The organism is Providencia sp. (assembly GCF_052096715.1).
Lineage (GTDB): Bacteria > Pseudomonadota > Gammaproteobacteria > Enterobacterales > Enterobacteriaceae > Providencia.
The window spans coordinates 1-57671 of the sequence record NZ_JBQDNB010000020.1; the positions used below are offsets into that span (position 1 = coordinate 1).

General features: G+C 39.3%; 55 protein-coding genes and 1 tRNA gene. 24 read left to right on the forward strand and 32 right to left on the reverse strand.

The genetic code is table 11. From position 1 onward, the window contains the following. The 6 genes from ACTH6U_RS14680 to znuA form a co-directional block, all read right to left on the reverse strand. Nucleotides 1–735 (reverse strand): FimD/PapC N-terminal domain-containing protein (locus ACTH6U_RS14680; protein WP_441832506.1); only part of this gene is annotated, 735 nt, incomplete at its 3' end. 11 nt (nucleotides 736–746) lie between these two features. Beyond that, a complete protein-coding gene (locus ACTH6U_RS14685; protein WP_441829106.1) occupies nucleotides 747–1403 on the reverse strand; it encodes a fimbrial biogenesis chaperone in 657 nt (218 codons plus the stop codon). Nucleotides 1404–1457: 54 nt separating this feature from the next. Further along, nucleotides 1458–1979 carry a fimbrial protein gene (locus ACTH6U_RS14690; protein ID WP_294103443.1) on the reverse strand — a complete coding sequence of 174 codons (522 nt, stop codon included), beginning with the start codon at nucleotides 1977–1979 and terminating at the stop codon, nucleotides 1458–1460. A 373-nt stretch (nucleotides 1980–2352) separates the two neighbouring features. Then, a complete protein-coding gene (gene lpxM / locus ACTH6U_RS14695; RefSeq protein ID WP_441832507.1) occupies nucleotides 2353–3324 on the reverse strand; it encodes a lauroyl-Kdo(2)-lipid IV(A) myristoyltransferase in 972 nt (323 codons plus the stop codon). 123 nt (nucleotides 3325–3447) lie between these two features. Further along, nucleotides 3448–4779: a murein DD-endopeptidase MepM gene (gene mepM, locus ACTH6U_RS14700; protein ID WP_441832508.1), complete on the reverse strand. Its 1332-nt coding sequence runs from the start codon at nucleotides 4777–4779 to the stop codon at nucleotides 3448–3450. Nucleotides 4780–4798: 19 nt separating this feature from the next. Further along, entirely contained in the window at nucleotides 4799–5758 is a 960-nt protein-coding gene (gene znuA / locus ACTH6U_RS14705) for a zinc ABC transporter substrate-binding protein ZnuA (RefSeq protein WP_294103437.1), read from the reverse strand. A gap of 76 nt (nucleotides 5759–5834) precedes the next feature. On the opposite strand from znuA, the gene znuC reads away from it, so the two are divergent. Together znuC and znuB are read left to right on the forward strand one after the other, a co-directional pair. After that, a complete protein-coding gene (gene znuC, locus ACTH6U_RS14710) occupies nucleotides 5835–6602 on the forward strand; it encodes a zinc ABC transporter ATP-binding protein ZnuC (protein ID WP_336428989.1) in 768 nt (255 codons plus the stop codon). Next, nucleotides 6595–7380: a zinc ABC transporter permease subunit ZnuB gene (gene znuB / locus ACTH6U_RS14715; RefSeq protein WP_294103435.1), complete on the forward strand. Its 786-nt coding sequence runs from the start codon at nucleotides 6595–6597 to the stop codon at nucleotides 7378–7380. Before znuC ends, znuB begins: the two co-directional genes overlap by 8 nt. 78 nt (nucleotides 7381–7458) lie before the next feature. Here znuB and ruvB read toward each other — a convergent pair whose 3' ends face one another. The 6 genes from ruvB to aspS form a co-directional block, all read right to left on the reverse strand. Beyond that, a complete protein-coding gene (ruvB, locus tag ACTH6U_RS14720) occupies nucleotides 7459–8469 on the reverse strand; it encodes a Holliday junction branch migration DNA helicase RuvB (RefSeq protein WP_294103433.1) in 1011 nt (336 codons plus the stop codon). Between the two features lie 16 nt (nucleotides 8470–8485). After that, complete coding sequence (ruvA, locus tag ACTH6U_RS14725; RefSeq protein ID WP_336428986.1) at nucleotides 8486–9103, reverse strand: Holliday junction branch migration protein RuvA; 618 nt, start codon at nucleotides 9101–9103, stop codon at nucleotides 8486–8488. A 175-nt stretch (nucleotides 9104–9278) separates the two neighbouring features. Beyond that, complete coding sequence (gene ruvC, locus ACTH6U_RS14730) at nucleotides 9279–9800, reverse strand: crossover junction endodeoxyribonuclease RuvC (RefSeq protein WP_294103429.1); 522 nt, start codon at nucleotides 9798–9800, stop codon at nucleotides 9279–9281. A 242-nt stretch (nucleotides 9801–10042) separates the two neighbouring features. Beyond that, nucleotides 10043–10786 (reverse strand): YebC/PmpR family DNA-binding transcriptional regulator, encoded by a 744-nt coding sequence (locus ACTH6U_RS14735; RefSeq protein ID WP_294103427.1) that lies wholly within the window; start codon nucleotides 10784–10786, stop codon nucleotides 10043–10045. Between the two features lie 30 nt (nucleotides 10787–10816). Beyond that, a complete protein-coding gene (gene nudB, locus ACTH6U_RS14740) occupies nucleotides 10817–11248 on the reverse strand; it encodes a dihydroneopterin triphosphate diphosphatase (protein ID WP_434718877.1) in 432 nt (143 codons plus the stop codon). Nucleotides 11249–11260: 12 nt separating this feature from the next. Then, a complete protein-coding gene (aspS, locus tag ACTH6U_RS14745) occupies nucleotides 11261–13042 on the reverse strand; it encodes an aspartate--tRNA ligase (protein WP_294103422.1) in 1782 nt (593 codons plus the stop codon). 580 nt (nucleotides 13043–13622) lie between these two features. On the opposite strand from aspS, the gene ACTH6U_RS14750 reads away from it, so the two are divergent. The 5 genes from ACTH6U_RS14750 to cmoB all read left to right on the forward strand — a co-directional run bounded on the left by ACTH6U_RS14750 (nucleotide 13623) and on the right by cmoB (nucleotide 16897). After that, entirely contained in the window at nucleotides 13623–13943 is a 321-nt protein-coding gene (locus ACTH6U_RS14750) for a DUF4377 domain-containing protein (protein WP_441832509.1), read from the forward strand. Nucleotides 13944–14077: 134 nt separating this feature from the next. Next, nucleotides 14078–14482, forward strand: a complete 405-nt coding sequence (locus ACTH6U_RS14755; protein ID WP_294103418.1) for an NUDIX hydrolase — start codon at nucleotides 14078–14080, stop codon at nucleotides 14480–14482. 150 nt (nucleotides 14483–14632) lie between these two features. Continuing rightward, complete coding sequence (locus ACTH6U_RS14760) at nucleotides 14633–15031, forward strand: MAPEG family protein (protein WP_294103416.1); 399 nt, start codon at nucleotides 14633–14635, stop codon at nucleotides 15029–15031. 142 nt (nucleotides 15032–15173) lie between these two features. Further along, complete coding sequence (cmoA, locus tag ACTH6U_RS14765; protein WP_336428979.1) at nucleotides 15174–15929, forward strand: carboxy-S-adenosyl-L-methionine synthase CmoA; 756 nt, start codon at nucleotides 15174–15176, stop codon at nucleotides 15927–15929. Beyond that, the gene (cmoB, locus tag ACTH6U_RS14770; protein ID WP_441832510.1) at nucleotides 15926–16897 is read left to right on the forward strand and encodes a tRNA 5-methoxyuridine(34)/uridine 5-oxyacetic acid(34) synthase CmoB; all 972 of its coding nucleotides are present in this window, start codon (nucleotides 15926–15928) and stop codon (nucleotides 16895–16897) included. The genes cmoA and cmoB overlap by 4 nt, the downstream gene beginning before the upstream one ends. Nucleotides 16898–16939: 42 nt before the next feature. Here the strand turns inward: cmoB and cutC are convergent, their stop codons facing one another. Together cutC and ACTH6U_RS14780 are read right to left on the reverse strand one after the other, a co-directional pair. Next, a complete protein-coding gene (gene cutC, locus ACTH6U_RS14775) occupies nucleotides 16940–17701 on the reverse strand; it encodes a copper homeostasis protein CutC (protein ID WP_294103409.1) in 762 nt (253 codons plus the stop codon). A 182-nt stretch (nucleotides 17702–17883) separates the two neighbouring features. Next, on the reverse strand, nucleotides 17884–18438 hold the full coding sequence (locus ACTH6U_RS14780) for a VOC family protein (RefSeq protein WP_441832511.1): 555 nt from the start codon (nucleotides 18436–18438) through the stop codon (nucleotides 17884–17886). A 200-nt stretch (nucleotides 18439–18638) separates the two neighbouring features. On the opposite strand from ACTH6U_RS14780, the gene argS reads away from it, so the two are divergent. Further along, nucleotides 18639–20369 carry an arginine--tRNA ligase gene (argS, locus tag ACTH6U_RS14785; RefSeq protein ID WP_441832512.1) on the forward strand — a complete coding sequence of 577 codons (1731 nt, stop codon included), beginning with the start codon at nucleotides 18639–18641 and terminating at the stop codon, nucleotides 20367–20369. Between the two features lie 182 nt (nucleotides 20370–20551). Here the strand turns inward: argS and murJ are convergent, their stop codons facing one another. Together murJ and rimJ are read right to left on the reverse strand one after the other, a co-directional pair. Beyond that, complete coding sequence (gene murJ / locus ACTH6U_RS14790) at nucleotides 20552–22090, reverse strand: murein biosynthesis integral membrane protein MurJ (protein WP_294103405.1); 1539 nt, start codon at nucleotides 22088–22090, stop codon at nucleotides 20552–20554. Nucleotides 22091–22181: 91 nt separating this feature from the next. After that, complete coding sequence (rimJ, locus tag ACTH6U_RS14795; protein ID WP_294103403.1) at nucleotides 22182–22769, reverse strand: ribosomal protein S5-alanine N-acetyltransferase; 588 nt, start codon at nucleotides 22767–22769, stop codon at nucleotides 22182–22184. 185 nt (nucleotides 22770–22954) lie between these two features. On the opposite strand from rimJ, the gene mdtH reads away from it, so the two are divergent. Both mdtH and ACTH6U_RS14805 read left to right on the forward strand, forming a co-directional pair. After that, entirely contained in the window at nucleotides 22955–24160 is a 1206-nt protein-coding gene (gene mdtH / locus ACTH6U_RS14800) for a multidrug efflux MFS transporter MdtH (RefSeq protein ID WP_294103402.1), read from the forward strand. Nucleotides 24161–24198: 38 nt separating this feature from the next. Continuing rightward, nucleotides 24199–24759, forward strand: a complete 561-nt coding sequence (locus tag ACTH6U_RS14805) for a lipoprotein (protein ID WP_434718870.1) — start codon at nucleotides 24199–24201, stop codon at nucleotides 24757–24759. 172 nt (nucleotides 24760–24931) lie between these two features. Here the strand turns inward: ACTH6U_RS14805 and ACTH6U_RS14810 are convergent, their stop codons facing one another. The 3 genes from ACTH6U_RS14810 to ghrA all read right to left on the reverse strand — a co-directional run bounded on the left by ACTH6U_RS14810 (nucleotide 24932) and on the right by ghrA (nucleotide 27212). After that, entirely contained in the window at nucleotides 24932–25264 is a 333-nt protein-coding gene (locus ACTH6U_RS14810) for a hypothetical protein (protein ID WP_294351265.1), read from the reverse strand. A 252-nt stretch (nucleotides 25265–25516) separates the two neighbouring features. After that, complete coding sequence (locus ACTH6U_RS14815; RefSeq protein WP_294103395.1) at nucleotides 25517–26062, reverse strand: TorD/DmsD family molecular chaperone; 546 nt, start codon at nucleotides 26060–26062, stop codon at nucleotides 25517–25519. Nucleotides 26063–26270: 208 nt separating this feature from the next. Then, nucleotides 26271–27212 (reverse strand): glyoxylate/hydroxypyruvate reductase GhrA, encoded by a 942-nt coding sequence (gene ghrA / locus ACTH6U_RS14820; protein WP_294103391.1) that lies wholly within the window; start codon nucleotides 27210–27212, stop codon nucleotides 26271–26273. Between the two features lie 353 nt (nucleotides 27213–27565). Between ghrA and ACTH6U_RS14825 the strand changes: the two genes are divergently transcribed. Beyond that, nucleotides 27566–27655 (forward strand) — tRNA-Ser (locus ACTH6U_RS14825). Nucleotides 27656–27677: 22 nt separating this feature from the next. On the opposite strand, the gene ACTH6U_RS14830 is transcribed toward ACTH6U_RS14825, so the two are convergent. The 5 genes from ACTH6U_RS14830 to ACTH6U_RS14850 form a co-directional block, all read right to left on the reverse strand. Further along, entirely contained in the window at nucleotides 27678–29198 is a 1521-nt protein-coding gene (locus ACTH6U_RS14830; RefSeq protein ID WP_294103389.1) for an alanine/glycine:cation symporter family protein, read from the reverse strand. 88 nt (nucleotides 29199–29286) lie between these two features. Then, complete coding sequence (locus ACTH6U_RS14835) at nucleotides 29287–30771, reverse strand: aldehyde dehydrogenase (protein WP_294103388.1); 1485 nt, start codon at nucleotides 30769–30771, stop codon at nucleotides 29287–29289. A 2-nt stretch (nucleotides 30772–30773) separates the two neighbouring features. Further along, nucleotides 30774–31649: a 4-hydroxy-tetrahydrodipicolinate synthase gene (dapA, locus tag ACTH6U_RS14840; protein ID WP_441832513.1), complete on the reverse strand. Its 876-nt coding sequence runs from the start codon at nucleotides 31647–31649 to the stop codon at nucleotides 30774–30776. Nucleotides 31650–31666: 17 nt separating this feature from the next. Continuing rightward, nucleotides 31667–32914 carry an NAD(P)/FAD-dependent oxidoreductase gene (locus ACTH6U_RS14845; RefSeq protein ID WP_441832514.1) on the reverse strand — a complete coding sequence of 416 codons (1248 nt, stop codon included), beginning with the start codon at nucleotides 32912–32914 and terminating at the stop codon, nucleotides 31667–31669. Between the two features lie 9 nt (nucleotides 32915–32923). Next, complete coding sequence (locus ACTH6U_RS14850) at nucleotides 32924–33874, reverse strand: proline racemase family protein (RefSeq protein WP_441832515.1); 951 nt, start codon at nucleotides 33872–33874, stop codon at nucleotides 32924–32926. 153 nt (nucleotides 33875–34027) lie between these two features. Here ACTH6U_RS14850 and ACTH6U_RS14855 point away from each other — a divergent pair, with 153 nt between their 5' ends. The 8 genes from ACTH6U_RS14855 (at nucleotide 34028) to dauA (ending at nucleotide 44045) form a co-directional block, all read left to right on the forward strand. Continuing rightward, complete coding sequence (locus tag ACTH6U_RS14855; RefSeq protein WP_441832516.1) at nucleotides 34028–34852, forward strand: helix-turn-helix domain-containing protein; 825 nt, start codon at nucleotides 34028–34030, stop codon at nucleotides 34850–34852. 99 nt (nucleotides 34853–34951) lie between these two features. Continuing rightward, the gene (locus ACTH6U_RS14860; protein WP_441832517.1) at nucleotides 34952–36352 is read left to right on the forward strand and encodes an MFS transporter; all 1401 of its coding nucleotides are present in this window, start codon (nucleotides 34952–34954) and stop codon (nucleotides 36350–36352) included. A 47-nt stretch (nucleotides 36353–36399) separates the two neighbouring features. Then, complete coding sequence (locus tag ACTH6U_RS14865; RefSeq protein WP_441832518.1) at nucleotides 36400–37329, forward strand: LysR family transcriptional regulator; 930 nt, start codon at nucleotides 36400–36402, stop codon at nucleotides 37327–37329. Nucleotides 37330–37561: 232 nt separating this feature from the next. After that, nucleotides 37562–38185: a CDP-alcohol phosphatidyltransferase family protein gene (locus ACTH6U_RS14870; RefSeq protein ID WP_294103378.1), complete on the forward strand. Its 624-nt coding sequence runs from the start codon at nucleotides 37562–37564 to the stop codon at nucleotides 38183–38185. 9 nt (nucleotides 38186–38194) lie between these two features. After that, nucleotides 38195–39982, forward strand: coding sequence for a bifunctional alpha/beta hydrolase/class I SAM-dependent methyltransferase (locus ACTH6U_RS14875; protein WP_441832519.1), 1788 nt, complete (start codon nucleotides 38195–38197; stop codon nucleotides 39980–39982). Nucleotides 39983–40258: 276 nt separating this feature from the next. Next, nucleotides 40259–41599, forward strand: coding sequence for a phosphatase PAP2/dual specificity phosphatase family protein (locus ACTH6U_RS14880; protein WP_441832520.1), 1341 nt, complete (start codon nucleotides 40259–40261; stop codon nucleotides 41597–41599). After that, a complete protein-coding gene (locus ACTH6U_RS14885; protein ID WP_441832521.1) occupies nucleotides 41596–42003 on the forward strand; it encodes a hypothetical protein in 408 nt (135 codons plus the stop codon). Before ACTH6U_RS14880 ends, ACTH6U_RS14885 begins: the two co-directional genes overlap by 4 nt. A 302-nt stretch (nucleotides 42004–42305) precedes the next feature. Further along, nucleotides 42306–44045, forward strand: a complete 1740-nt coding sequence (dauA, locus tag ACTH6U_RS14890) for a C4-dicarboxylic acid transporter DauA (RefSeq protein WP_294103371.1) — start codon at nucleotides 42306–42308, stop codon at nucleotides 44043–44045. Between the two features lie 253 nt (nucleotides 44046–44298). Here the strand turns inward: dauA and ACTH6U_RS14895 are convergent, their stop codons facing one another. The 6 genes from ACTH6U_RS14895 to hemA are packed head-to-tail and all read right to left on the reverse strand — an operon-like array spanning nucleotide 44299 to nucleotide 50159. Beyond that, nucleotides 44299–45204, reverse strand: a complete 906-nt coding sequence (locus ACTH6U_RS14895) for a TIGR01212 family radical SAM protein (RefSeq protein WP_441832522.1) — start codon at nucleotides 45202–45204, stop codon at nucleotides 44299–44301. Nucleotides 45205–45216: 12 nt separating this feature from the next. Next, nucleotides 45217–46071 (reverse strand): 3-deoxy-8-phosphooctulonate synthase, encoded by an 855-nt coding sequence (kdsA, locus tag ACTH6U_RS14900; RefSeq protein ID WP_441832523.1) that lies wholly within the window; start codon nucleotides 46069–46071, stop codon nucleotides 45217–45219. 45 nt (nucleotides 46072–46116) lie between these two features. Further along, nucleotides 46117–46926: an invasion regulator SirB1 gene (sirB1, locus tag ACTH6U_RS14905; RefSeq protein WP_294103365.1), complete on the reverse strand. Its 810-nt coding sequence runs from the start codon at nucleotides 46924–46926 to the stop codon at nucleotides 46117–46119. A gap of 23 nt (nucleotides 46927–46949) precedes the next feature. Then, complete coding sequence (prmC, locus tag ACTH6U_RS14910; RefSeq protein ID WP_434718856.1) at nucleotides 46950–47783, reverse strand: peptide chain release factor N(5)-glutamine methyltransferase; 834 nt, start codon at nucleotides 47781–47783, stop codon at nucleotides 46950–46952. Beyond that, nucleotides 47783–48865: a peptide chain release factor 1 gene (gene prfA / locus ACTH6U_RS14915; RefSeq protein ID WP_294103361.1), complete on the reverse strand. Its 1083-nt coding sequence runs from the start codon at nucleotides 48863–48865 to the stop codon at nucleotides 47783–47785. Before prfA ends, prmC begins: the two co-directional genes overlap by 1 nt. A gap of 31 nt (nucleotides 48866–48896) precedes the next feature. After that, nucleotides 48897–50159 carry a glutamyl-tRNA reductase gene (gene hemA / locus ACTH6U_RS14920; protein ID WP_434718855.1) on the reverse strand — a complete coding sequence of 421 codons (1263 nt, stop codon included), beginning with the start codon at nucleotides 50157–50159 and terminating at the stop codon, nucleotides 48897–48899. Between the two features lie 680 nt (nucleotides 50160–50839). Between hemA and lolB the strand changes: the two genes are divergently transcribed. The 3 genes from lolB (at nucleotide 50840) to prs (ending at nucleotide 53385) form a co-directional block, all read left to right on the forward strand. After that, entirely contained in the window at nucleotides 50840–51496 is a 657-nt protein-coding gene (gene lolB, locus ACTH6U_RS14925) for a lipoprotein insertase outer membrane protein LolB (RefSeq protein ID WP_336429183.1), read from the forward strand. Beyond that, the gene (gene ispE, locus ACTH6U_RS14930; protein ID WP_441832524.1) at nucleotides 51493–52368 is read left to right on the forward strand and encodes a 4-(cytidine 5'-diphospho)-2-C-methyl-D-erythritol kinase; all 876 of its coding nucleotides are present in this window, start codon (nucleotides 51493–51495) and stop codon (nucleotides 52366–52368) included. Before lolB ends, ispE begins: the two co-directional genes overlap by 4 nt. A gap of 69 nt (nucleotides 52369–52437) precedes the next feature. Then, nucleotides 52438–53385 carry a ribose-phosphate diphosphokinase gene (prs, locus tag ACTH6U_RS14935; protein WP_294103355.1) on the forward strand — a complete coding sequence of 316 codons (948 nt, stop codon included), beginning with the start codon at nucleotides 52438–52440 and terminating at the stop codon, nucleotides 53383–53385. A 498-nt stretch (nucleotides 53386–53883) separates the two neighbouring features. On the opposite strand, the gene ychH is transcribed toward prs, so the two are convergent. After that, nucleotides 53884–54150, reverse strand: coding sequence for a stress-induced protein YchH (ychH, locus tag ACTH6U_RS14940; protein WP_294103353.1), 267 nt, complete (start codon nucleotides 54148–54150; stop codon nucleotides 53884–53886). Nucleotides 54151–54447: 297 nt separating this feature from the next. Between ychH and pth the strand changes: the two genes are divergently transcribed. Next, complete coding sequence (gene pth / locus ACTH6U_RS14945) at nucleotides 54448–55038, forward strand: aminoacyl-tRNA hydrolase (RefSeq protein ID WP_294103351.1); 591 nt, start codon at nucleotides 54448–54450, stop codon at nucleotides 55036–55038. A 185-nt stretch (nucleotides 55039–55223) separates the two neighbouring features. Next, nucleotides 55224–56315, forward strand: coding sequence for a redox-regulated ATPase YchF (gene ychF, locus ACTH6U_RS14950; protein ID WP_441832525.1), 1092 nt, complete (start codon nucleotides 55224–55226; stop codon nucleotides 56313–56315). A 287-nt stretch (nucleotides 56316–56602) separates the two neighbouring features. Here the strand turns inward: ychF and ACTH6U_RS14955 are convergent, their stop codons facing one another. Beyond that, a complete protein-coding gene (locus tag ACTH6U_RS14955) occupies nucleotides 56603–57631 on the reverse strand; it encodes an MDR family NADP-dependent oxidoreductase (protein ID WP_441832526.1) in 1029 nt (342 codons plus the stop codon). Between the last annotated feature and the right edge of the window lie 40 nt (nucleotides 57632–57671).

The following is a 57671-nucleotide window of genomic DNA, read 5'->3' on the forward strand; positions in this document are numbered from 1 at the left end:
TAATCGAATATCGCGCTCCAAATAGGTTTGCAAATTATGCCAATAGTTTCCATTCATACCATGGCTATAGGTACTATGATTCCGTAATCTCCACTGTTCATAATTTAATCCACTTCTTAAACCAATAAAAGTATAAGTGCTATTTTGTATAGCGTGATTAAATCTAACTTTACTCCATTTTTTGTCATATCTAATTAAATAGTTAGAAAATAAAGCATTAATTCCATCATTCCATTCTTTATCATCAATATGTCCACGACTCACACTTTTCAATCCTATTTGTGGAATACTAATATCTAATCGATTAAGTAAAAAATCATAATGATAGTTAGATCCTAACATTATAGAATCAAAATTATCTATATTTTCATTCATATCCTTTTTACTAAACTCTATACTAGCGAAGTTTTTCACCCCCCAATTAATTAGCATGCTTTTAGTAACTTCAGGTCTAAGTTTTTTATTAATATAGTCAGCTTTAAAAATAATCTTTTTATTATCCACTTTCTTTTTGTTTAAAAAAACATCAACGTAATATGCTCCAGGAAGCTGTCCTCCTACATATGAAAGATACTCTAAGTTATTAATATCAGCCACTCGGCTATCAGTACCTATATTAATAGAATTAATGTCAAATATGTCCTCAGCATTGGTATTATTAATATATGAGAAAATACCTATAACAATTATGACTATATAATATATAGTGATGAAATTAAATTTAGATGCCAACATTTTATATACTCTTATTTTTTAACCACAATAGCACCATAATCATTAATAAACTTAACCTCAATTAAATTTTTATCGGTGGTTTTTATTTTAAGGATATAGTCATTCTTAAAGGGATAAACGATCCCAATACCTTTAGCTTTCTTTCCATCAATTAATATTTTTTTAATCGATAAATGGTACGGTGTCTGATTATTTATCATTATACCATCCGATTTTTTAACTATTTTAACCTGTTCAAAATCAATCGGAACCATATCTTGTGATCTTAAAAATAACTTGAATTGTGAATTAATAATTATCTGTAACTCATTTTCAGCATTGCCCTCTTTAGGTGGTATCGCTTTTACATTAAGTAAATAAAGTTTCTCCTGATTAGCCCCTAATGGCTCACCAATATATGAAATGCGTGCTGAACCATGACTATTTGGTTCAATCCTAAATAAAGGTGGCATAGCAATAAAAGGAGACTTTATATTATTATCAAATGAAGATACCCAACTTTGAATTAAATAGGGTTTTTCTTTATCTCCATTAAAAATAGGAATATTAATTTCACGTTTATTGATTTCATAAATAAAACGAGTTCCCCCTATACTTACTCCTGAAGCCTGAGCGAAAGGTATAATTAACATTAAAATAAAATAGAAAAATATTGATATTATTTTCATAAAATAGTCTTCATAAAATATAACTGTAGGGTAACCTAGGTTACCCTAAAATAATTATTGATACTGAACACTATAAACAGCACTGCTATTTGCAGAACCAGCTGTTACAACACCCGTTGCTTTATATCGTGCGGTATAATCTAAATCAATATTTGCACTCGTGAAGATGATTTCTTTTGAATCATCATAAAGCTTTATTTGTGAAACCGCATCCTTTTCAAATATAGCAATACCCACGTTCTTAGCAGCACCTTCGACAGAGTTTATCGCTAAAAGGTCTTGGTCATTAGGATCACGATTCCCGCCAAATCTGACTGTCACCGCTGAATTCTCAGGGCAATCAGTTAACTTTATTGTAAAATCTTTCAGACCCGCTAATTCCCCCTGTACACTTAAATTCTTAGATGAAATTTTACCAAGGTCGACATGAAGGTCTTTGGAACTACTATCAACTGTACAAGCTTGTTCTGTTATTTCACCGGTAAAATGAATAGTACCGAAAGCAAAAACTGTTGATCCGTTTATTACCGCTAATGCCATCCCTATTCCGATCAGCATTTTTTTTAAAATACTCATAACAATTCCTATAAATGAATTTTTAACTGTTAATAATTATTGTGCTATTAATTACTACGTTATGAATGAATCACACCACTATAAATTCTTAACATTAGCACTCACCTAAAATATAACACTCTGCTTTAATCATGCTAATAAATTGACGTGTTAATTTTTATTAATTACCATCTTAAAAATTTACATCTTGAAAATGTTAACTCTTAATAACTAGTGTAATAATAAATATAATTTCATTTTGAATAATTGTGATTTCGAATAAATTAAAATATTAATTTCTATTTTGTTATTTATTATTTTCCGCATAAAAAAAACCACGACAATTAAATTTAACTATCGTGGTTTAAGGTATTTTAATTATAATTTGAAGCTATCAATATAAATCTTTGCGCTGATAAGGCTCTAATTCTCCCTCTTTACGCGTTTTTAATAGCTTTAATATCCATGTATATTGTTCTGGATTTGGCGAAACGAGATATTCAAGCTCTTCATTCATTCTGCGTGCAATATATTCGTCATCTTTACCATCAATATCATCCATAGGTTCACGTATATAGATATGTAACTGATGTGTTTTGTGATCATAAACAGGAAATAAAGGAACAATTTTAGCTTTGCAAACTTTCATCAAACGGCCAACTGCCGGTAAAGTCGCCTTATAGGTAGCAAAAAAATCCACAAATTCACTATGCTCTTCACCGTGATCTTGATCTGGGAGATAAAATCCCCAATACCCTTGCCTTACAGACGCAATAAAAGGTTTGATTCCTGCTTCTCTTGAATGCAAACGCCCACCAAAGTGATAACGCGCTTTATTCCATAAATAGTCAGCAACTGGGTTTTTTTGGTGATGAAACATCGCTGCCATATTTTGGCCACTAGCAGCAAGTAACATTGCAGGTGCATCCACAGCCCAACCGTGCGGTACCATAAAAATTACATTACTTTGCTGTTGCTGTAACTGTTCAATGATTTCTTTATTATGCCACTGTGTTCTCGCTAATGTCCTATCAGCACCACGAACACACAGCTCAGCGAGCATAACAAAAGATTGAGGCGCAGTTTCAAACATCCTATCAACAAGCTGTTCTCTCTGCTCTTCTGACTGCTGAGGGAAGCAATAAAGTAAATTAATTTTAGCGCGACGTCGTGCACTTTTTGCCAATTTACCTACCCATTTACCAATTTTAGCCAGCATTGGGTCTCTAACCTTGACAGGTATATAGGCGAGCCCGACAAAAATAGCAGCTCCTGCCCATACGCCCCAATATTTAGGTAGAAAATATGAGGAGTGAAATGTTGGCACATAGCCTTTTTTACTGTCAGTGTCTTTATCTTTATTCATGCTGTATCCAAGTGAATAATCGCTATCTTCTTATAGTGTATCGTAATAATTTGCGAAAGCATTACAAAGAAAATTGGCAGATACAAGTACCTGCCAATTATGTTGTGATTAAGAGTTAAACTATTATAGTTTGAGTTGTGGTTTGTTTTCTTTCACTAATGCTAAATACTCTTTACGTTCTTTCCCCGTTAAACCACCAGAGTTCGGCAGTTTCGCTGTAAGAGGATTAACCGCTTGTTGGTTGACCCACATTTCAAAATGCAGATGAGGCCCCGTAGAGCGTCCTGTATTGCCTGAAAGTGCAATACGATCACCACGTTTTACTTTTTGGCCGGGTTTAACCAATAATTGACGTAAGTGCATATAACGAGTTGTATATTGTCGGCCATGGCGGATCGCTATAAAATTACCCGCAGCGCCACTGTATTTAGAAACAATCACCTCACCATCACCAACAGCAAGTACTGGCGTACCAACTGGCATGGCAAAATCAACACCTTTATGCGGAGCAACTCTTCCCGTAACAGGATTGACTCGGCGTGGATTAAACTGTGAAGATACTCTAAATTGTTTAGCCGTAGGTGAACGTAAGAAACCACGCTCTAAGCCATTACCTTCACTATCATAGTATCGACCATCTTCAGCACGAAATGCATAATAACTTTTGCCATTAGTTTGAAGACGAACACCCACCAATTGGCTTTGTTCACTACGACCATTGAGTATTTCACGGCTCATCAATACACTGAATTTGTCGCCTTTTTTCAATTTGCGAAAATCAACCTGCCATTGAAGGGCTTTAATCACTTCACGGCCTTCATTGCGGGTTAAGCCTGCTTTATTCGTACTTTGAGCAAAAGAACCATCTACCGAGCCATTTAGAACACTATTAGTCCATTCGCCGGTACGGATTTCTTTTACTTCTTCAAACTTATTCGTTGCGCCAATTCGGTTAAACACGCGAACTTCACGACGAGAAACTTCCCAAGTTAATGACTGTAACTCACCTTGTTCGGTCAATGCCCAATTAAGCGTTTGACCAATCTTCATGTTACGCAATGATTTGTGTTGATTAGAAAGCATAGCAACGTCGCCAGCTTCAATACCAAATTGAGTCAATATACTGGTTAAGTTATCACCACTGGCGACAACATATTCATGAGGAATAGGCGCACCATCACCATCGGCTGCATCAGTATCTGAATCTGCAACGCCCTCATCAGGTAATTGATCACTACTATCTTGAATAATATCATCAGTAGCATCATTAGCGGGTAATAATGCAAGAGGAATGACGGTGTCAGGGGTACCGTCATTTTCAGTCGTTGTTGGAATATGAACTGGCCGCCATATTGCGACGGCCATTGTCGCTACAGTGAGCGCACTTAGTACAATTTTGTGAGTTCTAGATAGGCTTCCATACACCTGGGCTAGACTTTTAGCCATTTGCTGCACTTAAAAAATTCCTTCTATTCTAATTCAGGCAGCTCGCGTACTGTTCTGACAGTTGTGTCAGAAACTGCATATAGCTATCTGGTCCTATTACCAGCCCACTACCAAGTGGGTCGAGAGTACCCATTTTGACTCCCGTATTTCGAGCTACGCTTTCAATGACTGCGGGCCTGAATTGTGGCTCAGCAAAAACACATTTGGCTTTATGCTCAACCAGTTGAGTTCGTATTTGATGTAATTTCTGCGCACCAGGCTGAATTTCTGGGTTTATCGTAAAATGCCCCAAAGGAGCCAATTGATAGTGTTTTTCAAAGTAGCCATAAGCATCGTGAAAAACGAAATAACCCTTGTTTTTAGCTGGCTCTAAAATATTAACAATTTTCTCATCGTTTTGCGTCATATTTTCTTTGAATTTACGAAGGTTTACGTCCAGCTTCTCTTTTTGATCAGGATAAAGCACTAGTAATCGTTCATAAATGTCTTGCGCGGCAAAATTTGCAATTTCCGGTGATAACCAGATGTGCATATTATACTCACCATGGTGATGATGTTCGTGATCGCTGTCATGATTGGCTTCATCCGTATGAGAATGACTGTGTTCATCCTCTTGATTTTCAGCCATTAACAAGGCTTTGATATTTGGCTGCTCAGCAAGTGCCAACCGTTTATTCTGCGCTAACGTATTGATTGGTTTCTGTAAAAACATCTCCATTTCTGGTCCGACCCAAACAAAAAGATCTGCTTGTTTAATTTTTTTCAAATCAGAAGGTTTGAGTGCATAATCATGCGGAGAAGCACCGTCTGGCAGTAATACTTGAGTTTCAGTGACACCATCAGCAATACCAGCTGCGATAAAGGCTAAAGGACGAAGAGAAGCGACCACATCCGCGCTTGCCGTTGAAACCATCGTTGCACTTAATACTGAGCTCGCAATAGCGCCTAATACCAATTTACGTGCGTTATTTTTTGAAATATGTGTCATTGTGGTCTTTTTCCGTGATTTTAATTTTGAAATGTTATAATATAACACAACATGATTTCTGCAAGATGTTTTTCATATGCAACCATTACTTAATTTAAATAAAATATCTGTTTCATTTGGTGAAAAAGAAGTTCTCAACAATGTCACTTTTGAACTCAATAAAGGTGAAATTGTGACCTTACTTGGACCCAATGGCGCAGGGAAATCAACGATTGTTCGCGTTGTGCTGGGCTTATTAGCGCCCACGTCAGGCACAATTGAAAGAGCCTCATCGCTCTCAATTGGCTATGTACCACAGAAACTACATTTAGATACCACACTCCCTCTAACCGTAAAACGATTTATGATGCTAAAGCTTGGTGTACGTTCAGAACATCTATTACCTGCACTTGAACGCATGAAAGCCACCCATTTAATCAATCAACCAATGCAAAAATTATCCGGTGGAGAAACCCAACGCGTTTTACTTGCCCGCGCGCTTCTCAATAAACCTGATTTATTGGTTCTTGATGAACCTGCACAAGGTGTCGATATAACAGGCCAAGTCGCACTCTATGACTTAATAAATCAACTCAGAACAGAGCTTGGTTGTGCCGTACTTATGGTTTCCCATGATTTACATTTAGTGATGGCAAAAACAGATAAAGTCCTGTGTATTAACGGCCACATTTGTTGCTCTGGTGCCCCTGATGTAGTGTCAAATCACCCTGAATTTGTCGCAATGTTTGGCTATCGAGGCGCCCAGCAACTGGGAGTTTATCGTCATCAACATAACCATCAACATGATTTAGAAGGTAATGTTATCGCACCACATCAACACAGCAAGGACTGCAAACATGATTGAGTTACTTTTACCGGGTTGGATAGCCGGTATGTTACTGGCAATTGCTGCAGGTCCTTTAGGTTCATTTGTCGTTTGGCGTCGCATGTCTTATTTTGGTGATACCCTCGCCCACGCATCTTTATTAGGCGTTGCATTTGGGCTACTACTCAATATAAACCCATTTTACGCCGTTATTGTTGTTACCTTATTATTAGCAGTTATCTTAGTTTGGTTAGAAAAACGCCCTCAACTTGCTGTTGATACCTTACTTGGTATCATGGCTCACAGTTCCTTATCATTAGGCCTAGTGGTTGTTAGTCTAATGGCTAATGTCCGTGTTGATTTAATGGCTTATTTGTTCGGTGACCTACTCTCAGTAACTTATGAAGATATTATCACTATATTGATAGGGGTTGTTGTCGTTTGCGGGTTGCTTTTTTGGCGTTGGCGGGCGCTTTTGTCCATTACGGTGAGTTCTGAATTAGCGTTTGTCGATGGCATCAATGTCCAAAGGTTACGTTTGTTACTCATGTTAGTGACGGCATTAACTATTGGTATTGCAATGAAATTTGTCGGGGCACTGATCATTACATCGTTATTAATCATCCCAGCAGCAACCGCGCGCCGATTTGCCAGAACACCGGAACAAATGGCCTCGATTGCGGTATTGATCGGGATGCTCTCAGTGACCGGGGGATTAACTTTTTCAGCTTTCTACGACACACCTGCGGGGCCTTCCGTCGTATTAACCTCCGCAGTACTATTTGTATTTAGTTTATTTGTTAAAGCTAAAAATTAATAAATATAATTAATAGTTAGATCTTACAATGACCTTACGCCCTATTTCAATCATGAATTAGGGCGTTTTAATTTATACTTAAATTACTTTTGGCGTTAAACCAAAATGCAAATAAGCATGGGCTGTCGCAATTCGTCCCCGAGGGGTACGCTGTATAAAACCTTGTTGTATTAAATAAGGTTCTAACACATCTTCAATGGTTTCACGCTCTTCACCAATCGCAGCAGCAAGATTATCAACCCCCACAGGTCCACCCATGAATTTATCGATAATCGCGACCAATAATTTACGATCTAAATAATCAAAACCAGCCGCATCAACATTTAGCATATCCAGGGCTTGGTTAGCGATAGCGTTATCAATAGTGCCATCACCTTTAACTTGAGCGAAATCACGCACTCGCCGTAACAGGCGATTTGTGATCCTTGGGGTTCCTCGAGAACGCTTTGCTACTTGCAAAGCACCCTCTTCGCTAATATCAAGTCCCATATATTGGGCACTACGTTTCACGATATGTTGCAAGTCATCCACTTGGTAAAACTCTAAACGCTGTACAATACCAAATCTGTCTCTAAGCGGTGATGTTAATGAACCTGCACGGGTTGTTGCGCCAATTAATGTAAAAGGAGGCAAGTCTATTTTTATTGAGCGCGCAGCGGGACCTTCACCAATCATAATATCCAGTTGATAATCTTCCATCGCCGGATACAGTATTTCTTCAACAACAGGTGATAACCGATGAATTTCATCAATAAATAAAACATCATGCGGCTCTAAGTTAGTCAACATTGCTGCAAGATCGCCTGCTTTTTCGAGGACAGGGCCTGAAGTTGTTCTAAAGTTAACACCAAGCTCATTTGCTACAATCCCAGCCAAAGTAGTTTTACCTAACCCTGGAGGGCCAAAAATTAATAGATGATCAAGGGCATCCCCGCGCATTTTAGTTGCTTGGATGAATATTTCCATTTGCTCTTTAACCTGCGGCTGCCCAATATACTCGCCGAGCAGTTTAGGTCTAATCGCACGGTCAATCGCTTCTTCTTCACTGTGCAAGACTTCTGCTGTAATCAGGCGATCTGCTTCAATCATCGTTTTATTCTCTTAATCAAAGTGCGGCACGTAAAGCATCACGGATCAATGTTTCAGAATCACTACCCGGCTTCGCTATTTTACTCACCATACGGCTGGCTTCTTGCGGTTTATAACCCAATGCAATCAATGCTGCCGCAGCTTCAGCCTCAATATCCGCAGTACTTGGTACTCGACTGTTTACATTAGGTAAAGTGATATCACTCGTTTGGTTGAATAAGTCGCCATTCAAGCCTTTGAAGCGATCTTTCATTTCGACCACTAAGCGTTCTGCTGTTTTTTTACCAATGCCTGGTAATTTAACCAAAGAAGAAATTGCTTCGTGTTCGATAGCAGACACAAATTGTTGTGCCGACATACCGGATAAAATGGCGAGAGCTAATTTTGGACCTACCCCATTCACTTTAATTAATTCTTTAAACAAAGCACGTTCTTGTTTATCGTTAAAGCCATACAGTAACTGGGCATCTTCACGTACCACAAAATGGGTAAAAACGATGGCTTCTTGGCCAATGTCAGGAAGTTCATAGAAACAGGTCATTGGCATATGAACTTCATAGCCAACACCTTGTAGCTCTAATAAAACTAATGGTGGTTGCTTCTCTAAAATGATGCCTCGTAAACGACCAATCACGCTGATACCCTCAGTTTAATACTATAACCATGATAAAGCATGCCAAGTAACGCCAGCTAAAGTATAACAAAATAAGACTAAAGCAATGCCCTGGCAGTTTATGTATGTTGTTATCAATATATTGTTATTAATATGCTGTTTATACCACAAATAATACTGGATGCATATCCAGACATTATCTTAATCGTCCGCGGGTTAATACCAGTCGGGGATCGCCAACTCTTAATAAATTTTGATTAAAGTGGCAATACGTAATGGCAATCGCTAGTGCATCCGCGGCATCTGACTGTGGGCTAGCCGATAATTTTAATATCGATTTAACCATATGTTGTACTTGGCTTTTTTCTGCTGAACCCGTACCAACAACGGTTTGTTTAACTTGGCGTGCAGCATATTCAAATACAGGAATATTTTGGTTCGCGGCGGCAACAATAGCCACACCTCTAGCCTGTCCTAATTTAAGCGCTGAATCGGCATTTTTTGCCATAAAAACTTGTTCTATTGACAAAACATCCGGCTGATACTGAGTGATTATTTCCGAGACTCCCGCATAAATACGTTGCAGGCGGCTTGGTAAATCATCAACCTGAGTACGAATACATCCGCTACCCATATATAGCAATTGCCTACCCTGTTGACGAATAACACCATATCCCGTCACACGAGAACCTGGGTCAATACCTAAAATAATCGCCATGTTAAACCTATTGATGTTGCTTATTGTTTATCTAATCATCTTATCTACATCTAATCATCATCACAACAAACACTGTAATTGTTTAGATAAGCACTGTTTTTATAAGATATTTGGGTATGGATGATAAATAAAAAGAGAATGGAAATTATGGCAGCGTTAGAGAAAACAGGCTGATACCAGCCCGCTTTCTCTACGCGAGTGCTTCTTAATGACAATGGCTAAACCATACGAATTCATCCGTATTAAAGCAGCTCAGCGACCTCATCAGAAATATCACCGTTATGGTAAACTTCCTGTACATCATCAGAATCTTCGAGCATATCGATCAGACGCAGTAGTTTTGGAGCCGTTTCAGCATCAAGTTCAGCTTTCGTTGATGGTATCAAAGATACCTCGGCAGCTTCACTCGTGAAACCAGCTGCATCAAGCGCATCTTTAACTTCACCAAATGTTTCTGGTGTTGTGTAAACATCAATTGCACCATCATCATAAGTTTCAACATCATCAGCACCCGCTTCAAGAGCTGCATCCATCAATGCATCTTCATCAACACCCGGCGCATACGTTATCACGCCACGCTTAGTGAAGAGATAAGAAACAGAACCATCAGTACCGAGGTTACCACCAGTTTTAGTAAACGCATGACGCACTTCAGACACAGTACGATTGCGGTTATCACTTAAACATTCAACCATGACCGCAGTACCACCAGGACCATAGCCTTCATAGATGATGGTTTCCATATTATCGTTATCGTCACTACCTACACCACGCGCAATTGCACGGTTTAACGTGTCACGAGTCATGTTATTTGATAATGCTTTATCGATTGCAGCACGCAGGCGTGGATTTGTTGCCGCGTCACCGCCGCCTAAACGTGCAGCCGTAACAAGCTCACGAATAATTTTAGTGAAAATTTTACCGCGCTTAGCATCTTGTGCCGCTTTACGGTGTTTGGTATTGGCCCATTTACTATGACCTGCCATGAAATATCTCCAAAAACGTCAATAAAATAATTAAACAGCAAATTCTAAAATAGCCTGACTGTTACTCCATGATTTGGTTAAATTAGCAGCTTCTTGCGGCTTCAACCAGCGAAAATCAGTATGTTCAGTCAGTGATGGCACTTGTTCTTCATTAAGCTCCATTTTAAACCAATGTTCTTTGCAATGCGTAACATCGGGTGCATAACGATGCCTAAAATGGGGGAAGATTTCAAAGATAATACTACGAGACAAATCATGTAACTGGCTTTGTTCTGGGTCAAAGCCTGTCTCTTCTTTTATTTCACGAAGTGCGGTTTGATAAGTATTTTCATTTAATTCCAGACTACCGGTAACTGATTGCCAGAAATCTGGATCATCTTTTCGCCGCATCATAAGCACCCTACCGCTATTTTTAGCCGTAATAATGACTAATACCGATTCAGGGCGCTTATAATTTTTCATTATTTGAACTCGTTACTCTGCATCTTTCGCTGCTTCTTTCGAAACAACAGAAATAGAAAGCTCAGCAAGTGAATCTGCATTTGCATAACTTGGTGCATTTGTCATCAAACATGCCGCTGCCGTTGTCTTAGGGAAGGCGATAACATCACGAATATTATCGGTTCCAGTAAGTAACATTACTAGACGGTCAAGGCCAAAGGCTAAGCCTGCGTGTGGCGGAGTTCCATATTTTAACGCATCAAGTAAGAAACCGAATTTTTCACGTTGCTCTTTTTCGTTAATGCCGAGAATATTAAAGACAGTTTGTTGCATTTCACCACGGTGAATACGCACAGAACCACCACCGACCTCATAACCATTAATAACCATATCGTAGGCGTTTGCTACAGCATCTTCTGGTTTTTGCACTAAATCTTCAGGTGAAAAATCTTTTGGTGATGTAAATGGATGATGCATAGCAGTTAAGCCGCCTTCACCATTATCTTCGAACATAGGGAAATCAATAACCCATAGCGGCTGCCAGCTATTCAAATTGGTCAGTTCGAAATCACGACCCACTTTTAAACGCAGTGCCCCCATAGAATCGGTGACGACATTTTTTGCGCCTGCACCAAATAGAATGATATCGCCATCAGTTGCACCTGTGCGGCTCAACAGTTGCTCAATAATTTCTTCATTGAGGAATTTTGCAACTGGGCTTTGAACACCTTCAAGGCCTTTTGCGCGCTCATTGACTTTCATCCACGCTAAACCTTTCGCGCCATAGATGCCCACAAACTGACCATATTCATCAATTTGTTTACGCGTCATTACTGCGCCGCCTGGCACTTTCAATGCAGCAACGCGACCTTTAGGATCATTTGCAGGCCCTGCAAATACAGCAAACTCAACATCTTTAACAATGTCAGCGACATCGACTAATTCCATTGGGTTACGTAAGTCAGGTTTATCTGAACCGTAACGACGCATGGCTTCAGCAAAAGTCATGATTGGGAAGTCACCTAAATCAACCGCTTTTATATCAATCCAAAGCTTGCGGATCATACGTTCCATCACTTCACGCACTTGTTCTGCGGTCATGAACGAGGTTTCAACATCAATTTGCGTAAATTCTGGTTGACGATCAGCACGTAAATCTTCATCTCGGAAGCATTTTACTATTTGATAATAACGGTCAAACCCAGACATCATCAGAAGTTGTTTAAACAGCTGAGGTGATTGTGGTAACGCGTAAAACTTACCTTTATGGACACGACTTGGTACTAAATAATCACGCGCACCTTCTGGTGTTGCTTTCGTTAGCATCGGGGTTTCAACATCTAAAAACCCTTCTTTATCCATAAAGTTACGTACAAAGCTCGTAATTTTCGCACGAGTACGTAAGCGTTCTGACATTTCAGGACGACGTAAATCCAAGTAACGATACTTTAAACGGCTTTCTTCTGTGTTTGTTTGGTTACTATCGAGCGGTAATGGCTCTGATTTATTAAATATATCGAATTCTTCAGCGAAAACTTCAATTTCCCCAGTCGCCATATCTTTATTTTTCTGGTTATCTGGGCGAGCGCGTACTGTTCCTGTGATTTGGATACAGAACTCATTACGCAGTTCTGACGCTTTTTCAAATATGTCTTTACGCTCTGGATCAAAGAAAACCTGAACGATACCTTCACGGTCACGCATATCGATAAAAATTAAACCACCTAAATCACGACGGCGGTTTACCCATCCACAAAGAGTGACCTTTTGGCCTTCATGAGCGATGTTTAACTGCCCACAATAATTAGTACGCATACTATATCCTTTTACTCAGCTTGTTGTGCATTTGCTTGCTGCGAAAATTTGGCATCTTGCTGAACATTTAGCTGAAAATTCAGAATGTCAAAAAGGCAGACATTATACAGGAAATTCTGTTAGACAAACAGTTACCTATTTGGCATAAAGCCTAAATCATTTTGTTTTTTAATCATATTTTCACTGACTTTAGCTAACTAAATACAATAATAATATTGACTTTTATCAACAGAAAATTTCTTCCTCTAAATAACTCAAATTTTAAGAGTACTAATATGTGACTAACACCCTTGAAACTTGAACTATGACAAAGATGATTTTAAGGGACTCAGCCCATGATGTACATATTCAAACAAAGGTTATTTAGCCTATTCATATTCTTTTATGCAAAATTCGCATGATCTCCACATGAAAACCATTCATTTACACCAGTCCAGATGACTCAAATTCAAATCGCACTGGAATTCAACTAAAAAATTATTTTTTCTTTAATTATTTTCGCTTTCAGAATTGTTACCGTTTTCAGTTTGCTATAATGACAGCGAAATGATGAAAATAGAAAGCAACCTAAGGATTATCAATGAAAAAATACTTACTCGCGACATCAATGCTACTTCTACTTGCAGGATGTCAAACGATGAAACCGTCTGATAATAGTAAGACTTTTTATGTCGATTCCTCTCTTGCTGACTGTGTTGGTGTTGCACCAATGAAATGTATGAAAATAAAAGAAAATCCGGCTGATGAGTGGCAATTCTTTTATGGTTCGATTCAAGGTTTTGATTATGAAACAGGTTACAATTACATATTACAAGTGAAACAATTTGATGTACCAAATCCACCGGCTGATGCACCAAACATCCGTTATGAGCTAATAAAAATAGTCGAAAAGAAAAAATAATCACGACAATTTAATCGGTAATCAGCAGGTGTTTTACACTTGCTGACCTTTTTAATAATATTGAATATATTCGTCAATATAATGGCCAATAACTAAATTAGGCCAACAGCAAATATGACAAAAGAGATTAAATTATGAGCGCTAAAATTATCGACAAACTTGGGTTAATTACATTATCTCACCAGAAAATTGCAATGGTGCGTTCTCATAATAAACACTTATTTTATATTCCTGGTGGTAAGCGTGAAGAAGGTGAAACGGATGAACAAGCATTATGTCGAGAAATAGAAGAAGAACTTACATTACAGTTAGATATTAATTCAATATGTTTTTATGGTGAGTTCATTGGCCTTGCCGATGGTAAACAAGACGGAACACAAGTTCGTATTCGTTGTTATTTTGCAGATTATCAAGGCTTGCCAAAGCCTGCCGCAGAAATTGCTGAATTAGCTTGGTTTGATACCCGTGATCTATCTCATTGCTCTACTACTGCGATAACTATTTTATCTAAGTTAAAACAAGACGGAAAAATTGAATAATTCGCTAATGAATTCCCACAAAAAGCGTAATTTGATTTGTAGAACCACTTTTTAACCCTTACAATTCATAAATTAGCCTCAATATGCATTAGTATAATTTATAACTTTATTTATTTTAATAATATGTTTGGTCTGATGGTGGAGTAAAAAATGGTCAGCTCTTTATATGCTGTACTAGGTGCCTTACTGCTGCTTAGGTTATCTTTAAATGTCGTGAAATTACGAGGCCAGTACCGCGTTGCTTATGGGGATGGCGGGTTTTATGAATTGCAGACGGCTATTCGTGTTCATGGTAATGCAATTGAGTATATCCCTATCTCATTAATTTTATTATTATTAATGGAGATGAATGGTGCGCAAGTATGGATGATCCATCTTTGTGGCATTATTCTAGTCGCAGGCCGGTTATTGCATTCCTATGGACTAAAAAATCACGATTACGCCTACCGTCGATCAGGTATGGCCGCAACCTATATTGCAATGACACTCATGGTTATCGCCAATACCTACTATTTACCTTGGATTCAAATATTCACATTTGAACTTTAGATTTTCTCATTCCATACGATATTTTTGAAAAATTTTATCGTATTTTCATTTTTGCGGTGTACTGATAGATTTTCAGGTTTTGCAGCTTTCTGCTACAATCCGTAACTACCTTCGTTTTATTTATTAATTTAATACAGATCTTATGTCAAGTCAGGATTCGAAACACCAAGATAGCCTCTTTTCTGCACCAATTGCTAACTTAGGCGATTGGCAATTTGATGAAAAAGTTGCCGAAGTTTTCCCCGATATGATCCAGCGCTCAGTGCCGGGTTATTCTAATATTATTACTATGATAGGCATGTTAGCAGAACGTTTTGTTACACCAAATAGCCAAGTTTATGACTTGGGTTGCTCATTAGGGGCGGCAACACTGTCTATTCGTCGTAATTTAACTGCCGATAATTGTAAAATTATTGCGGTTGATAACTCACCAGCTATGGTAGAGCGCTGTCGACGTCATATTGATGCATATAAAGCAGATACACCAGTTGATATCATTGAAGGCGACATTCGCCATGTTCAAATAGAAAATGCATCAATGGTTGTACTTAATTTTACATTACAATTTCTGAATCCAGAAGATCGTCAATTATTACTTAATAAAATCTACCAAGGGTTAAAGCCAGGTGGAATTTTAGTTCTTTCTGAGAAATTTAATTTTGAAGATAGCGAAATCGGTGAATTGCTGTTCAACATGCACCACGATTTTAAACGTGCCAATGGCTACAGCGAATTAGAAATCAGTCAAAAACGCAGCATGTTAGAAAACGTGATGCTAACAGATACAGTAGCTACACATAAGTCTCGCTTAAATAAAGCAGGATTTACCCATTGTGAAGTCTGGTTTCAATGCTTTAATTTCGGTTCTTTATTAGCGTTAAAAGAGGCTAACTCATGATAGATTTCGGTCGTTTCTATCAGCAAATCGCAGTAGGCCCTTTAAGCCACTGGCTTGATACACTACCTGCTCAATTAACTGAGTGGAAGAAAAAAGGTTTACATGGCGGCTTTTCATCATGGGAAAAAATGCTTGATAACCTGCCATTGATGATACCTACAGATTTAGATTTAAAACAAAGCGTCACTGCAACCCGTGATCCTGAGCTTTCATCAGGGGAAACTCGTCGCCTTAATAATATACTCGAACAACTCAAACCTTGGCGTAAAGGACCTTTTTCACTATACGGTGTTGATATCGATACTGAATGGCGTTCAGATTGGAAATGGGATCGCGTACTACCGCATATATCCCCACTCAAAGACCGCTATGTGTTAGATGTAGGTTGTGGAAGTGGTTATCACATGTGGCGCATGTTAGGGGAAGACGCTAAGTTTGTCGTCGGCATCGATCCTACCCAGCTTTTTTTATGCCAATTCGAAGCGGTGAGAAAATTATTAGGTGATAACCAACGCGCACATTTATTACCATTAGGTATCGAGCAACTTCCTGCGTTAAATGCTTTTGATACTGTTTTTTCAATGGGCGTACTTTACCACCGCCGCTCACCTCTTGACCATTTATGGCAACTGAAAGATCAGTTAGTCAGCGAAGGTGAATTAGTATTAGAAAGCTTAGTCATTGAAGGGGATGAGTTCCAATGCCTACTACCGGGAGAACGTTATGCACAAATGCGTAATGTTTACTTTATCCCGTCAGCAAAAATGCTCAAGATTTGGTTAGAAAAATGTGGATTTGTTGATGTTCGTATTGTTGATCAAGCGGTTACTTCTGTTGATGAACAACGTCGTACCCCATGGATGAAAACGGAGTCATTGGCTGAGTTTTTAGACCCAAATGATATGACCAAAACAATTGAAGGTTATCCTGCACCACTTCGTGCCATTTTAGTCGCACGTAAACCTTAAAAATAAGGGAGGTATCTGCCTCCCTCATTTTCATTAAAAACGTTATGCCGAAACTTTTTCAGTAATTGAAATAAAATCTTTCATCGCTTCAACCGTTGGACCATCAACACAATAATGCGTAAATTCATCACTTTCACTATTCGATGCCATGGTCACCCCCACTTTACGATAACTCATGCTCGAAGGAACGGTTTTACCTGCTGAACTATGAACTTCGGCAAGGCCAATTTCCATAAACTTACTTAAATTTGCCAAACGCACTCCGGCGCCCGCCATAATCTGAGGTCCATTAATTTCAAGACTTTTTTCGTGTAGCTCTTTAAGTAAAGGAAGGCCCAGCTCTGCACTTTGCTGCTGACCTGAAGTTAAAATACGCGCCACCCCGAGCGTTTTTAACTGTTCCAAAGCAAGTAATGGATTGATACACATATCAAAAGCACGATGGAACGTAATATTCATTCCTTGTGCTATTTCCATTAATACATGCATACGGTCTAGATTAATACGCCCTTCTCTATCCAAGATACCGACTACCGCACCCGGGAATCCCATTTCTTTGACCATAATTAAATCTTCACGAATGACATCAAACTCACTCATGTCATAACAAAAATCCCCACCACGAGGACGAATAATTGGATGAACTGGAATATGAATTTTTTCTCTTGCCAGCTTTAGATATCCATAGCTTGGCGTTAACCCGCCATCAGCTGCACCCGAGCATAGTTCAATGCGATCAGCACCATATTCTTGAGCCACTTGAGCACATTCGATTCCGAAACAGCAAATTTCCAGTTTTGCCATGGTCACCTCCAAAAATGGTAATAAAGCGATTGCTTTAAATGCCCTAATTAATAACTTAGGGTAAGTATGTTATTCGTTAACACAACGATTAATAATGCCACTTATTGATAACAGTTACCGGATAGATATCACACCATGAGGAGTTCTATGGGAGCAATTATCAATAACGTTAATTACATCACTTATTTTTCACTTTCAATTATCTTTTTTAGCGAAAAAGGATGATATTTAACGGTAATAATTCCATTTGTCACTGCTAATGTGGGATTAGGTAGTCTTTCACTCTGCCCTTTAGGCTGACTCTCTTTCATACTAAAACCTTCGGGTAGCGGATTAGGTAACAAATTTGTGGCAACACTAATCAATAAATCAGGTTCGACATCAACGACCATTTCAATATGTTCCCAACTTTCTTGCGGATAAATTTTATCTTTAGGGAAAGGCAATTCAATAATAAAGACATTTTGTCCGGCGACGACAATTGGCTGAATGAGCTCATACAAACGGATAGATCGACCATTAATTTGGTTATCTGATAATAAGTTTGCACATTTTATTAACCCATCATGCCAACGATTAGCAGTTATAAGCTGGTGGCAACGAACTGAAATATGGTCAATATGATAATCAGTTAGAGAAATTTGAAGCTCTGTTGCCATCAATTGTAGTTTCTGCTCAAATACAGGCAAATCAGCCCATAAATCATCTAACTCAGGAACAATAGATAAATCAATCATTTAAAAATACTCTTTTCAACAAGGCTCAACATCTAAATAATAGTCGAATCAATAATAATAAAAGATAAACAAACGCGCAGACTGTAGCACGCCCCCCCTAAAATATGGTATAAAATCTGCCGATTTTTCTCTTCCACCTTTTAGTTCCGCGCTTGTGATGGCACAATACGGTAACTATGTTCGTTATTTAAGGTAATTCGGTGAATATTCAGGCCATTCTTTCAGATAAAATTTATGCTGCAATGCTAGCAGCGGGTGCTCCAGAAGGCAGCGAGGCAATTGTTCGTCAATCTGCCAAGTCACAATTTGGTGACTATCAAGCTAATGGTGTCATGGGCGCAGCTAAAAAAATGGGTATGCCGCCAAGACAACTGGCCGAACAAATTGTCAGCCATTTAGATCTTGAAGGTATTGCGACTAAAGTTGAAATCGCCGGCCCAGGTTTTATCAATATCTTTCTTGAATCGGGCTGGATTGCAAATTGTGCCGAAAAAGCACTCGTGAGTGAGCGATTAGGTTTAGCGCTTGTAAAACAAGAAACTATCGTTATTGACTATTCTGCGCCAAACGTTGCCAAGCAAATGCACGTTGGTCATCTGCGTTCAACCATTATTGGTGATGCTGCTGCACGTACTCAAGAATTTATTGGCCACAAAGTTATTCGTGCCAATCACGTCGGTGACTGGGGTACGCAATTTGGTATGCTGATTGCTTATCTAGAAAAAGTACAAAATGAAGATGCCAGTGACATGGCATTGTCTGATCTTGAAGAGTTTTATCGTGAAGCTAAAAAGCACTATGACGACGATGAAGTGTTTGCCCTACGAGCGCGTAGTTACGTCGTTAAATTACAATCAGGTGATGAATACTGCCGTAAAATGTGGCGTAAACTGGTTGATATCACAATGCAACAAAACCAACAAACTTATCAGCGCTTAAATGTCACCTTAACCGAAGATGATGTGATGGGTGAAAGTTTGTATAACAGTATGTTGCCAGAAATTGTTGCTGATTTAAAAGCAAAAGGCTTAGCAGTTGAAAGCGAAGGCGCAACGGTTGTCTTTCTTGACGAATTCAAAAATAAAGAAGGCGAACCAATGGGCGTTATCGTCCAGAAAAAAGATGGTGGCTTCTTATATACCACAACCGATATTGCTTGTGCGAAATACCGCTATGAAACGTTACATGCGGATCGTTCTCTATATTATATCGACTCACGCCAACATCAGCATTTAATGCAAGCTTGGACTATCGTACGTAAAGCAGGTTATATTCCTGAGTCTATGGCGCTTGAACACCACATGTTCGGTATGATGCTAGGCAAGGATGGTAAGCCATTCAAAACCCGCTCAGGTGGTACTGTACGTCTTACAGACTTATTAGATGAAGCGATTGAACGTGCTCAAACCTTGATCCGTTCAAAAAATCCAGATATGGATGAGGATGAACTGCTCAACGTTGCGAATGTAGTTGGTATTGGTGCAGTCAAATATGCGGATCTTTCAAAAAATCGTACTACTGATTACATTTTTGATTGGGACAATATGTTAGCGTTTGAAGGTAATACAGCGCCATATATGCAATATGCCTATACCCGTGTTGCCTCTATCTTCAAAAAAGCCGATGTGACTGAAGCCGATTTAACCTTACCAATCGTGCTACAAGACCCTCGTGAAATGGCGCTAGCAACACGTTTAATGCAATTTGAAGAAACAATTCTAACGGTTGCTCGTGAAGGCACACCACATGTGATGTGTGCTTATCTGTATGACCTTGCGGGTCTATTCTCAAGCTTCTATGAACATTGCCCTATCCTTTCTGCTGAAAGCGAAGCGCAACGCCAAAGCCGTTTAAAATTAGCAGCCCTAACACAAAAAACATTAAAAACAGGCCTTGATACTTTAGGTATTGAAACCGTAGAAAGAATGTAATTTATTATTGGCTATCAGCCTGTAAGTTATAAGCTTGCAATTTCCAATAATAGCTCACTCCGGTGGGCTATTATTTTATCTGTTCAGTCTTGATAATGCTCATTATAATTAAAAAAATCAGCCCAACTAGTTGTTAGCTGGGCTGAACGTTCACAAAGCTATTTGTATTTTAAAAATATTGATTACGCAATACTGTGTTTCTTGAAATCACGAGGACGAAAACCAAGTGCATACAACGCCACAAAATAGCTGCCGGCACCAACAACTACGACGCCCATCAAACGTAACATTCGCATTAACATATTGCCCTCTTGCCACTGTGGCATAAAATGCAATACAGCAAATAGCACTCCTGTCATCACAACAACCGCAATCAGTAATTTAAAAATAAAACCACGCCATCCAGCCAATGGCTGGAAAATATCTTGTTTACGCAGCTGCCAATACAGTACTCCTGCATTAAAACAGGCTGCAATACCAATGGAAAGTGCAAGACCAGCATGTTGCATCGGCCCAATGAATGCTAAGTTCATTAACTGCGTTAAGATGAGTGTAACTATCGCAATTTTAACCGGTGTTCTAATATTCTGACGTGAATAAAAACCGGGGGCTAATATTTTTACCAAAATCATACCGGTAAGGCCGACACAGTAGGCCATTAAAGCATATTGGGTCATAAGCGAATCATGAGCCGTAAAATTACCATATTGGAATAACGAAACCGTTAATGCTTCAGATAATACAGCAAGGCCTACTGCGCAAGGCAAGGCTAAAAGTAAGCATAAACGTAGGCCCCAATCCATCAAATGGCGATATTCCTGCTGATTACCACTCGTAAAACTTTTTGCAAGAGAAGGCAGTAAAATAGTGCCAAGTGCCACACCAAGCACCCCCGAAGGCAACTCCATCAATCTATCTGCATAATACATCCAAGAAACAGAGCCTGACTGTAAGAAAGAAGCAAAAATAGTATTAATAATCAGTGAAATTTGCGCAACTGACACCCCTATAATTGCGGGGCCCATCATTTTCATTACTCGCCAAACACCACTATCGCGAAAAGAGAGACGCGGTAATACGAGCATACTGATCTTTTTTAGATGTGGAAGTTGATAGACTAGCTGCAATACGCCACCGACTAATACCGCCCAAGCCAATGACATAATCGGAGGATCAAAATACGGCGCGGCAAAAGCCGCAAAGAAAATCATACTAACATTGAGCAATGTCGGAGCAAAAGCAGGAACAGAAAACCGATTCCATGTATTAAGAATTGCGCCAGCAAGGGAGGCCAACGAAATTAAGAAAATATAAGGAAAAGTGACACGTAATAAATCAGTTGTTAATGCAAATTTGTTAGCGTCATCCGTAAAGCCTGGCGCCGTAATATAAATTATCCACGGAGCGGCAATCATTCCGATAACAGTAACAATCGCTAGCGCAAGCGTTAGCATTCCCGCGATATAAGCCACAAAGGTTCGAGTTGCCTCTTCACCTTGTTGATTTTTATATTCAGCAAGTATGGGTACAAAAGCCTGAGAAAATGCGCCCTCAGCAAAGATTCGACGTAATAGATTAGGTAACTTAAATGCGACAAAGAAAGCATCTGCCGCCGCTCCTGCACCAAATACTCGAGCAATAATAGCATCACGGATAAACCCAAGCACACGAGACATCATGGTCATGGAGCTTACTGCCGCCAGCGATTTTAATAAATTCATGATAGATAGACTAAAAGAAAACAATCGTGCCAGTTTAACAGCCCATGACACGACTGACTACGATTGAAAGGTAAATTAAGCGTTTATAAGTCTAGGATTTAGGTTGTTTCCAAGTATCATCGGTTAACGCAGTTAACACATGATCACGCCACTCGCCGTTTATTTGCAGATATTGTCTAGCATATCCTTCGCGCTCAAAACCAAGGCGGGTTAACAAATTACCGCTGCGTGAATTATGTGGCATATAATTCGCCATGATACGATGCATCCCCTGATGCTTTTGCATATATTGAATTGCTTGTATTAATCCTTCATGCATCAAACCTTGTCCCTGCCACTTTTCACCAAGTGAATAACCCAAATAACAAGCATGAAATGCGCCGCGCAACACATTGCTAAAATTAGCCACGCCGATAACTTCATTTTCATCGTTATCTAGCAACAAAAAGTGAAAGGCACTGCCTTGACGATGCATTTCACTCATAACATGTAATCGATTATTCCAACCCGCTGGTTGAAAATGTGAATTATCACGAATAGGTTCCCACGGCGTTAAAAAGTCTTTATTTAAGCTGTAATAGTCAGCTAACCGATAATTATCACGCTCATATGCTAAACGAACGATCATCCTTTCAGTAATAAGACGCACTTTGGGTTCATTTGACCGATAACCAAACATCGTAGTCCCTTAATTAATTTTTTAATTATAAAACAAACAGCGATATTCAACGATAAAAATAAATCATCAATCCTGCCTTGCTACATCGATAAAAAAATATCATCTGACTTTCTATATTCTACTGATATTATTAATAAGAAACATTAAGAATCCTTCCCTCTTTGCTATTTTTCTAATGGTGTGTCATGGCGCAGGTGTCACGGGCAAGAAGCCTGGGTAAATATTTTTTATTACTAGACAACATGTTAGTTGTACTAGGCTTTTTTGTGGTGTTTCCTTTAATCTCAATTCGCTTTGTTGATCAACTTGGTTGGGCTGCGGTTGTTGTTGGTTTCGCTTTGGGGCTGAGACAATTTGTTCAACAAGGATTGGGTATTTTCGGGGGTGCTATCGCCGACCGTTTTGGTGCTAAACCAATGATTGTTATTGGTATGCTACTGCGAGCTAGCGGTTTCGCAGTCATGGCCGTCGCTCATGACCCTTGGGTTTTATGGCTATCCTGCGTGCTTTCTGCCCTCGGTGGTACCTTGTTCGATCCACCAAGGACTGCGCTGGTCATTAAATTAACGCGACCTTATGAACGGGGTCGTTTCTATTCATTACTGTTAATGCAAGATAGCGCAGGCGCTGTCATTGGTGCCTTAATTGGTAGTTGGCTATTACAGTATGACTTCCACTATGTTTGTTGGGCTGGTGCTGCTGTCTTTATCATCGCCGCAATTTGTAATGCATGGTTGCTACCTGCTTATCGTATTTCAACAGTCAGAACCCCGATAAAAGAAGGCATGGGCCGCGTTCTTAAAGATAAACGCTTTGTCACCTATGTCGTAACATTAGCGGGTTACTTTATGCTTTCGGTGCAAGTGATGTTGATGTTTCCTATTGTCGTTAACGAACTTGCAGGAACGCCAACGGCCGTTAAATGGATGTATGCGATTGAAGCCGCTATTTCATTAACACTGCTTTATCCTATTGCGCGTTGGAGCGAAAAACATTTTCGCTTAGAACAGCGTTTGATGGCAGGGCTATTTCTAATGAGCCTAAGCATGTTCCCCATTGGAATGACCACTTCATTGAATACCTTATTCGGCCTGATTTGTTTATTTTATTTGGGAACGGTAACTGCTGACCCTGCACGTGAAACACTGAGTGCCTCTTTGGCAAATCCTAGAGCTCGAGGAAGCTACATGGGCTTTAGTCGCCTAGGACTCGCCCTTGGTGGCGCCGTAGGTTATACCGGCGGTGGCTGGATGTATGATATTGGGCATCAATGGGGAGTACCACAATTGCCTTGGTTCCTACTCGGTATTATCGGTTTTATTACTTTATGGGCGCTGCATAAGCAATTTAATCGCAAAAAAATAGAAACAGCCATGTTGAGTGGACAGTAATAAGCTAAACTAGCAGAATTACTGTCTAAGGAGTCTTTATGAAAAAGTTTTTATTAGCGACCATATTGGGGCTCGTTGCCCTCCTCGCAGGTTGTAGCCAATTATCAGAATTTAGTATTAATGAATCACAAATTAATAGCTACCTAGCCAATAAAGTTAAATATGAGCATAAAGTCGGTATTTCAGGCTTTGCAGATGCAGATATACAACTCGCGAATTTAAAATCCGAAATTGGTCGTAGTGAACCTGGTAAAGTTGCTTTAACGGGGGAAGCTACTGTAAAGCTGGATTCATTAATTGGTAAAGCTGACGCCAAAATTGAGTTAACATTAACCGCTCGCCCTATTTTTGATGCAAAAACAGGCTCTATTTATTTAAAAGAACTAAATATCAGTAAATATAAAGTGATCCCTGAAAATATGGATACCGCAATTTCTGCCATTATTCCTTACTTAAATAGCTCTCTTGAAACTTTCTTTGAAACTCAACCAGTTTATGTATTAGATGCTAATAATGGTGCCGCTGAGGCAACAGCAAAAAAATTAGCCAAAGGGCTTGAGATAAAGCCGGGAAAATTAATAATCCCATTAGTTGATTAACTCAGACCATGAATTAATTTGATTGATAAAAGCATTTAAGGCAACAAACAAACTTGTTGCCTTCTTTATTTAATTAAAATTATTTATCAATTTTGAATAATTAAACGATAAAAAGAGAAAAACAATAATAGGATACTCAATCGGTTAAAAGTACTGGCTCCAGCTTTATAATTTATTCAGCGCAGCGTTGTTCCCATATTTTTTGGAACTCTTCTTCCGATATCATCTCACCCTCGAAGTCAAAAAGTGGAAATGAGTATATATAGTTGCCTTTGTTGTCCTTAGCGGCTTGAACAATAAATCTTTTGTACTTATAAGGTACGTCATTTTTAAATGCATATACCTCACCACAAACATTACCCACCTCTTTGTGAACTGTCTTAGTTCTGGATACATATAATTTAACTTCTCTAAATTCAGATGCTTGAGGCAAATACATAAAGTTAGATACCGCTAACTTTGCGCCATCAATAACACTGGGTTTAAAATTTAAATTAACTGACATACCCAATACAAATGCAAACAAAACCATCAATGCTATGCAAAGTAAATATAAAATCCGAGTAACCATAATTCATTAATATTTATAAGATAGATAGTTGCAAAGTACTCCCTGATTCGATTTGTTGCAACAAAAAACCCACAATTTGAATGTGGGCTTGTGAGACAATAATGTAGCAATAGGCTAAGTGGCGTTTTTTACATCACAATTAACTGAGTCTACCAATAAAATATTTTAAAATATCCTTATTCTCATTTACTCTGAATCTAATTCATCACGTAATACAATCACAGCATCACGGGCAATTTGAGCTAGTGTGCGATAAAAAACAGTTGTAGCATGCGCTTCAACTTTACCTAAAAATGTCCCACTCCAACTCAAAATATAACTATCAAACAACTCTTCTTGCGCCGCAGTTTCATCTTCTGCTGCTTGATCTTCAAGCCAAGATGCCGCAAGAAGTAAAGCACCGAATGAATCTGTATGAGAATCGGTTAATGGCATAGCTCTTAATGTCAAAAATTCACGAATTTCAGGCTCAGTAATTTCAGCATCATAATCATTAGCACGCATAGATACCGCAGGCTCAGTGCCACCAAACATTCCTTGATAGTCCTTGGTAATCGCATTGATATCAACAGATGTTGCCATTCTCGCCCAAAGCTCATCTTGTTCAATTGGCCAAGATGCCTTTAGTTTGTCTTGTGCAATTAAATCGAGTAATGGTTTTACCAGCACATCGTCTGGTGAGCGTTGAAACAGTGTGCCTAAGATACGACAGACAATTGAGAATTCATTCATTTACCGGTTCCTTTTTCGGTTACTATGTAATCACTTCGCTAAAATGATTACGCTTTAAAATTAGTATACCTTAAAAGTCGGCTAAACCACCCATAACCTAAGATTAAGACAGGGGGGTGATTAAAAAAGCGTAAAGATTTGGCTTTACGCTTAAAGCGCTCACGTTGCAGCTAGTGAATAGTGCTACAACGTGAAACATAATGGGATATTAGTATCCTCGAATTAAATCAACGATACCTTCAGGCGTTTGCCCTGCTTCGATACGTTTAATATTACTCGCTATCATATCCATCGCTTCTAATGGTTTAGTAAACGCTGCAACATGAGGAGTTATCGCGATACGTGGATGGGTCCAAAATGGATGCATTTGTGACAAAGGTTCATTAGCAAAAACATCAAGAGAGGCTCCAGCCACTTGCCCTATTTCAAGAGCGGATAACAAATCTTGTTCAATAAGATGAGCGCCTCGAGCAAGATTGATGATATACGAATTTGGCTGTAACTGGCTGAACAGTTGCTGATTCAAGATACCCACCGTCTCTGGAGTGCTCGGTAACAAGTTAATAATCACTCGCGTACCAGAAAGAAAACTCGGCAGTTGGTCTTTACCATAATAACTTTTCACATTATCAATGTGCTTTTCAGAGCGACTCCAAGTTCTAACATGAAAACCAAAACTAATTAAACGCTTAGCCACGGCTTGCCCTAGTGCTCCTGCCCCCATAATTCCCACCACAAATTCTTCGTGTTGGTAAGCGGGTAATGGTTTCCACTGACGCTGAGATTGTAGTTGGCGATACTCATCCATTCGACGAAAATAAGATAATACTTTAGCCATTGCATATTCTTCCATTTGAATGGCCATACCGGTATCTTCAAGGCGCATCAGTGGAACACCTGCGGGTAAAGTTCCTGGATTGTCTTGTTCTTGTTTTAAGATTGCGTCAACACCGGCACCTAATGCAAAAATACCCTTCAGATCTTTTCTACCAGCTAAACACTCATATGGTGGCAACCAAACCATCGCGTAATCAGCATGTTGGTTATCCCCTTTTTCCCACTGACGAATATTGGCTTGCGGTAATCTTACCCGCATCCCCTCAATCCATTGCTTCGCATCAAAAAATGGGTGGTAAAATAAAATATTCATGGCAACTCCTCTTGGGTTTCTAACAGAGTGTGCGTAAAGGAGTTTATTTTCAAGTCAATACAACCATCTAGATTGCACCCGATCAGTATTTTGTTAAGTAGATAACGAATTTTGCAATAATACCTTGCAGTTTAAATTAACAAATAATAATTAAATAAAATTAGAAACTAACTTCGTCGAATAGATAATAATCAAATTGATTTTTATTTAACTAAACAACCACAAAAACAAGAATAATAAGCAATAGGGAGTTGACGTAAGGCGCTATTTTCCCTATAGTAGCGCCCCGTTGCAGTGCAAGTTTATAAAGTAGTTTTTTATATCTTATAATGTAACGACAGCATTAAAAATACGGTGAGGTGTCCGAGAGGCTGAAGGAGCACGCCTGGAAAGTGTGTATACGTGCGAACGTATCGAGGGTTCGAACCCCTCTCTCACCGCCATTTTTAAGCAAATTTTTTATATCTACTTTTCAATTAACTCTTCCTTAGTCAGTCTGCTTTCAGTTTTAATTTCTGTTTGAATAACACCATAACCTTTCGCATGATATTCACGACTGATGTCTTCCCAAAGCTCTGCATTTTCAACACCAGCAACTTTAGGATCAAACACTGGGTCAACCCCAAGTTTTTCCTGCCTTTCGTAATCTCTAAGAGCCCTAAGCGCTGGCTTAGATAAAAAGACAATTGCGACCAAGTTTAAATAGCTCATACTACCAAAACCAATATCACCCAGCCCCCACATGATACTAACGGATTGCACACTTCCCATAAAAACAATCCCTAAAAAAACAAATTTTAGTATCAATTTTAAGACTGGATAAGAGAGCTTGCGGTCGAGATAAACTATGGTCGTTTCTGCTATATAGTAGTAAGCCATCAAAGTGGTGAATGCAAATAAGAACACAGCTATCGAGACAAACCCCGATCCCGCGGAGGTAAATACCGTTGATACGGCCATTTGAGTCCAAGCTGTACCAGCCGCGACACCAGGGACATATTCAACTAACGCCGTTGCAGAGCCATCAGGGAATACATTGTACATATTGGTCACTAAAATCATCAAACCTGATGCAGTACATACCACAACAGTATCAATATAAATAGAAAATGCTTGGATAAGGCCCTGTTTTACGGGATGGCTAACTTCGGCTGCCGCTGAGCTAAATGTTGCCTCGCCGGCACCTGCAACATTCGAAAATACGGCGCGGCGTACCCCCCACGAAACCGCAGTACCGATAATTCCACCAAATACCGCATCCATTCCCAATGCACTACGGAATATTAAGCTGAACATCGCTGGCACTTTTTCGAAGTGACTCCCTAAAATAATGACCATCATGATGATATAAGCGATAGCCATCAACGGTACAATTTTATCGGCAGCACTAGCAATACGTTTGACACCGCCAAAAATTAGCCATGCCATTAATACGGTAACAATCGCACCAGTCACCATCGGGGGAATATTAAATGAAGTTTGGAATGAATCCGCAATAGTATTTGCTTGAATACCCGGCACTAATACACCATAAGATAAACAAATCACTACCGCGACCATAATCGCAAATGGTTTTAATTTTAAGCCCTTTTCAATGTAATAAGGAGAACCACCACGATACTGCCCATCAGAACGCTGCTTATAAATTTGCGCTAATGTGGATTCGATAAATGCACTCGCACCGCCCAATAGCCCCATGACTACCATCCAAAATATAGCTCCCGGCCCTCCCGCTGCGATTGCAGTAGCAACACCGGCAATATTACCTACGCCAACACGACCAGATAGTGCAAGGCAAAATGCTTGGAATGATGATATCCCTTCTTTAGAGGCTTTATTTTCTTTTAGTAAGCAAACCATTTTGATTAAGTAGCGAAATTGCACACCACGCGTGAGCAGCGTAAAATAAAGCCCAACACCCAGCGATAATATCACTAATGCATTACCCCAGATGTAACCAACGATGGTATTTACGATGGCTTCCATATGAATACTCCTTCGTTATTGTAATAATATGTTTTATGTTTGTAGGGTAAAAAAAACCTGAGCCAATATTGGCTCAGGTTATTGTGATTTAATGATTGATAAACCAGATAACTTTAGTTTGGGTGTATTGTTCAAATGCCTCAATTCCGTTGTCTTTCCCCCCAAAACCTGATTGACGAAAACCGCCAAACGGTGTGGTAATATTTCCTTCACTAAATCCATTAATAGAAATAGTGCCCGCATTGATCTGCCGTGCAATATTCATCACACGATGGATATTTTGACTATAAAAAGAGGCCGCAAGCCCATATTGAGTATCATTAGCCAATGCGACCGCTTCTTCATCTGTATTAAAAGAGGTAACGGCTAAAATAGGTCCGAAAACTTCCTGCTTAAAGAGCGACATCTGTGGTGTAATATCATCAAAAATTGTTGGTTCAATATACCAACCAGCACCTATTTCACTGTGTATTTTACCCCCAGTAACAAGATGCCCGCCTTCTTTAATTGTGAGCGCTAAAAATGATTTAACTTTTTCAAAATGCGCTTCTTCTACCATGGGACCGATAGAAACATCAGCATCCATCGGATTGCCTACTTTCCATAATGCGGCCGCTGCAATCAGTTTTTCGAGTAATAATGGCTTAATCCGTTCATGCACAATAAGCCGCGAACCACAACTGCAATTCTCACTCATATTCCAAAACGCAGCAGCCATAATATGAGGAATAGCAGCATCGATGTCAGCATCTTCGAACACTACTTGCGGACTTTTTCCACCACACTCAAGAACGATTTCCTTTAAGTTACTTTCTGCCGAATATTTTAAAAATAAGCGCCCTACCTCAGTTGAACCGGTAAAAGAGACCATATCTACATCACTATGTCGGCCAAGCGCCTCCCCAACTTTTTCACCTAATCCACACACTAAACTCAACGCACCTTTAGGTACGCCCGCTTCATAAGCAAGTTCCACTAAGCGATAAGCGCTTAATGACGTTAATTCTGCGGGTTTTACAATCACGGAATTACCTACCGCTAACGCCGGTGCAACTTTCCAAGCAAACATCTGAGCAGGAAAATTCCAAGGCAATACAGCGCCGACGACGCCAATCGGCTCATGTACAATCAAACCCAACTCTTGTTGACTCGTCGGAGCGACCTTACCAAATAATTTATCTACCGCTTCTGCATACCAATAAAAAGTTTCAATGGTAGCGGGTAAATCAGTGTTCAAACATTCGGTAATTGGCTTACCTGCATCGATACAATCAAGTGCAGCAAGCTCTTCACTGTGTTCTTCAACCAATTGCGCCCACCGTAACATAACTTGTTTTCGTTGCTGAGGAGATAACCCACGCCAGTTACCCGCTTTAAATGTTGAGCGAGCAAGACTAACGGCAGCATCGATATCGCTCACACTTCCATCAGCAATATAACCAATCACACTGTTATCGATAGGTGTTCGATTCTCTAATTTTGCTGCGTTACTTTGATAATCTTCAATTAAATTACCCGCCCATAATTTCCCTTTTTTAGCACGTTCAAATACCTGCTCTTTACTTATTTTCATTATTATTTCCCTTCTATCGTGATAAGAGAAAGGAACTCATCTCGTTCAGAGTCAGAAATATTAGTTAATGGTAATCGAACGGGTCCAACCTTAAATGCACTTTTAAAACAGCCGGCTTTCGCTTTTTGATTATAATTACCTGATTCCATCGAATAAATTGCAGGATAGATTTCATTCATGATCTGCTTTGCTTTTCCCCAATCTTCTTGTACTGAAGCTTCATAGATAGCCACTTGCTCTACAGGAAATACATTTCCTGATCCAGCGATCCAGCTTCTGGCCCCCCAAAAGAAGAAGTCGACAGGCTGGTCATCACAGCCACAAATAACTTCGAAATTCTCAAATGAAGTTTGAAGAAGACGTAATGCACGACTAAAATCCCCGCTGCTTTCTTTAATGGCCACAATATTGTCAATTTCAGCTAGTTTCACGACAGTGTCATATTCAATTTCAATACCAATACGCGCAGGAAAGTTATACATAATGATGGGGAGCGATGTTGACGAGGCGACTTTTTGATAATGGGCAAATACCCCTTGCTGGTCAGGTAGGCTATACGGGGGTGGCGATAACATTAATCCTTCATAACCTAATTGCTTTGCTTGTTCCGCGCGATTTATAGCACCTTCGGTTGATAGATCATTAATCCCCGCTATCAACGTAACTCTTCCCTTCGCCACTTTACTTACTGTCATCAGTACTGTTTTACGCTCCTCTTCATTCAAAGCGTAATATTCACCAGTGGTTCCACAAACCACTAAACCTGTCACACCACTGTCGATAAGTTTTTCGGTTAATTTAGCTAACCCACTAATATTCAATGACAAATTATCATGAAATGGTGTAACGATAGGAACTAGGATGCCATGAAAATTCATTGGAATTCTCCTCAAAATTAAAGAAATCTTTCGATGGTAAAAGGCAAACAATCGACCACTGTCGGTTGCTCGTGGATCAAGTTATTGACAATATCTGCGGTGAGAGCAGCTTGTGTAAGTCCCAAATGTTGATGCCCAAAAGCAAAAATATAAGGGCCTTTTTTATCGATTACGGGTAATGAATCTGAGGTCGTCGGACGAAACCCCATCCATTCACTGCTTTGTTGGGTATTTAATGATTTATTCAGCATCGGCGTCGCTAGAGGAATAAAGTGGCGTGCCCGCTGCATGTTAGGTGGACGCGTCAACCCTGCATATTCAACTGTACCTGCAAGACGCAATCCACCCTTCATTGGCGTCATAATAAAACGCCGATCCATGCTAGATACGGGCACAGTCAGCCTGTTGATTTCTTTCGGTAGCATCAAGTGATAACCACGTTCCGTCTCAAGAGGCACATTAATACGGCTAACCATCTTCACTAATGATTTAGAAAATGCGCCACCCGCAATCACCACTTTTTGTGCATCAAATTCACCTTGTGTTGTGGTGATTAACGCTTTATCACTCGATGATGAGTTAATGGCGGTCACTTCACAGCCTGTCAGCACATTTCCACCTAATTGTTGAAACGCTTGTACTAGCCGTGCATGTAATGCAGTCAAGTCCGTGACATGCCCAGTATTCGGATAAAAAAGCCCGCCGAGTTGACTGGTAGCTAATCCAGGCTCACGAACCAATAGCTGTTCTTGAGTTAGAAATTGATTTTGCACCCCAATACTGTTGAGGTATTCCCCATGTTGATTTAATTTATCCAGCGTTTTTAGCTTTTCTGCAACCAACAACGAGCCGGTTAGTTTAACTAAATCATCTAGTTGCCATTTCTGCTCAAAGGCTTGCCATGAGGTTAATGAAGCGCTATTGAATATTGCTAATGTTCGATGGATGCGCATAAAATGTTTATGTCGCATATTTCCCAGTAATTTCAATAACCAAGGCGTTAGCGGTAATAAATATCGCCAATCTAAACGCAAAGCACCAAGAGGATCGAAAAGCATACCGGGAATTGATTTCAAAATAGAGGGATCAGCAATAGGAAAAACTTGTTCGGTCGCTATATGCCCTGCGTTACCAAATGACGCGCCGGAACCAATCTCATTTTTATCAACCAATAAGACATCAGTTCCCTCAGCTTGCACCGATAACGCAATGCTTAAGCCAATAATGCCACCACCAATCACCACCACCGGATATTTTTTAGTCATGATGACACCTCACGCGGCCGTGATGCCAAAACGAAATGGATCTTGCTCATCAATTAATAAGCTATTTTGCCCACTAATATAGGCAGTACCACGGATAGTTGGGATGATGCCATTTTCATCAGAAGGTTGGTAACTGGCTTGGAATTGGCTGCCGATAACGCTGGCTTGATGCCATATTTCGCCCGCCGCCAATTTTTTATCCGCCGCAAGGCATGCAAGCTTGGCACTAGTTCCCGTTCCACAAGGTGAACGGTCATAAGCACCACCAGGACAGAGCACAAAACTTTGGCTATTGGCGTTGGGATGTGAGCCAAATAATTCGATATGGTCAATTTCTTGGTTATCTTTGCCGTATATACCTTGAGAAGCTAGGCCTTGCTTGATTTTTAAACACAGCTCAGTCAACGCTTTAGCATCACGATAGTGAATATCGATAGGGGAATTTTCAACCAGAAAAAACCAATTACCTCCCCATGCAATATCTCCAACAATGACACCTACATCAGGAATATTAATTTGCACTGCCTTACGGTAACGGTAGGAATAAACATTTTGAATACTAACGCTGCCATCTTGGTGTAATTGCGCGGTAACATCCCCCACGGGTGTTTCAATCAGATGTTTGCCATAAGATATCTGACCTAAAAAATGTAATGACGTGATTAAACCAATCGTGCCATGCCCACACATCCCTAAATAACCTTCATTATTAAAAAAAATAACACCCGCGGCGGCTTTAGGATTTTGTGGTCGACATAATAATGCGCCAACCAAAATGTCATTGCCGCGAGGCTCTAAGATCGTGGTGCAACGCCATTGGTCATATTGAGTGCGTAATATTTCTAGACGAGAAGCCATATTTAAATCACCCAATTCAGGGAAGCCATTAATAACTAAACGCGTTGGCTCTCCTGCTGTATGTGAATCAATAACTTCTATTTTTCGGTACTGCTTCTGCATTAGATTATCCCTGTTAAAATTTAATTGTTAACAAGATGCTTGATTTTTGTTAATAACTCTTGATATCTTTCAAGTCAACTTATGCGCTTTTCTGCACAATATAAAAATATTTTAGATAACTAACAAAAATTGTTTAACGGACAGGAGCACGGCATGATTAACTTAAATAAATTGCTGTTGATTAGTCAGGAAAATATGTTATTCCCTATTGATAATATTAATAATTTTCTTAATCATCTAAGGTTGATTATGCCATTAATTAATACCTTGCCGAACGTGACTTTTTTTGTAAAAGATAATAATGCTAAATACTTACTTGCTAATGAAAACCTTGCTAAACGTTGTAAAATTGACACCGTAAATAATGTGATTGGTAAACGCGCCGAGGATATTTTTCATATCGATTTAGGTCAAAGTTATAGTTCACAAGATTATTTGGTAATGCAGAAAAAAATTAGTGTTATCAATAAACTTGAATTGCATCTTTATACAGCAGGATTATTAGGTTGGTGTCTAACAACAAAAGTACCTATATTTAACACTCGGAACCAAGTGATTGGTGTTGCGGGAATTTCTGTTGATTTGCAAGATGTAAAATCTATTAGTCCTAAGCTTAATAGCCAACTTAGCCGAGTTGAACGTTTTATTAGTCATCATTTTGATACCGCAATTAAAATCACAACACTTGCCGATATTTCAGGCCTGTCACTTTCACAACTAAATCGCCAATTTAAATCTATTTTTTTAATTACTCCTCAACAATATATTCAGAAAAAACGCCTAGAACATGCGATAGAATTATTAGATGAAGATTATTCTATTACTGATATATCAATTAAATGCGCTTATGCAGATCACAGTGCTTTTTGTCGAAAATTTAAAGAGATGACCACAATGACACCAAGCCAATTTAAGCGAATGCGCTCAAAAATAGAAAGAAATAATCATATTGAAACACATAGCAACTATAGCCTCTAATGCAACACTGCTATTCGGTTAACGCCTCTTCTGACTATGGCATAAACGCATTAATCTACCTTTAGTTTTTAACCATTCAAACTATGGGTCGAATATAATATGCAAAATATTAATTCATTAAAGCGATATCTTATTGCGCTTTCTTTACCAATATTTCTGTCTTCACTCAGTACTAGCATTACTAATATTGCGGTACCCTCGCTAATATCAGCTTTTAACGCCTCATTCTCACAAGCTCAGTGGGTTATCGTAGCCTATTTAATTACCCTAACCAGCGCTGCTATTTTGACGGGTAGCCTTGGCGATCGCATCAATCGTCGTACCATTTTATTATTTTCACTGAGCCTCTTTATCATTGCTTCTACATTAAGTGGACTTTCACCAACAATAAATTGGTTGATCGGGTTTCGTATTCTACAAGGCGTTGCAGCGGCAGGTATGATCAATACTACCATGGCAATGATTGCAGGATTAAATGCAAAAAATAAAGGCGGATTTGCCATGGGACTGATAGGTTCATTATCGGCTATCGGTACAGCGGCAGGTCCTACTTTAGGTGGATTGTTAATAAACTTATGGGGCTGGCAAGCTATCTTTTTAATTAATATTCCTTTTTCTATTATTGCTTTATTCCTCATCATCCGTTTTGTCCCAAAACCAGCCAGTGACCCTATTGAACATAAACCCATTGATATTCTAGGTCTTTCCCTGCTAACTGTAGCGATTATTCTGTATACCTTTAGTATCGTGAACTGGGGAAGCTATAGCTTCTTATTAATAGCACTATCAGTGATGAGCGTAATTTCATTTGTAATTGTTGAAAAACGTATAGCTCACCCTGTCATTTCTATTGAATTATTAAAGCAACCCATTCTATTTATTGGCGTAATTCTTAGCCTACTGGTTGCAACCGTAATGATGACAACGTTAATTGTTGGGCCATTTTATTTATTGTATAAATTAGTATTATCCCCTTGGCAAATGGGGCTTGTAATGTCTTGTGGTCCAATAGTTGCTGCTTGTGTAGGATTACCCGCAGGAAAATTAGTTGATAAGTTTAATCCAAACACGATTATTTTTTATGCACTCATCTGCATGGTGTCAGGATTCACATTATTTGCACTCTTTGCTCAACACTTATCCATTAGCTTATATCTTCTTTTTATTACGCTGATTACATCTGGCTATGCCGCATTTCAAGCTGCAAATAATACTGCAATCCTATTTGGAGTTAATTCAAATAAAAAATCATTACTGGCTGGCGTGATTAATTTATCGCGTAATTTAGGTTTAATTAATGGTGCCGCATTAATGGCAACATTATTTGCTTTTGCCGCAGGTGGTACAATGAATGCAGCGATGCCACAAGAAAATATAGTAGCCGGTTTTAGATTGACCTTTGCCATCAGTGCAGTTTTAATGTTTGTAGCGTTAAATCTATTATTTTTTCATCAGCGCTATGTTACAAAGCAAAATATCGACAATAATTCTGACAACTAGGCTTAGTGCAAAATTGTGCATTAATACAATATGGTGGTGAGTCCAATATGCTAAATATCGATTTAAATCTGTTAGTAATGCTTAATGCTTTACTAACAGAATGCAATGTAACAAAAGCAGCGCAGCGTTCCAATCTCAGTGTATCTGCGATGAGCCGTGCATTAAACCGCTTACGTACATCGCTCAATGACCCTTTGTTGATGAAATCAGGTAGAACAATGGTGCTCACGCCTTATGCCCTAAGTATTAGAGCACAAGTATCACAACTAATGGATCAACTTGAATATGTCTTTGTTGTTCCCAATAAGCTTGATTTAGCCGTTTTATCTCGACAATTTACACTTCGTGCTTCCGCGGGTTTTGCGGAAAACTACGGTTCAGCATTATTAACATTAATCAGACAACAAGCACCGAATGCGACTCTTCGAATTATCAGTAAAGAAATTAAACACACTCAACAGCTTAAGCAAGGTGATATTGATGCAGAAATTAGTGTCATTACTGATAATACTGATCCAGAACTCAAAAGCCGTTTCCTGTTTAGTGATGTATTCATTGGGGTATGTAATGTTACGCATCCACTCGTTAAGCAACCTATAACGCTAGAATTATTAAATAACTATGATTTCATCGGTGTACAACGACAATATCCATTTAATCAACTAACCCATGAAAATTGTGCTTGCACTTCTACTGACACAATTAAACCCGCCATTCTCAACGTCACTGGGTTTTCAACAGCAATTACCATAGCGAGCCAAAGTCAACTCATTGCTATTGTTCCTAAAAGATTCACTCATATTTTGCGTAACCAAGTTTTAAAACAATCGCTGTTTAGTTTTCCATTACCTTATTCAATTCCTTCATTAAACATTTCGTTATTATGGCATCCAAAGATGCACAGTGACCTTGCTCATAAATGGTTTCGTGACTGTATCCTACAGGTTTGTAATGAGATAAATGACATTGATATTTGATATTTCATGGAACAGATCATAACTAATTCAGCTTAATCTTTTAGTTCATTTGCATTCTTAAAATATGATTTAATATCATTACGTTACCGATCTTTTTTTATTAACCTCATAATTAAATGACAATTCATCCCAAGATTAACTTAGGATAGGTCTTATTGCAGCTAATCGATAATAGCGTATTGATATGTCACAAATCTGTAGAATAACTGCGGTGATTAGTAAGGATAACTAAATGACAATTTATGATCTAAAACCTAAATTTCAGGATCTACTTCGCCCTATTGTTTATAGGCTATTTCAAGCAGGTATTACCGCTAATCAAGTAACGCTTGCTGCGCTGTTATTATCTATTTTTATTGGTGTTTTGTTATTTATTTTTCCTAATCCTCGCCTGTTTATTTTATTACCTTTTGTCTTATTCATTCGTATGGCGCTAAATGCTATTGATGGCATGCTAGCCCGTGAACATAATCAAAAAAGCCACTTTGGTGCTATATTAAATGAGCTCGGTGATGTTATTTCCGATGTTGCCCTGTATCTTCCCTTCGCACTACTTTTTCCAAATGCATCTTGGTGGATTTTACTTATCCTATTATTAGCCATACTCACTGAGTTTATTGGTGTGCTTGCACAAACGATTGGTGCCTCCCGACGTTATGATGGCCCGATTGGTAAAAGTGACCGTGCGTTTATCTTTGGTGCTCTAGGCTTAGTAGCCTGCATTTTTCCCCAAATAGCCTTTGCTAATTGGACTAATTACCTTTTTGCCGCTATTTCTGTGCTGTTATTGTATACCTGTTATAACCGTATCCACCGTGCTATGGCTGAACTTGGCCGTCCTATGGATACTCATTAAGGAATAATGATGAACTTTCAGACAGACTATATGACACAACGCCCTGTGGTTGAATCTCATTTTAAAACAAGTGATCATACATCACTTTTTTACCGTTACTGGGCAACGGAAGATATTACAGATAAAGCCATAATTTTATTTCATCGTGGCCATGAACATTCAGGTCGTATTGCCCATTTAGTCGATGAATTGAATTTACCTGATTATGCCATGTTTGCATGGGATGCCCGCGGGCATGGCGAAAATGACGGTCCTCGTGGTTATAGCCCATCCCTTGGCACATCAATCAGCGATGTAGATGAGTTCGTCCGTTATATTTCAACACAATACCAAATTCCTTTAGAAAATATTATAGTTGTTGGCCAGAGTGTTGGGGCGGTTTTAGTTTCTGCTTGGGTTCACGATTATGCACCTAAAATCCGAGGGATGGTGCTTGCGTCACCCGCTTTTAAAGTAAAACTTTATGTCCCATTTGCACGTAGCGGCTTAGGGCTTATGCAAAAAATACGCGGATTATTTTACGTAAACTCTTATGTCAAAGCTAAATTTCTTACTCATGATGAAAAACGTATTGAGTCATTTAACCGCGATCCATTAATAACTCGCCCTATTGCCGTCAATATTTTGCTTGAACTATATAAAACGGCAGAACGTGTTGTCGCCGATGCAGGAGCAATAACGCTACCAACTCAACTCTTTATTTCTGGAAACGATCACGTCGTTCACCACAAGCCACAACATCAATTTTATGAAAGGCTCAATACGCCAATCAAAGAGAAACATGTTTTAGCTGGCTTCTACCACGATACCCTAGGTGAAAAAGAGCGACATATTCCGATCGAAAAAATGCGTAGTTTTATTACTAAACTCTTTGAGTTCCCTCGTTACCAGCATGATTATCAATTTGAAGACACTTGGAGCGTAAGTGCTGATGCTTTTCGTGCATTAACGGCGCCATTACCAAATTGGTGTCCTAAAAATATTGCTTATAAAATAATGAGCAAATCAATGAGTAGCCTTGGTAAAGCATCGGAAGGTATACGTATCGGCTATGATAAGGGTTTTGACTCAGGTTCAACCCTTGATTATGTGTATCGTGATAAGGCACAAGGTAACGGATTATTTGGCCGAGTCATGGACAGACAATATCTCAATAGTATTGGTTGGCAAGGCATTCGCCAGCGGAAAGTGAATATTGAAAATATTATCCGTCAAGCTATCCGTGATTTAACTGATAGTGGTAAACCCGTGCATATTATGGATATTGCCGCAGGACAAGGTCGTTATATTTTTGATGCAATTAATGATTATGGGAAAGTGCAATCTGTTTTGCTACGTGATTACAGCTCTGTTAACGTAGAACAAGGCCGGCTACATATTAAAGAACGTTTTTTAGAAGATAAAATACGTTTTGAAGAAGGCAATGCCTTTGATGCTGATGATTTAGCCGCTGTCACGCCTGCACCCACTTTAGGTGTTGTCAGTGGTTTATATGAACTATTTCCAAGTAACGAATTGATTAAAGCTTCATTAAGTGGTTTAGCTCGTGCTATCCCTTCGGGCGGATTACTTATCTATACCTGCCAACCTTGGCATCCTCAAGTTGAAATGATTGCACGAGTATTGCCAAGCCATCAAGGTGGCCAAGCTTGGGTTATGCGTTGTCGTAGTCAAGGTGAAATGGATGCATTAGTTGATGCTGCTGGATTTGAGAAACTAAACCAATCTATTGATAACTGGGGAATATTTAGCGTGTCTATTGCTAGGCGCCGTGATCCTGAAAGTAATTCTAAATAGTTAATTCTAATTGATTAATAACCATACTAAAGACTCATCATGACAGGCAGCCTCTATCGGTGCTTGTCATAACTTACATAAGTTGATTCTTCTCGCCAAACAACCTATTTTATTAACTTATTAATTTATCGAAAGCATTTCAATGCATATAAAGTAAGTTAACCCTATTTATCCTGTGGTAACTGAATCACAAGACTACAATGAAAATATTTAACATATAGCATTACAACCGAATAACAGGACTAAAGCTTCCACTTAAAGGAATAGAGCCAAAATATGACTGCCATTCATATATCAGAACAACCGTCATCGCGTCGCCAAATTTGGCTATTTGGTTTTTTATGGCTAGCATTTTTGGCACCATTTTTCTTCCTCACTTATGGGCAGGTCAATACTTATACCGCCACTTTAGCCACTGTGCCTTCTATTGTGTACTCATGGGAGCACCATATACCATTTTGGCCTTGGACGATCATTCCCTATTGGAGTATTGACCTTTTTTATGGGTTATCTTTATTTATTTGCACCACTCGTCGTGAACAATGCATCCATGGCTTACGTTTAATCTTGGCCTCTTTAATCGCCTGTATAGGCTTTTTACTCTTCCCACTTAAGTTCAGTTTTCCTCGCCCAGACACCCTAGGTGTTATGGGTTGGATGTTTGATAGCCTTGAACTTTTTGATTTGCCGTTTAATCAAGCCCCCTCATTACACATTATTTTATTATGGCTTCTTTGGTTACGCTTTCGTGCTCATACCCCAACACAATGGCGTTGGTTACTGCACAGTTGGGCCATCCTGATTTTAATTTCTGTGCTCACCACTTGGCAGCATCATTTCATTGATATTGTTACAGGCTTCGCTGTTGGCATTCTAATTAGTTATCTCTTACCCACTAAGACACGTTGGCAATGGCATTACACTGGTAGCCCACGTAGCCTTAAAATGAGTATAAATTATGGTTTAGCTTCACTTCTTTGCTTTGTGCTCGCTTTTTTAATTCAAGGTGCCGCTTGGTTACTATTATGGCCAGCTATTACCTTATTATTAGTTACTTTTGGCTACTTAGGTGCCGGCGCCTCCGTTTTTCAAAAAACACCTGATGGCACCATATCGCCTTCAGCTACTATTTTACTATTACCATATCGACTATTCGCTTCTTGCACCTATCATTACTTTGCCAAGCAATGTAAGCAACCCAGCGTAGTCAATAAAGATATTATTTTGGGAGGCCGTCCACTATATCCTTTGCAAGCGAAAGCCGTTTTAGATATGACTTGCGAATGGCCTCGCAACTTCTACAGCCAAGGACTCAATTATTGTAGCCAACCCCAAATAGATTTGTTACCACTTAGCCCGGAGGATATTGAACGATCCGTACATACCATGGATACGTTAGTCAAAAGTGGTACAGTCTATATTCATTGCAAACTGGGTTATTCGCGAAGTGCGACTGTTGCTGTTGCTTGGCTCGTTCATAATAGCACCGCTAAAAACATTGAAGAGGCAATCAGAATAGTGAAACAAGCACGGCCACAAGTTGTTTTAAATGCAGCAACCGTGTCTCAGTTATGTCAGTGGTATGAACAATTTCAGATGAAGAGAGTGAGGTCATGAATCTATTAACAAATAAAAATAACGGAGAAGTGATTATCATTTTAACAGCAAGTTGGCGTTATTTCGCGCTAGGCTCTTTACTCGCTTTTACGTGTCAATTTATATTATATCTTTACTCATTTTCGAATCGAATTAGTTTATTTATTGGTACGACTTTATTTATTATTAATCACTACTATATTTATCGCTTATGGTTAGATAATCATTTTTTCAAACTCATCTATCATCAGGGTACCGACCGCCATTTTGATGAGGCATTTCTTTATCTTTTCCCGAATAAACAACCCATTAACAGTATGGAAAAACGTTGGTCTGGCACAAAGAAACTATTTAATTATTGTTTAGTTTCTATTGTCCTACTGTGGGGATGGCTATTACTTTCAATTATAGTTAAGACCATTTAGCCATTTAAATACTAAAGTTAAGGAAACTGACTGAATAAAATATGGCAAAAATCAATCTCTTTTAATAGTTTAGTTTTTTATTTAAAAAATAATTTTTAAATAAAAAGTAATATCTTAAATTGCCAAATTAACTACACTTTAACTATATTGAACAATACCTACCTTAGAATATAACGCTTTTTTACTTTAGTGGCCGAAAACGTTATGATAATTACGGTTTCATTGATACATAACAGATTTTTTTAATCCGATAAGCGTATTCTTATACGTTTATTTTCACCCTGTTATTTTGGTAGGGTACAATGAGTACAAAAAAAATTAATAGATTGCGCCCTTTTAGTGCGCTAATTGATTCATGTTGGAAGGAAAAATATACTTTTCCTCGTTTTATCAAAGATTTAATTGCTGGAATTACAGTTGGTATCATTGCAATACCACTCGCAATGGCATTGGCAATTGCCAGCGGAGTGCCCCCACAGTATGGCCTTTATACTGCCGCAATTGCAGGCATTATCATCGCTATATCTGGGGGTTCTCGTTATAGTGTTTCGGGACCGACAGCCGCATTCGTAGTGATTTTATACCCCGTTTCGCAGCAATTTGGATTAAGTGGGTTACTTGTTGCCACCCTCATGTCGGGTATTATTTTACTCGCAATGGGTTTTGCTCGATTTGGTAAATTTATCGAATATATTCCTGTTTCGGTAACTCTCGGATTTACCTCCGGTATTGCTATCACTATTGCAACGATGCAAATTAAAGATTTTTTTGGTCTGCAAATGGAGCATGTCCCCGAGAACTATGTCGATAAAGTCATCGCCATTGCGAATACTTTTCCGACGTTTCAATATAGCGATACGCTAATTGGCTTATCCACTCTACTAGTACTAATTTTTTGGCCTAGATTGAAATTAAAGTTACCGGGTCACTTACCTGCATTAGTTGTTGGTACTTTCGTAATGTGGATACTTTCACTATTTGATATGCAAGTTGCGACTATTGGCTCTGAATTTAGCTACTTATTACCCGATGGCACTGAAGGCAGTGGTATTCCGCCTATTTTACCGCAATTTATTTTACCTTGGGAATTACCTGGTAGTGCCCCTATTAGCTGGGCGATGATCACGGCTTTAATGCCTGCCGCATTTTCGATGGCGATACTTGGCGCAATAGAATCACTGTTGTGTGCAGTTGTTCTCGATAATATGACAGGTAAAAAACATCATTCCAATAGTGAACTTATTGGGCAAGGGATTGGTAATATTGCAGCACCTTTCTTTGGTGGGATCACCGCGACAGCTGCGATTGCACGCTCAGCAGCAAACGTACGTGCAGGAGCAACTTCACCAATTTCAGCGATTATCCACTCAATTTTAGTTTTATTAACACTACTCGTATTAGCACCCATGTTGTCATATTTACCATTAGCCGCCATGTCTGCACTACTTCTAATTGTTGCATGGAATATGAGTGCAGCAAGTAAAGTCGTTTATTTAATAAAGCGCGCACCTAAAGATGACATCATCATTCTAATACTTTGTATGTCGCTCACAGTGCTGTTTGATATGGTTATTGCCATTACCGTTGGGATTGTACTCGCATCGCTGTTATTCATGCGTCGTATCGCTAATATGACACGATCGACACAACTGCCTGAAACGGATGAAGCAAAAAAACGCTTAGTCGTGCGAATTAATGGCCCATTATTCTTTGCAGCTGCGGAGCGTATTTTTGATGAACTTCGTGTTAAAAGTGCGGGCTATGAAAGTATTGTTATGCAATGGGATGCAGTACCTGTTCTTGATGCGGGGGGCTTAGAAGCGTTTCAAAAATTTATTGAGGCAGTACGTAAAGACACCCATATTGTAGTATGTGATATTCCATTCCAACCATTGAAGACGCTTGCCCGTGCCAGAATGACACCTATAGACGGCGTTCTAAGCTTCCATAATTCAATGGAGAGTTCAATAGAAGAACTCGAAGCAATGAATAACGCAAGAACACAAACAGACAGTATTGACACTAAAAATTCAAAATCGTAAATAAAATACCGCCATATGACACTTCATGTGGCGGTATTTTGTTATTTATTCAAAACAATACATCTCATTAGCCCAAGATTGTAAACTTTGAATATTTCGTTCAACACCACGTCCCGAAAAATACATTTCTGCAATTTCATACTGTGCAACCGATTGAAATGAATAAACTCATAGTTACAAGAACAATTTTACTAAATACATTTTCAATGATGTTCATATAAACCTTTGGCAATGCGTATTAAGCCAGTAAATGTTAAAGCAGTGCAGAACCCTGCCCACCATGTTGCAAAAAGTATTGATATAAATTATTCATTCCTACCCAATGATTTTCACACCATTGTGGTGCTAATAAGGTTGGCTTTCGAGCACTGGCGCTGATCCGATGATAAACAATTTCGGAAGGTGTATGGCGGATCATTTCCCCTGCAATCTCGGTATATTCCTCTAATGAAAGCGTTTCTAATCGCCCAGCTTGCCAACTTTTTGCCATTACACTGCCCTCCACAATATGCAATGGATGCAGCTTAATACCATCAGTTCCACACTCGAGCACCTTGTCTAAGGTTTGCATATTTATTTGAGCATCCTCTCCCGGCAAGCCGCAAATTAAGTGGGTACAAACCTTAAGACCTAAACGACGCGCTTTTTGTGTTGTTGCTTGATAGGCCTCGAAATCATGACCTCGATTTATACGATGCAGTGTTTTATCATGAGCACTTTGTAAACCAAGTTCTAGCCAGATTTCATAACCCAATTCGCGATAATGGCTTAATAGTGATAAAACCGAATCGGGGACACAATCAGGGCGGGTTCCAACACATAAACCAACAATATCAGCTTGCCTTAGAGCTTCTTCATATAGTTGTTTTAGAAGGTGAACTTCCGCATAGGTGCTGGTATAGGCTTGGAAATAAGCCAGGTAACGCTTTGCTCGAGAAATACGATTAATTTGGCTATTAATTTGCTCAGTAATCGTCTGAGATGACTGACTTTCGTCAGTAAAAGAAGCGACATTACAGAAGGTACAGCCACCGCGGCCAAGCGTACCATCGCGGTTAGGACAACTAAAACCACCGTGCAGCGTGATTTTATAAATTTTTTCACCATATCGGCGCTGAAGATCAGCGCCGAACATGGAAACTACTTGTGTGAGTTGCATGATAAACCTGAATTAACAGCTAGTATCTAACTCTGGAAAACTTTTCACCAAGGTATCAATTGCTTGAATTTGCGCAAGGAAAGGTTCGAGTTTATCAAGAGGTAATGCCGAAGGACCATCACATCTCGCATTTTCTGGATCTGGATGCGCTTCAAGGAATAAGCCTGCCAAGCCGACAGCCATACCTGCTCTTGCGAGCTCAGCCACTTGGCCGCGACGACCACCAGATGCGGCACCAAATGGGTCACGACATTGTAAAGAATGGGTCACATCGAATATAACAGGACAACCTTTAGATGCATGCATCATGACATTAAAACCAAGCATATCCACAACTAAGTTATCATAACCAAAGTTTGCGCCACGATCACAAAGGATGATTTTATCATTACCACCTTCGATGAACTTTTCAACGATATTGCCTATTTGGCCTGGGCTAATAAATTGTGGTTTTTTAATATTAATCACTGCATCCGTTTTTGCCATGGCAGCAACTAAATCTGTTTGGCGAGCTAAAAATGCAGGTAATTGAATGACATCAACAACTTCAGAAACTGGTTGTGCTTGAGCCGCTTCATGTACATCCGTGATGATCTTCACACCAAATGTATCTTTCAGTTCTTGAAAAATTTTCAAACCTTCTTCAAGACCAGGACCACGGTAAGAATTAATAGATGAACGATTAGCCTTATCAAAAGAGGCTTTAAAAACATAAGGGATGCCTAATTTTTGTGTCACAGTGACATAGTGCTCACACACTTTCATTGCCATATCACGCGATTCCAGCACATTCATTCCACCAAATAGAACAAATGGTAGGTTATTCGCGACATTGATATCACCGATACTGACGACTTTCTGTTGCATACTCTTACCTTTCATATCGAGACAGATTAGCTGCCTCTACGTTAATTAATGTAATACTACCGGATGGTTATCCAATGAATAGATTTGAATCTTAATCATTTCTGATACCGGATCTTCAGGGCATTGTTCAATAAAATAATTCAGGTCGCTCAAGGCGACATGATTACAATCTAAATGTGCCAATATAAGTCCACGATCACGGATTTCATAAGGGTCTTCAGGATCAAGCGTTAATAGTGTTTCACACACTTTTAACGCTAATTCCATTTTTTTCTCTTCCATTAAAGCCGCTTTTAACGTGTCGAAGATTTTTCGAATGATCACACTATTTTCAGCTTCTTCAAGTTTATCGTAGAAGAGTTCTGAATAAGGATCAACGGTCCCTTTTAGCCACATACTCAGTGTATGCAATGATAATGTTTCACCATTCACAGGATTAATAAACCACTGAGAACCATCATTTTTTTCTGCAACAAAAAGCAATTGCGTTGGAAAAATAGCGGGGGCGATATCAATGCCTAATTGCTCAGAAATATACAGAAAAATTGAACCAAGCGTCACTGGCGTCCCTTGTTTCGAGGACAAGACTTTATCTAGCCATAACATGTCAGATAATGAATAGACACCTTCAGCTGGGCCAAATGACCACTCACCATAAAATAAGGCAATAAGTTGTTCAATTTTTGAATTATTATCGGCTTGCAAGTCTATTGCAACTTTCGCTGCTGAAACTAGGCTATCGAGTTGATGTTGAACCTTTATAAATGGAAAATCGAGGCAGATGTTCTGAGAAACCATCATGATGCCTTCACTTAAAGGTAACTTATTAAATTCAATATTTGCTATGGTTTTCATTCTTTCCCACTGCATTCGCTCACTCAGCGCTGCCACTGGCCAAGTGAGACTCTATCTCGTCCACCATAATCGAGGCAGGTTTCAATATTGGTGTACCCATGTTGTTTAAATAACTCTCGCACAGCTAATCCTTGCTGCCAACCATGTTCAAGAAGCAACCACCCTTGATTTTTCAGATAATACTTCGATTTAGCAATAATATGTGCTAAATCAGACAAACCATTATCTTTTGCTACCAACGCAGTTGTTGGTTCAAATCGCACATCACCTTCATTGAGGTGATTATCACGTTCATCAATATAAGGAGGATTACTAACAATCATATCAAATTGTTGAATCGATAGTGAAGTAAACCAATCACTTTGTATAAATTGAACATTCGAAATATTCAAACGTTGTTGATTTTTTTGCGCTAAAGCGACCGCTTCCAAACTAAAATCCACGCCAATCACGGTGCTATCAGGTAGTTCTGACGCTAGAGCAAGTGCAACTGCACCTGTACCTGTCCCAAGATCAAGCAAATGACAATGGCTTTGATTGAGGTGCGCTAACGCTTGTTCTACAAGACATTCTGTATCAGGTCGTGGAATTAATGTTGCGGGGGAAACATACAAAGGCAAAGACCAAAATTCGCGCTCGCCAATAATGTAAGCAATAGGCTCGCCCTGCTCACGCCGCTGCAAAAGTGGCTCAAGTTGAGCTTGCTCATCAGCACTAAGCTCAGTCTCACTAAAGGCAATAATATAGGTACGGCTACGCCCAGTGCAATGTTCTAATAGGATTTCAGCATCCCGTTTTGCACTGTCGCTAGCAGACAGCCGACTGCCTGCCTGCTTTAACCATTCACTAAATTGCATTAATCCTGCTCAGACAAAGCAGAAAGTTGGTCAGCTTGATATTCGTTGATAATAGGTTGTATCAATGAATCTAATTTACCTTCCATCACTTCATCCAAACGATATAACGTGATATTAATTCGATGGTCAGTCACACGCCCTTGTGGAAAATTATAAGTACGGATACGGTCTGAACGATCGCCTGTTCCTAACAAATTACGACGCTCCGAAGCTTCAGCAGCTTGACGCTTAGCCATTTCTGCTTGACGAATACGCGAACCTAACACTGACATCGCTTTCGCTTTGTTTTTATGCTGAGAACGTTCATCTTGACACTCGACCACGATACCCGTTGGAATATGCGTAATACGAATAGCAGAATCGGTGGTATTTACGTGCTGTCCACCCGCTCCTGATGAACGGAAAGTATCAATACGGATATCAGTCGGACTGATCTCAGGTAATTCGGCTTCTGGTAATTCAGGTAAAATGGCGATAGTACAAGCAGAAGTATGAATACGACCTTGTGACTCAGTTTCAGGAACACGTTGAACACGATGCCCGCCTGATTCAAATTTCAAACGACCATATACGTTATCACCTGAAATTTTTGCAATAACCTCTTTATAACCGCCATGTTCACCATCACTGGCGCTCATCAATTCAACCTTCCAGCGATTATTTTCAGCAAAACGGCTGTACATACGGAATAAATCGCCCGCAAATATTGCGGCTTCGTCACCGCCTGCACCTGCACGGATCTCCAGGAAGCAGTTATATTCATCATCGGGATCTTTCGGTAGTAACAGTAATTGTAATTCCTGTTCTAACTCTTCATTACGCGCTTTGGCATCTTTTAGCTCTTCTTGAGCCATTTCTTTCATTTCAGGATCATCTAACAGCATTTCAGCGGTTTCAATATCATCCTGCACAGCGCGCCATGATGTGAAGCATTTAGCAACATCAGATAACTGTGAATATTCTTTTGATAAAGCACGAAAACGGTCTTGATCGGCAATTACACCTGCATCTGCAAGGTGCGCTTCAATTTCTTCGTAGCGTTCTTGTAATGCTTCTAGTTTTGCGACAATAGAAGGCTTCATTCGTTATATCAGACCTATGATTAAAAAGTGGTTATTGATGGTCCAGCCCTAAGCTGTCCCTAAGAAGATTCAAACGCTCAATATCACCATTCCCAGCAGCTTGCTGCAAAGATTTGGTTGGAGCGTGGATAAGTCGGTTGGTTAATTGCTGCGATAACTGCATAATCACTTGCTCAGGATTAGCGCCTTGACTTATTGCCATCAACGCTTTTTCGGTCATATTAGCCCGAATTGCCTCAGCCTGCTCTCTATAATCGCGAATTGTAGATACCGCCGATTGTGAACGCAACCAATCCATAAAATGGCTACTTTCTTGCTCAACAATAAATTCAGCTTCAACAGCTGCGGCTTTGCGCTGAGCAAGGTTCTGCTGAATAATAGACTCTAGGTCATCAACAGTATAGAGATAAACATCTCTTAATTTATTAACATCTTGTTCAATATCACGAGGCACCGCAATATCAATCAATAACATAGGCTTACTACGACGCGCTTTCATTGCACGCTCGACCATTCCTTTACCAATAATAGGTAATGGACTCGCAGTAGAACTAATGACAATATCCGCTTCCGCTAGGCGGTTATCAATATCTGATAACGTAATGACCTGCGCATTCACTTCATTTGCAAGTAACTCGGCACGCTCACGGGTTCGATTAGCTATCATCATGCATTGAACCCCATGCTCTCGCAAATGGCGTGCAACTAATTCAATCGTTTCACCAGCACCCACAAGCAAAATAGTTAAATTTTTCAATGATTCAAAAATCTGCCTTGCGAGAGTACAAGCTGCAAACGCAACTGATACTGCATTTGCGCCAATATCTGTTTCGGTACGTACCCGTTTAGCCACGGAAAATGACTTTTGAAAAAGACGCTCTAATTCACTGGATAATGAATGATTACCTTGTGAAAGTGCAAATGCTTTTTTCACTTGCCCCAAAATCTGAGGCTCACCGAGCACTAATGAGTCAAGCCCACTCGCTACTCGCATTAAGTGGCTCACAGCTTGGTCATCTTGATGCCAGTAAAGACTCGGTTTCAAATCTTTAGGGGTTATATCATGAAAATCACACAACCAATTAATTAATTGCTCTTGTGCTTTCTCTTGTGTTCCTAAACTTAGATACAGTTCAGTTCTATTACAAGTAGACAACACAACGCCCCCGCTTACATGAGGCTGCTTAAGTAGCTCCCCAAGTGCATGGTCAATTTTATCAGGACCGAAAGTCACCCGCTCACGCAGGGCTACTGGTGCTGTTTTGTGGTTAATGCCTAATGCTAATAAGGTCATTGTGCTTACGACAGGCTCACATTGCTAATTATTTATCATTATAAGTAATGCCAAATAATAACGGCACGACTGTTGTTTATATTGGTGTATTGTAGATGATTAGCGCACATCGATCTACGGGTAGAGATTAGCTATCATCAGAAAGATGATCGACACCAAAAAATTAACCTACAATTGAAGCAAAAATATCAAGTAAACTCGGTGATTAAATATTGATTAAATAAATTTTAAAGCTTTATTTAATTTTACTATTCTGCACAATTCTTTTCTATTCTTCTGTTAATATTTTATAACTTATAAAATTATCAATAACAATAACATGCATATAGAATGCAATTATTTCGCACACAAAGCAAATGGGCTTTCACGATAAAAGTGAACAAATAAACCCAATCTGATTGATAAATTAGCAATATTGGCGCATTTTTTCTTTATGTTGAATCATTAAATACGGCATTAATATCATTGAGTAAAGAATATCGAGTATTCATAGTAAAAATTACTCAAGATTAACGTCCCATTAAACTGCTAAACTAATACTCATAGTACTTGCTCATAGTGTAATCACTGCCGACCTCGCCCAGCTAATGGAAAAATGATAAAATCATCCCGTCGCCAGTAAAAATAAGTTGTTACCTAAAATTATGTTGTCACGGAATACTATGTTGAGACTCGATAATATGTACTTTTCCCCAAATTTGTCATTTCGCCACCCTGCTAAAGGATTTTTACGTCTATTACCGCTTTCGTGTTTAATGCTAACCGCATGTGTGACAACGTCACAAAACACCACTAAAGGGACTGGCTCAGCCTCGGATGCACAATGGAAAACCCATCAACAAGAACTGGCTCAATTACGTGATTACCAAACTCGGGGTTCTTTTGTTTACAATGGTGGCGAAACAAAAACCTATGCAAAATTTTTCTGGCAACAATACACGCCTGAAAAGTATCGTTTGCTACTGACTAATCCACTTGGCAGCCGTGAGCTTGAACTGACTGTTGAACCAGATTTGGCACGTTTGACCACCAAAGATGGTAAAACACATATGAGTGATGTCCCGAGTGAGCTCATTTATCAATTAACAGGTATGGAAATTCCATTAGATGACTTAACTGCCTGGCTGACCGGCTCTCCGGGACGAGCGACTGAATTTACTTTAGATGAAAATCATTTATTAAAAACAGTTATGTTTGAACAAAATGGTGAAAAATGGCAACTCGATTATATTTCCTATGACAACAAAACGGTGCCAATGCTCCCTAATCACCTTGAACTACGCCAAGGTAATAGAATAATCAAATTAAAAATGGATAGCTGGACACTGAAAAAATGACCTTAACTTGGCCCTCACCCGCAAAATTAAATCTCTTTTTGTATATTACAGGACAGCGACCTGACGGTTATCATGAGTTACAAACCTTATTTCAGTTTTTAGATTATGGTGATGAAATTACTGTCACGACGCGTGCCGACAACCAATTAAATCTAACCACAGAAATGTTAAGCGTTGAGCCTGAAAATAATTTAATTGTCAAAGCAGCTAAGCTTTTACAATCTTATTGCAAAAATACCCTACAACATCAGGGAGCTCTTGGTGCTGATATCAGTATCCATAAGATTTTACCAATGGGTGGAGGGATTGGCGGCGGCTCTTCCAATGCTGCAACAACATTAATTGCATTAAATGAACATTGGGGAACACAAGTTTCTGATGAGGTACTCGCGGAGTTGGGTAAAACGCTTGGCGCTGATGTGCCCGTTTTTGTTAAAGGGCATGCTGCATTTGCCGAAGGAATTGGTGAAATTTTAACCCCTGCGTCCCCAAAAGAGAATTGGTATTTGGTCGCGCACCCCGGAATTGAAATTTCAACCCCGACAATCTTCACAGATCCGCAATTAAATCGAAATTCTCCAAAACGCTCTCTAGCCGCATTATTACTGGCTCCGTACGCTAATGACTGCGAACCAATTGCAAGAAAACGTTTTCGTGAGGTTGAACAGCTAGTTTCTTGGCTGTTACAATACGCTCCGTCTCGCCTAACAGGAACAGGCGCTTGTGTTTTTTCTGAATTTAAAACACAAGCTGATGCCCTTAAGGTGTTAAATAAAGCCCCATCGTGGGTGCAGGGATTTATAGCCCAAGGGGCAAATGAATCACCGCTGCACAGATTCCGCGCTGGGATAACCCGTGTATTGCACCAATAATCACTGATATCATCAATCAATGTTATTGGTCAACAATATCTCTCTGGACGCAAGCCTGAGGTTTTTCTCGTGCCCGATATGAAGCTTTTTGCTGGTAACGCTATACCGGAACTAGCACAACGTGTTGCTAACCGCCTTTACACTAATCTTGGAGACGCGGCTGTTGGTCGTTTTAGCGACGGCGAAGTCAGTGTTCAAATTAATGAAAATGTTCGCGGTGGTGATATTTTTATCATCCAGTCAACCTGTGCACCAACCAATGATAACCTGATGGAACTGGTTGTTATGGTCGATGCCCTGCGCCGTGCATCTGCTGGTCGTATTACCGCTGTTATTCCTTACTTCGGTTATGCAAGACAGGATCGTCGCGTACGTTCTGCCCGTGTACCAATCACCGCTAAAGTTGTTGCAGATTTTCTGTCCAGTGTTGGGGTTGACCGTGTTCTTACCGTTGACTTACATGCAGAACAGATCCAGGGCTTCTTTGATGTTCCTGTTGATAACGTATTTGGTAGCCCTATTCTTCTGGAAGATATGCTACAGAAGAACTTGGAAAACCCAATCGTTGTATCTCCAGACATCGGCGGCGTCGTTCGTGCTAGAGCAATTGCTAAACTGCTAAATGACACTGATATGGCTATCATTGATAAACGCCGCCCACGCGCAAACGTTTCTCAAGTAATGCATATTATTGGTGACGTTTCAGGTCGCGACTGTATTCTAGTTGACGATATGATAGATACAGGTGGCACGCTATGTAAAGCTGCTGAAGCGCTGAAAGAACGTGGTGCTAAACGCGTATTTGCCTATGCAACTCACCCAATTTTTTCAGGTAATGCTGTACACAACATCAAAAATTCAGTTATTGATGAAGTTATTGTTTGTGACACCATACCTCTTTCTCCTGAAATCAAAGCATTGCCTAATGTTCGCACCTTGACCCTGTCAGGTATGTTAGCTGAAGCAATCCGTCGTATCAGTAATGAAGAGTCTATATCAGCAATGTTCGAGCACTAATACCTGAAAACGGGGGTATTAATATCCCGTTTTTTTATTTAAGCTAAACAAAGCGATAGGTCACGAAAGAAGTAGCGCCCCTACAGTTGACATCCAACTGTAGGGGCTTTATTTTTTTATTCATCTCACTTAAACCATAATTCGATTACCTCATTCATAAATACACTCCTCATAAGAGTTCTTCAGGATTTCTTAATATTCAAACTTATTAATGGCATCATGATAATAAAATATCATGATAAACAAATAGATATATATTATCTGTGGTTAATTTGAATAATTGATTTGGGTAACGAATGAGTAACTAATTTGAATGGATGTTAAGCTTTGATAATAATTTAATACTAATAGGCATGATAAAAGACATAAGAGCGAGTTCCCTATATAAAGAACATCACTCTTATTATTCATATTATTAATAACTGCAATGTATTAACTACTCGATAATTGTCAAAATTATGCAATTAATACTCTATAATTATTGCTATGCCGTTAATATTATGGATAACGATGATTGTCATTACGATAGTGATGTTTTAGCAGCCAGTAACGGTCTGCAACTTTTTCTCTACCGCCAACTCTTGCACCTACTAACCAAACTAATGCCCCAATAAATATGCCGAAGAGTGAGCCGTTAGTAACTAATTCTGACAATCCGAAATTGACAACGTGAGAGAATAGATTAATTCCGATGCTACCAATCATCATGATTAACCCTATTCCCATTAAAACATTACCAACCACATGAGCAAATTTACGTTTCATACTACCTCCACTATCAGTAACCTGATAAGTCAGCAAGTGTAAAAAAATTCGGTAAAACTTTATATTTATGTAAGTATTATAGTGCGCTAAGTAAAATTATTTGCGATAGACATCACATGTACAGAATTTTACCGATAAATCTGCACATAATGTGCCTTTCTCAAAGCAATACTAATAGCGAATAATTCAGATGATGATAATAATCATGGTTACTTTATGAGTAGCATTTTTTACATCCTTTCTCTCACAGGGTAAACTAGGGCATTATTTCTATAAACTGACTGTGAAATCGAATCCGTGAGCAAAATAAAATTAATTGTTGGTCTTGCTAATCCAGGCGCTGAATATGCGCAAACTCGACATAACGCAGGAGCATGGTATGTTGATTTACTAGCCGATCGTCATAATCAACCGTTAAAGGAAGAGCCAAAATTTTTTGGTTATACTGCACGTATTAATATTGGTGGCAATGATGTTCGCCTTTTAGTGCCAACAACATTTATGAATTTAAGTGGTAAAGCCGTTGCTGCAATTGCAAATTTTTATCGTATCGAACTTGATGAAATTTTAGTCGCTCATGACGAACTCGACTTTCCTCCCGGCGTGGCAAAAATGAAGCTGGGTGGCAGTAATGGTGGACATAACGGTTTAAAAGATATTCAAAGCAAATTTGCTAATAATCCTAATTTTTATCGGTTACGTATTGGCATTGGTCATCCTGGCGATAAAAGTAAAGTTGTCGGCTTTGTTTTAGGAAAACCGCCCATGTCCGAACAAAAACTAATTGATGAAGCTATTGATGAAGCATTAAGCTGCACTGAAATCCTTTTAACTGAAGGTATGAATAAAGCAATTAACCGACTACATAGTTTTAAAGCAACATCATAAGAATAAAACTAATCATACAAAATTAATTGCTACTTTGATTATTGTTACAATAAAAATAAGTTTATAAGGCCAACCACCTCTAAGACTTCATTTCATCAAAGTCTACTTTTTGTGTATAATCAGCGGCAATTTTCTAACATCAGGTGCAGCACAAGTCTGCCCCTTGCTATTAAGGATCGAGACATATGGGTTTTAAATGCGGTATCGTTGGTCTGCCTAACGTGGGTAAATCCACACTTTTTAATGCATTGACCAAAGCCGGTATCGAAGCGGCCAACTTTCCTTTTTGTACGATTGAACCCAATACGGGTGTTGTGCCAATGCCAGACGCACGTCTTGATCAATTAGCCGAAATCGTAAAACCACAACGTATTTTGCCAACCACGATGGAGTTTGTTGATATCGCAGGTTTGGTTAAGGGTGCATCCAAAGGTGAAGGCCTCGGAAATCAGTTTTTAACGAATATCCGTGAAACCGAAGCTATTGGCCACGTAGTTCGCTGCTTTGAAAATGACAATATCATTCACGTTTCAGGCAAAGTCGACCCTGCATCTGATATTGAAATCATCAATACAGAACTTGCATTATCTGACCTAGATGCTTGTGAGCGAGCAATTCACCGCGTACAGAAACGTGCAAAAGGTGGCGATAAAGACGCTAAAGCAGAATTAGAAGCATTAGAAAAATGTCTGCCTCACCTTGAACAAGCAGGCATGTTACGCAGCTTAAATTTATCTGCGGAAGACAAAGCCGCTATCCGTTACTTAAGCTTCTTAACCTTAAAACCGACAATGTACATTGCCAACGTCAATGAAGATGGTTTTGAAAACAACCCATATTTAGATGTGGTTTATAAAATTGCTGAATCAGAAGGTTCTGTAGTTGTTCCTGTCTGTGCAGCAATCGAATCTGATATTGCAGAACTTGAAGATGCAGATCGTGAAGAATTTATGGCTGACTTAGGTATTGAAGAACCTGGTCTTAACCGTGTAATTCGTGCTGGGTATGAGCTACTGGAACTACAAACTTACTTTACAGCGGGTGTAAAAGAAGTTCGAGCTTGGACTATCCCTGTCGGTGCTACTGCACCACAAGCAGCAGGTAAAATTCATACCGATTTTGAAAAAGGTTTTATCCGCGCACAGACTATCGCATTTAATGATTTTATTAAATATCGTGGTGAACAAGGCGCTAAAGAAGCCGGCAAAATGCGTGCCGAAGGTAAAGAATATATCGTTCAAGATGGCGATGTATTGAACTTCTTGTTTAACGTGTAAGCCTACAGTTTAAGCTCATACTGTTTCATAAAGTATCAAATCATTATTAAGCAGCATAAAATTCATAGAGTTAACTTGGATTTATGCTGCTTATTGTCTCACTGAAAAACCCCACCACTAAATGAGTATGTAGATAAGTACAACTTATTTGCCTTCTCTTCCCAAATGAGTCAATCAAGTTAACTTACATAACCAATTGAGCTTATTGATATTCACGTGACTGACCCTGACTGATAATGAACAAAATTGTTGAAATCAGTCACTGAATAATCTAATAATTTACCTGTTTAAATTTCTACAATCACTACACCGCGAGCTTTGCCTGAACAGGCTGCTTGTAAAGCAAGAGGTGCTGATTCTAAACCTTTAAATAACGTTGATGAGAATGTGATTTCTGCCCATTCGGGTTCATCAAGGCGAGCTATCCATTCCGAAAACATTTCTGGATTATTATCAGCACTATAACCACGCATAGTTACGCCTTTAACAATCAGCGAAAAAGAATCGATTTCAACTGGCGCAAACTTAGTTGATTCCTTATCTGCCAGTTCAGCTGAAAGTGCACCAAGCAATACCAAACGTGCGCCCTCTCTAGTATGTGAAACCGCCGCAGCTAATTGTTCACCACCGACAATATCCACAAATATATCAATGCCATCCGGAGCGTATCTGTGTAACTGTTCACTGATAGTGCCTTCCCCTCGAATAATCACTTGGTCATATTTGAGAGTTTGTTTCATCCATTCAACCTTATTCAGAGAACCAGTACTACCGATAATATATTTGGCTCCCATTTTACGAGCAATCTGGGCTGCCATTGAGCCAATTGCTCCAGCCCCACTCGATATAAAAATGACATCACCTGAGTGGACTTGAATACCTTTAGAAAGAGCGGCATAAGCTGTCCAGCCATGACCTAGATAAGCGGCTGGATGATGAATGTGAGTACCTAAAAATATACAATTTTCTTGTTTAACCATGGCGAACTCACGCCAACCGTAGGGATGAAATACGTAATCTCCGGGTTTTAGATAACTATTCGTTGGTGCACTAATGACTTGCCCTATGGCTGCATCTGCCAGAGTATCTCCTATTGCGATAGGTGGAAAAGGAATGCCTTCCACAGTCTCAGCTTCTTCACTCATCATCAGACGAGTAGAAATAGAGACACGAAACCAGCGGTTGCGGATCAATACATCACTGTTTGCATTAGTACATAAAGGTGTTTCCACTATTTGAAAATTATCGGGCTGAGGCATGCCCGTCGATCTTTTGCTAAGGCATATCTCTCTATTTTTTCGCTTTTCAAATAACAATTTGCTTTCCTTTAATAATGTGAGTTAATACTCATATTAT

What these genes read in the sequence shown, in the direction of transcription:
- lpxM (WP_441832507.1), bottom strand. Translation starts at nt 3,324, where the DNA reads ATGAATAAAGATAAAGACACTGACAGTAAAAAAGGCTATGTGCCAACA.
- znuB (WP_294103435.1), top strand. Translation starts at nt 6,595, where the DNA reads ATGATTGAGTTACTTTTACCGGGTTGGATAGCCGGTATGTTACTGGCA.
- ACTH6U_RS14850 (WP_441832515.1), bottom strand. Translation starts at nt 33,874, where the DNA reads ATGCAGAAGCAGTACCGAAAAATAGAAGTTATTGATTCACATACAGCA.
- prmC (WP_434718856.1), bottom strand. Translation starts at nt 47,783, where the DNA reads ATGCAATTTAGTGAATGGTTAAAGCAGGCAGGCAGTCGGCTGTCTGCT.
- prfA (WP_294103361.1), bottom strand. Translation starts at nt 48,865, where the DNA reads ATGAAGCCTTCTATTGTCGCAAAACTAGAAGCATTACAAGAACGCTAC.
- ACTH6U_RS14750 (WP_441832509.1), top strand. Translation starts at nt 13,623, where the DNA reads ATGAAAAAATACTTACTCGCGACATCAATGCTACTTCTACTTGCAGGA.
- ACTH6U_RS14830 (WP_294103389.1), bottom strand. Translation starts at nt 29,198, where the DNA reads ATGGAAGCCATCGTAAATACCATCGTTGGTTACATCTGGGGTAATGCA.
- ACTH6U_RS14865 (WP_441832518.1), top strand. Translation starts at nt 36,400, where the DNA reads ATGCTAAATATCGATTTAAATCTGTTAGTAATGCTTAATGCTTTACTA.
- ACTH6U_RS14815 (WP_294103395.1), bottom strand. Translation starts at nt 26,062, where the DNA reads ATGAATGAATTCTCAATTGTCTGTCGTATCTTAGGCACACTGTTTCAA.
- ACTH6U_RS14685 (WP_441829106.1), bottom strand. Translation starts at nt 1,403, where the DNA reads ATGAAAATAATATCAATATTTTTCTATTTTATTTTAATGTTAATTATA.
- nudB (WP_434718877.1), bottom strand. Translation starts at nt 11,248, where the DNA reads ATGAAAAATTATAAGCGCCCTGAATCGGTATTAGTCATTATTACGGCT.
- ispE (WP_441832524.1), top strand. Translation starts at nt 51,493, where the DNA reads ATGACCTTAACTTGGCCCTCACCCGCAAAATTAAATCTCTTTTTGTAT.
- dapA (WP_441832513.1), bottom strand. Translation starts at nt 31,649, where the DNA reads ATGAATTTTCATGGCATCCTAGTTCCTATCGTTACACCATTTCATGAT.
- ACTH6U_RS14805 (WP_434718870.1), top strand. Translation starts at nt 24,199, where the DNA reads ATGAAAAAGTTTTTATTAGCGACCATATTGGGGCTCGTTGCCCTCCTC.
- ACTH6U_RS14780 (WP_441832511.1), bottom strand. Translation starts at nt 18,438, where the DNA reads ATGATTGATTTATCTATTGTTCCTGAGTTAGATGATTTATGGGCTGAT.
- znuC (WP_336428989.1), top strand. Translation starts at nt 5,835, where the DNA reads ATGCAACCATTACTTAATTTAAATAAAATATCTGTTTCATTTGGTGAA.
- ACTH6U_RS14855 (WP_441832516.1), top strand. Translation starts at nt 34,028, where the DNA reads ATGATTAACTTAAATAAATTGCTGTTGATTAGTCAGGAAAATATGTTA.
- ruvB (WP_294103433.1), bottom strand. Translation starts at nt 8,469, where the DNA reads ATGATTGAAGCAGATCGCCTGATTACAGCAGAAGTCTTGCACAGTGAA.
- rimJ (WP_294103403.1), bottom strand. Translation starts at nt 22,769, where the DNA reads ATGTTTGGTTATCGGTCAAATGAACCCAAAGTGCGTCTTATTACTGAA.
- ACTH6U_RS14860 (WP_441832517.1), top strand. Translation starts at nt 34,952, where the DNA reads ATGCAAAATATTAATTCATTAAAGCGATATCTTATTGCGCTTTCTTTA.
- ACTH6U_RS14810 (WP_294351265.1), bottom strand. Translation starts at nt 25,264, where the DNA reads ATGTCAGTTAATTTAAATTTTAAACCCAGTGTTATTGATGGCGCAAAG.
- cutC (WP_294103409.1), bottom strand. Translation starts at nt 17,701, where the DNA reads ATGGCAAAACTGGAAATTTGCTGTTTCGGAATCGAATGTGCTCAAGTG.
- ruvC (WP_294103429.1), bottom strand. Translation starts at nt 9,800, where the DNA reads ATGGCGATTATTTTAGGTATTGACCCAGGTTCTCGTGTGACGGGATAT.
- znuA (WP_294103437.1), bottom strand. Translation starts at nt 5,758, where the DNA reads ATGACACATATTTCAAAAAATAACGCACGTAAATTGGTATTAGGCGCT.
- dauA (WP_294103371.1), top strand. Translation starts at nt 42,306, where the DNA reads ATGAGTACAAAAAAAATTAATAGATTGCGCCCTTTTAGTGCGCTAATT.
- cmoA (WP_336428979.1), top strand. Translation starts at nt 15,174, where the DNA reads ATGTCAAGTCAGGATTCGAAACACCAAGATAGCCTCTTTTCTGCACCA.
- cmoB (WP_441832510.1), top strand. Translation starts at nt 15,926, where the DNA reads ATGATAGATTTCGGTCGTTTCTATCAGCAAATCGCAGTAGGCCCTTTA.
- ACTH6U_RS14845 (WP_441832514.1), bottom strand. Translation starts at nt 32,914, where the DNA reads ATGACTAAAAAATATCCGGTGGTGGTGATTGGTGGTGGCATTATTGGC.
- ychF (WP_441832525.1), top strand. Translation starts at nt 55,224, where the DNA reads ATGGGTTTTAAATGCGGTATCGTTGGTCTGCCTAACGTGGGTAAATCC.
- sirB1 (WP_294103365.1), bottom strand. Translation starts at nt 46,926, where the DNA reads ATGAAAACCATAGCAAATATTGAATTTAATAAGTTACCTTTAAGTGAA.
- ACTH6U_RS14755 (WP_294103418.1), top strand. Translation starts at nt 14,078, where the DNA reads ATGAGCGCTAAAATTATCGACAAACTTGGGTTAATTACATTATCTCAC.
- aspS (WP_294103422.1), bottom strand. Translation starts at nt 13,042, where the DNA reads ATGCGTACTAATTATTGTGGGCAGTTAAACATCGCTCATGAAGGCCAA.
- ACTH6U_RS14835 (WP_294103388.1), bottom strand. Translation starts at nt 30,771, where the DNA reads ATGAAAATAAGTAAAGAGCAGGTATTTGAACGTGCTAAAAAAGGGAAA.
- ACTH6U_RS14875 (WP_441832519.1), top strand. Translation starts at nt 38,195, where the DNA reads ATGAACTTTCAGACAGACTATATGACACAACGCCCTGTGGTTGAATCT.
- ghrA (WP_294103391.1), bottom strand. Translation starts at nt 27,212, where the DNA reads ATGAATATTTTATTTTACCACCCATTTTTTGATGCGAAGCAATGGATT.
- kdsA (WP_441832523.1), bottom strand. Translation starts at nt 46,071, where the DNA reads ATGCAACAGAAAGTCGTCAGTATCGGTGATATCAATGTCGCGAATAAC.
- mdtH (WP_294103402.1), top strand. Translation starts at nt 22,955, where the DNA reads ATGGCGCAGGTGTCACGGGCAAGAAGCCTGGGTAAATATTTTTTATTA.
- ACTH6U_RS14895 (WP_441832522.1), bottom strand. Translation starts at nt 45,204, where the DNA reads ATGCAACTCACACAAGTAGTTTCCATGTTCGGCGCTGATCTTCAGCGC.
- ACTH6U_RS14690 (WP_294103443.1), bottom strand. Translation starts at nt 1,979, where the DNA reads ATGAGTATTTTAAAAAAAATGCTGATCGGAATAGGGATGGCATTAGCG.
- murJ (WP_294103405.1), bottom strand. Translation starts at nt 22,090, where the DNA reads ATGAATTTATTAAAATCGCTGGCGGCAGTAAGCTCCATGACCATGATG.
- lolB (WP_336429183.1), top strand. Translation starts at nt 50,840, where the DNA reads ATGTACTTTTCCCCAAATTTGTCATTTCGCCACCCTGCTAAAGGATTT.
- ACTH6U_RS14885 (WP_441832521.1), top strand. Translation starts at nt 41,596, where the DNA reads ATGAATCTATTAACAAATAAAAATAACGGAGAAGTGATTATCATTTTA.
- ACTH6U_RS14870 (WP_294103378.1), top strand. Translation starts at nt 37,562, where the DNA reads ATGACAATTTATGATCTAAAACCTAAATTTCAGGATCTACTTCGCCCT.
- hemA (WP_434718855.1), bottom strand. Translation starts at nt 50,159, where the DNA reads ATGACCTTATTAGCATTAGGCATTAACCACAAAACAGCACCAGTAGCC.
- ychH (WP_294103353.1), bottom strand. Translation starts at nt 54,150, where the DNA reads ATGAAACGTAAATTTGCTCATGTGGTTGGTAATGTTTTAATGGGAATA.
- ACTH6U_RS14880 (WP_441832520.1), top strand. Translation starts at nt 40,259, where the DNA reads ATGACTGCCATTCATATATCAGAACAACCGTCATCGCGTCGCCAAATT.
- ACTH6U_RS14735 (WP_294103427.1), bottom strand. Translation starts at nt 10,786, where the DNA reads ATGGCAGGTCATAGTAAATGGGCCAATACCAAACACCGTAAAGCGGCA.
- ACTH6U_RS14760 (WP_294103416.1), top strand. Translation starts at nt 14,633, where the DNA reads ATGGTCAGCTCTTTATATGCTGTACTAGGTGCCTTACTGCTGCTTAGG.